The organism is Embleya sp. NPDC059213 (assembly GCF_042754445.1).
Classification (GTDB): Bacteria; Actinomycetota; Actinomycetes; order Streptomycetales; family Streptomycetaceae; genus Embleya.
Genome location: NZ_JBHZAV010000026.1, coordinates 1 through 56,692 on the forward strand (window position 1 = coordinate 1; position 56,692 = coordinate 56,692).

Annotated in this window: 51 protein-coding genes (1 of these 51 cut by a window edge); 30 read left to right on the top strand and 21 right to left on the bottom strand. The window is 71.6% G+C overall.

The features are described from left to right. Nucleotides 1-115: 115 nt before the first annotated feature. Nucleotides 116-1,549, bottom strand: coding sequence for a sugar porter family MFS transporter (locus tag ACFXMF_RS12975; RefSeq protein ID WP_379990007.1), 1,434 nt, complete (start codon nucleotides 1,547-1,549; stop codon nucleotides 116-118). A gap of 189 nt (nucleotides 1,550-1,738) precedes the next feature. Here ACFXMF_RS12975 and ACFXMF_RS12980 point away from each other — a divergent pair, with 189 nt between their 5' ends. The 8 genes from ACFXMF_RS12980 to ACFXMF_RS13015 all read left to right on the top strand — a co-directional run bounded on the left by ACFXMF_RS12980 (nucleotide 1,739) and on the right by ACFXMF_RS13015 (nucleotide 10,759). Continuing rightward, a complete protein-coding gene (locus ACFXMF_RS12980; protein ID WP_379990009.1) occupies nucleotides 1,739-2,257 on the top strand; it encodes a VanZ family protein in 519 nt (172 codons plus the stop codon). Between the two features lie 135 nt (nucleotides 2,258-2,392). Then, nucleotides 2,393-3,604, top strand: a complete 1,212-nt coding sequence (locus ACFXMF_RS12985) for an ROK family transcriptional regulator (RefSeq protein WP_360323121.1) — start codon at nucleotides 2,393-2,395, stop codon at nucleotides 3,602-3,604. Nucleotides 3,605-3,839: 235 nt separating this feature from the next. Continuing rightward, entirely contained in the window at nucleotides 3,840-5,123 is a 1,284-nt protein-coding gene (locus ACFXMF_RS12990) for an ABC transporter substrate-binding protein (RefSeq protein WP_360323155.1), read from the top strand. 4 nt (nucleotides 5,124-5,127) lie between these two features. Continuing rightward, a complete protein-coding gene (locus ACFXMF_RS12995; RefSeq protein WP_360323119.1) occupies nucleotides 5,128-6,093 on the top strand; it encodes a sugar ABC transporter permease in 966 nt (321 codons plus the stop codon). A gap of 100 nt (nucleotides 6,094-6,193) precedes the next feature. After that, nucleotides 6,194-7,099, top strand: coding sequence for a carbohydrate ABC transporter permease (locus ACFXMF_RS13000; protein WP_360323117.1), 906 nt, complete (start codon nucleotides 6,194-6,196; stop codon nucleotides 7,097-7,099). Beyond that, complete coding sequence (locus ACFXMF_RS13005) at nucleotides 7,096-8,382, top strand: 6-phospho-beta-glucosidase (protein ID WP_360323115.1); 1,287 nt, start codon at nucleotides 7,096-7,098, stop codon at nucleotides 8,380-8,382. The genes ACFXMF_RS13000 and ACFXMF_RS13005 overlap by 4 nt, the downstream gene beginning before the upstream one ends. Next, entirely contained in the window at nucleotides 8,370-9,407 is a 1,038-nt protein-coding gene (locus tag ACFXMF_RS13010; protein ID WP_360323113.1) for a BadF/BadG/BcrA/BcrD ATPase family protein, read from the top strand. The genes ACFXMF_RS13005 and ACFXMF_RS13010 overlap by 13 nt, the downstream gene beginning before the upstream one ends. Nucleotides 9,408-9,607: 200 nt before the next feature. Next, entirely contained in the window at nucleotides 9,608-10,759 is a 1,152-nt protein-coding gene (locus ACFXMF_RS13015; protein WP_360323111.1) for an MFS transporter, read from the top strand. A 310-nt stretch (nucleotides 10,760-11,069) separates the two neighbouring features. On the opposite strand, the gene ACFXMF_RS13020 is transcribed toward ACFXMF_RS13015, so the two are convergent. Then, nucleotides 11,070-11,975: a Gfo/Idh/MocA family protein gene (locus ACFXMF_RS13020; protein WP_379990795.1), complete on the bottom strand. Its 906-nt coding sequence runs from the start codon at nucleotides 11,973-11,975 to the stop codon at nucleotides 11,070-11,072. Nucleotides 11,976-12,342: 367 nt separating this feature from the next. On the opposite strand from ACFXMF_RS13020, the gene ACFXMF_RS13025 reads away from it, so the two are divergent. Continuing rightward, a complete protein-coding gene (locus ACFXMF_RS13025; protein ID WP_360323107.1) occupies nucleotides 12,343-12,810 on the top strand; it encodes a hypothetical protein in 468 nt (155 codons plus the stop codon). A gap of 56 nt (nucleotides 12,811-12,866) precedes the next feature. Here the strand turns inward: ACFXMF_RS13025 and ACFXMF_RS13030 are convergent, their stop codons facing one another. The 4 genes from ACFXMF_RS13030 to ACFXMF_RS13045 form a co-directional block, all read right to left on the bottom strand. Then, a complete protein-coding gene (locus tag ACFXMF_RS13030) occupies nucleotides 12,867-13,271 on the bottom strand; it encodes a hypothetical protein (RefSeq protein WP_360324123.1) in 405 nt (134 codons plus the stop codon). A 329-nt stretch (nucleotides 13,272-13,600) separates the two neighbouring features. Next, nucleotides 13,601-14,122 (bottom strand): DUF4232 domain-containing protein, encoded by a 522-nt coding sequence (locus ACFXMF_RS13035; RefSeq protein WP_360324119.1) that lies wholly within the window; start codon nucleotides 14,120-14,122, stop codon nucleotides 13,601-13,603. A 29-nt stretch (nucleotides 14,123-14,151) separates the two neighbouring features. After that, nucleotides 14,152-15,879, bottom strand: coding sequence for an alpha-glucosidase (locus tag ACFXMF_RS13040; RefSeq protein ID WP_379990796.1), 1,728 nt, complete (start codon nucleotides 15,877-15,879; stop codon nucleotides 14,152-14,154). A gap of 142 nt (nucleotides 15,880-16,021) precedes the next feature. Then, nucleotides 16,022-16,975, bottom strand: coding sequence for a GlxA family transcriptional regulator (locus tag ACFXMF_RS13045; RefSeq protein ID WP_379990798.1), 954 nt, complete (start codon nucleotides 16,973-16,975; stop codon nucleotides 16,022-16,024). A 132-nt stretch (nucleotides 16,976-17,107) separates the two neighbouring features. Here ACFXMF_RS13045 and ACFXMF_RS13050 point away from each other — a divergent pair, with 132 nt between their 5' ends. Together ACFXMF_RS13050 and ACFXMF_RS13055 are read left to right on the top strand one after the other, a co-directional pair. Continuing rightward, nucleotides 17,108-17,629, top strand: a complete 522-nt coding sequence (locus ACFXMF_RS13050) for a protease (RefSeq protein ID WP_379990799.1) — start codon at nucleotides 17,108-17,110, stop codon at nucleotides 17,627-17,629. Nucleotides 17,630-17,869: 240 nt separating this feature from the next. Continuing rightward, complete coding sequence (locus ACFXMF_RS13055) at nucleotides 17,870-19,426, top strand: ATP-binding protein (RefSeq protein ID WP_379990800.1); 1,557 nt, start codon at nucleotides 17,870-17,872, stop codon at nucleotides 19,424-19,426. On the opposite strand, the gene ACFXMF_RS13060 is transcribed toward ACFXMF_RS13055, so the two are convergent. The 4 genes from ACFXMF_RS13060 to ACFXMF_RS13075 form a co-directional block, all read right to left on the bottom strand. Then, a complete protein-coding gene (locus tag ACFXMF_RS13060) occupies nucleotides 19,409-21,601 on the bottom strand; it encodes a xanthine dehydrogenase family protein molybdopterin-binding subunit (RefSeq protein WP_379990801.1) in 2,193 nt (730 codons plus the stop codon). The genes ACFXMF_RS13055 and ACFXMF_RS13060 overlap by 18 nt on opposite strands. Beyond that, nucleotides 21,598-22,620, bottom strand: a complete 1,023-nt coding sequence (locus ACFXMF_RS13065) for an FAD binding domain-containing protein (protein WP_379990802.1) — start codon at nucleotides 22,618-22,620, stop codon at nucleotides 21,598-21,600. Before ACFXMF_RS13065 ends, ACFXMF_RS13060 begins: the two co-directional genes overlap by 4 nt. A gap of 6 nt (nucleotides 22,621-22,626) precedes the next feature. Next, entirely contained in the window at nucleotides 22,627-23,112 is a 486-nt protein-coding gene (locus tag ACFXMF_RS13070; RefSeq protein WP_360324105.1) for a (2Fe-2S)-binding protein, read from the bottom strand. 211 nt (nucleotides 23,113-23,323) lie between these two features. Then, nucleotides 23,324-24,379 (bottom strand): 2-oxoglutarate and iron-dependent oxygenase domain-containing protein, encoded by a 1,056-nt coding sequence (locus ACFXMF_RS13075; RefSeq protein ID WP_360324103.1) that lies wholly within the window; start codon nucleotides 24,377-24,379, stop codon nucleotides 23,324-23,326. Nucleotides 24,380-24,693: 314 nt separating this feature from the next. Between ACFXMF_RS13075 and ACFXMF_RS13080 the strand changes: the two genes are divergently transcribed. From ACFXMF_RS13080 to ACFXMF_RS13100, 5 genes are all read left to right on the top strand, one after another. Further along, nucleotides 24,694-24,774 carry a putative leader peptide gene (locus ACFXMF_RS13080; RefSeq protein WP_360324125.1) on the top strand — a complete coding sequence of 27 codons (81 nt, stop codon included), beginning with the start codon at nucleotides 24,694-24,696 and terminating at the stop codon, nucleotides 24,772-24,774. A gap of 296 nt (nucleotides 24,775-25,070) precedes the next feature. Continuing rightward, entirely contained in the window at nucleotides 25,071-26,420 is a 1,350-nt protein-coding gene (locus tag ACFXMF_RS13085; RefSeq protein ID WP_360324101.1) for a bifunctional o-acetylhomoserine/o-acetylserine sulfhydrylase, read from the top strand. Between the two features lie 33 nt (nucleotides 26,421-26,453). After that, nucleotides 26,454-27,656, top strand: a complete 1,203-nt coding sequence (locus ACFXMF_RS13090; protein ID WP_360324099.1) for a homoserine O-acetyltransferase — start codon at nucleotides 26,454-26,456, stop codon at nucleotides 27,654-27,656. 114 nt (nucleotides 27,657-27,770) lie between these two features. Further along, the gene (locus tag ACFXMF_RS13095) at nucleotides 27,771-28,334 is read left to right on the top strand and encodes a rhodanese-like domain-containing protein (RefSeq protein ID WP_360324097.1); all 564 of its coding nucleotides are present in this window, start codon (nucleotides 27,771-27,773) and stop codon (nucleotides 28,332-28,334) included. A 191-nt stretch (nucleotides 28,335-28,525) separates the two neighbouring features. Continuing rightward, a complete protein-coding gene (locus ACFXMF_RS13100; RefSeq protein ID WP_360324095.1) occupies nucleotides 28,526-29,338 on the top strand; it encodes a polysaccharide deacetylase family protein in 813 nt (270 codons plus the stop codon). Between the two features lie 18 nt (nucleotides 29,339-29,356). Here the strand turns inward: ACFXMF_RS13100 and ACFXMF_RS13105 are convergent, their stop codons facing one another. Then, complete coding sequence (locus tag ACFXMF_RS13105) at nucleotides 29,357-29,887, bottom strand: pyridoxamine 5'-phosphate oxidase family protein (protein WP_379988640.1); 531 nt, start codon at nucleotides 29,885-29,887, stop codon at nucleotides 29,357-29,359. A gap of 99 nt (nucleotides 29,888-29,986) precedes the next feature. Here ACFXMF_RS13105 and ACFXMF_RS13110 point away from each other — a divergent pair, with 99 nt between their 5' ends. The 4 genes from ACFXMF_RS13110 (at nucleotide 29,987) to ACFXMF_RS13125 (ending at nucleotide 32,875) form a co-directional block, all read left to right on the top strand. Beyond that, nucleotides 29,987-30,586 carry a TetR/AcrR family transcriptional regulator gene (locus ACFXMF_RS13110; RefSeq protein ID WP_360324091.1) on the top strand — a complete coding sequence of 200 codons (600 nt, stop codon included), beginning with the start codon at nucleotides 29,987-29,989 and terminating at the stop codon, nucleotides 30,584-30,586. Between the two features lie 153 nt (nucleotides 30,587-30,739). Then, nucleotides 30,740-31,270, top strand: a complete 531-nt coding sequence (locus tag ACFXMF_RS13115; RefSeq protein WP_360324089.1) for a SigE family RNA polymerase sigma factor — start codon at nucleotides 30,740-30,742, stop codon at nucleotides 31,268-31,270. Further along, complete coding sequence (locus ACFXMF_RS13120) at nucleotides 31,257-32,045, top strand: hypothetical protein (protein WP_360324087.1); 789 nt, start codon at nucleotides 31,257-31,259, stop codon at nucleotides 32,043-32,045. Before ACFXMF_RS13115 ends, ACFXMF_RS13120 begins: the two co-directional genes overlap by 14 nt. 59 nt (nucleotides 32,046-32,104) lie before the next feature. Further along, a complete protein-coding gene (locus tag ACFXMF_RS13125; protein ID WP_360324085.1) occupies nucleotides 32,105-32,875 on the top strand; it encodes a hypothetical protein in 771 nt (256 codons plus the stop codon). Nucleotides 32,876-32,972: 97 nt separating this feature from the next. Here the strand turns inward: ACFXMF_RS13125 and ACFXMF_RS13130 are convergent, their stop codons facing one another. Both ACFXMF_RS13130 and ACFXMF_RS13135 read right to left on the bottom strand, forming a co-directional pair. Continuing rightward, the gene (locus ACFXMF_RS13130; protein WP_360324083.1) at nucleotides 32,973-33,848 is read right to left on the bottom strand and encodes an alpha/beta hydrolase; all 876 of its coding nucleotides are present in this window, start codon (nucleotides 33,846-33,848) and stop codon (nucleotides 32,973-32,975) included. Beyond that, nucleotides 33,845-34,468 (bottom strand): TIGR03086 family metal-binding protein, encoded by a 624-nt coding sequence (locus ACFXMF_RS13135; RefSeq protein WP_360324081.1) that lies wholly within the window; start codon nucleotides 34,466-34,468, stop codon nucleotides 33,845-33,847. The genes ACFXMF_RS13130 and ACFXMF_RS13135 overlap by 4 nt, the downstream gene beginning before the upstream one ends. 220 nt (nucleotides 34,469-34,688) lie before the next feature. On the opposite strand from ACFXMF_RS13135, the gene ACFXMF_RS13140 reads away from it, so the two are divergent. The 4 genes from ACFXMF_RS13140 (at nucleotide 34,689) to ACFXMF_RS13155 (ending at nucleotide 39,217) form a co-directional block, all read left to right on the top strand. Beyond that, nucleotides 34,689-35,342, top strand: coding sequence for a TetR/AcrR family transcriptional regulator (locus ACFXMF_RS13140; protein WP_360324079.1), 654 nt, complete (start codon nucleotides 34,689-34,691; stop codon nucleotides 35,340-35,342). Nucleotides 35,343-35,547: 205 nt separating this feature from the next. Further along, the gene (locus ACFXMF_RS13145) at nucleotides 35,548-36,129 is read left to right on the top strand and encodes a TetR/AcrR family transcriptional regulator (RefSeq protein ID WP_360320643.1); all 582 of its coding nucleotides are present in this window, start codon (nucleotides 35,548-35,550) and stop codon (nucleotides 36,127-36,129) included. Between the two features lie 136 nt (nucleotides 36,130-36,265). Then, nucleotides 36,266-37,492, top strand: a complete 1,227-nt coding sequence (locus ACFXMF_RS13150; protein ID WP_379988639.1) for a Cmx/CmrA family chloramphenicol efflux MFS transporter — start codon at nucleotides 36,266-36,268, stop codon at nucleotides 37,490-37,492. 141 nt (nucleotides 37,493-37,633) lie between these two features. Beyond that, nucleotides 37,634-39,217, top strand: a complete 1,584-nt coding sequence (locus ACFXMF_RS13155) for an APC family permease (RefSeq protein ID WP_360320648.1) — start codon at nucleotides 37,634-37,636, stop codon at nucleotides 39,215-39,217. Between the two features lie 86 nt (nucleotides 39,218-39,303). Here the strand turns inward: ACFXMF_RS13155 and ACFXMF_RS13160 are convergent, their stop codons facing one another. After that, nucleotides 39,304-39,678: an RNA-binding S4 domain-containing protein gene (locus tag ACFXMF_RS13160; RefSeq protein ID WP_360320651.1), complete on the bottom strand. Its 375-nt coding sequence runs from the start codon at nucleotides 39,676-39,678 to the stop codon at nucleotides 39,304-39,306. Between the two features lie 647 nt (nucleotides 39,679-40,325). On the opposite strand from ACFXMF_RS13160, the gene ACFXMF_RS13165 reads away from it, so the two are divergent. Continuing rightward, nucleotides 40,326-41,453, top strand: coding sequence for a serine hydrolase domain-containing protein (locus ACFXMF_RS13165; RefSeq protein ID WP_379988643.1), 1,128 nt, complete (start codon nucleotides 40,326-40,328; stop codon nucleotides 41,451-41,453). Between the two features lie 132 nt (nucleotides 41,454-41,585). Next, a complete protein-coding gene (locus ACFXMF_RS13170) occupies nucleotides 41,586-42,791 on the top strand; it encodes a serine hydrolase domain-containing protein (protein ID WP_379988637.1) in 1,206 nt (401 codons plus the stop codon). A gap of 11 nt (nucleotides 42,792-42,802) precedes the next feature. On the opposite strand, the gene ACFXMF_RS13175 is transcribed toward ACFXMF_RS13170, so the two are convergent. The 5 genes from ACFXMF_RS13175 to ACFXMF_RS13195 all read right to left on the bottom strand — a co-directional run bounded on the left by ACFXMF_RS13175 (nucleotide 42,803) and on the right by ACFXMF_RS13195 (nucleotide 47,467). After that, entirely contained in the window at nucleotides 42,803-43,033 is a 231-nt protein-coding gene (locus tag ACFXMF_RS13175) for a phosphopantetheine-binding protein (RefSeq protein WP_360320660.1), read from the bottom strand. A 7-nt stretch (nucleotides 43,034-43,040) separates the two neighbouring features. Further along, complete coding sequence (locus ACFXMF_RS13180) at nucleotides 43,041-43,673, bottom strand: isochorismatase family protein (RefSeq protein WP_360320663.1); 633 nt, start codon at nucleotides 43,671-43,673, stop codon at nucleotides 43,041-43,043. A 37-nt stretch (nucleotides 43,674-43,710) separates the two neighbouring features. After that, on the bottom strand, nucleotides 43,711-45,342 hold the full coding sequence (locus ACFXMF_RS13185) for a (2,3-dihydroxybenzoyl)adenylate synthase (protein WP_379988635.1): 1,632 nt from the start codon (nucleotides 45,340-45,342) through the stop codon (nucleotides 43,711-43,713). Next, entirely contained in the window at nucleotides 45,339-46,526 is a 1,188-nt protein-coding gene (locus tag ACFXMF_RS13190; protein WP_379988633.1) for an isochorismate synthase, read from the bottom strand. Before ACFXMF_RS13190 ends, ACFXMF_RS13185 begins: the two co-directional genes overlap by 4 nt. A 161-nt stretch (nucleotides 46,527-46,687) precedes the next feature. Continuing rightward, entirely contained in the window at nucleotides 46,688-47,467 is a 780-nt protein-coding gene (locus tag ACFXMF_RS13195) for a 2,3-dihydro-2,3-dihydroxybenzoate dehydrogenase (RefSeq protein WP_379988632.1), read from the bottom strand. A gap of 191 nt (nucleotides 47,468-47,658) precedes the next feature. Between ACFXMF_RS13195 and fhuB the strand changes: the two genes are divergently transcribed. The 3 genes from fhuB to secA2 all read left to right on the top strand — a co-directional run bounded on the left by fhuB (nucleotide 47,659) and on the right by secA2 (nucleotide 53,623). Further along, the gene (fhuB, locus tag ACFXMF_RS13200) at nucleotides 47,659-49,929 is read left to right on the top strand and encodes a Fe(3+)-hydroxamate ABC transporter permease FhuB (protein WP_379988630.1); all 2,271 of its coding nucleotides are present in this window, start codon (nucleotides 47,659-47,661) and stop codon (nucleotides 49,927-49,929) included. 203 nt (nucleotides 49,930-50,132) lie between these two features. Then, the gene (locus tag ACFXMF_RS13205; protein WP_379988629.1) at nucleotides 50,133-51,023 is read left to right on the top strand and encodes a SigB/SigF/SigG family RNA polymerase sigma factor; all 891 of its coding nucleotides are present in this window, start codon (nucleotides 50,133-50,135) and stop codon (nucleotides 51,021-51,023) included. Between the two features lie 305 nt (nucleotides 51,024-51,328). After that, the gene (secA2, locus tag ACFXMF_RS13210) at nucleotides 51,329-53,623 is read left to right on the top strand and encodes an accessory Sec system translocase SecA2 (protein WP_379988628.1); all 2,295 of its coding nucleotides are present in this window, start codon (nucleotides 51,329-51,331) and stop codon (nucleotides 53,621-53,623) included. Here secA2 and ACFXMF_RS13215 read toward each other — a convergent pair. Further along, nucleotides 53,530-54,240 carry a hypothetical protein gene (locus ACFXMF_RS13215; protein WP_379988627.1) on the bottom strand — a complete coding sequence of 237 codons (711 nt, stop codon included), beginning with the start codon at nucleotides 54,238-54,240 and terminating at the stop codon, nucleotides 53,530-53,532. The two genes, secA2 and ACFXMF_RS13215, sit on opposite strands and share 94 nt — an antisense overlap. A 131-nt stretch (nucleotides 54,241-54,371) precedes the next feature. Further along, complete coding sequence (locus ACFXMF_RS13220; protein WP_360320687.1) at nucleotides 54,372-55,553, bottom strand: amidohydrolase; 1,182 nt, start codon at nucleotides 55,551-55,553, stop codon at nucleotides 54,372-54,374. A gap of 143 nt (nucleotides 55,554-55,696) precedes the next feature. On the opposite strand from ACFXMF_RS13220, the gene ACFXMF_RS13225 reads away from it, so the two are divergent. After that, nucleotides 55,697-56,692, top strand: partial view of an amino acid adenylation domain-containing protein gene (locus ACFXMF_RS13225; RefSeq protein ID WP_379988626.1) — the beginning only. It continues 6,384 nt past the right edge of the window; 996 of the gene's 7,380 nt are visible here — the first part of the coding sequence; its start codon is at nucleotides 55,697-55,699; its stop codon lies beyond the right edge, outside the window.

The following is a 56,692-nucleotide window of genomic DNA, read 5'->3' on the forward strand; positions in this document are numbered from 1 at the left end:
GCCGAGACTCTCCTCAAGTCTCGGCCGCCGGCTCCACGTTCGGCCCGGCCGCAGGCGCCGCCTCCCGCACGGCCGGGCGCCACATTCGGCCGCCCTCGGCAGCACGCCCCGCCCTTCAGCCCATCTCCTCCAGCGTCTTGCCCTTCGTCTCCTTGACGAACTTGAGCACGAACGGGATGGACAACACCGCGAAGCACGCGTACATCACGTACGTCGCCGACAGATTCCAGTCCGACAGCGTCGGGAACGTCACGGTGATCACCCAGTTGGCGATCCACTGCGCGGACGCGGCCACACCCAGGGCCGCCGCGCGGATCCGGTTCGGGAACATCTCCCCGAGGAAGACCCACACCACCACGCCCCACGACAGCGCGAAGAACAGCACGAACGAATGGGCCGCGATCAGCGCCACGGTGCCCTCGGTGTCCGGGAGCTTGATGCTCTTGCCCTGGCCGGTCCGGGCGGAGAAGGCCCACGCGACCAGGCCGAGGGAGAGCGCCATGCCGGTCGAGCCGACCAGCGCGAGCGGTTTGCGGCCCACTCGGTCGACCAACAAGATCGCGATGATCGTGCCGATGATGTTGATGATCGACGTGGTGAACGAGTACAGGAACGAGCTGTTCGGGTCGATGCCCACCGACTGCCACAACGAAGCCGAGTAGTAGAAGATCACGTTGATGCCGACCAGTTGCTGGAACACCGAGAGCCCGATGCCGACCCACACGATCGGCAGGAACAGGAATCCGCCGCCGCCCAGCAGGTCCTTGAACGTGGACTTGTGCTCGCGGCGCATCGCCTCCTTGATCTCGGCGACGCGCGCGTCCAGGTCGACCCGGTCGCTCTCCACCTCGGCGAGCACCTGCTTGGCCTGATCGATCCGGCCGACGGAGATCAGGAAGCGCGGCGACTCGGGGATGGTGAAGGTGAACAGGCCGTACAGCACGGCCGGCAGCACCATCACGCCGAGCATCACCTGCCACGCCTCCAGGCCGAAGACCAACGTGCCGCGCTGGTCGCCGTCGGCGAGGTTGAGAATGCCCCAGTTGACGAGCTGCGAGACCGCGATGCCGGTGACGATCGCGGCCTGCTGGAACGAGCCGAGCCGACCGCGATAGGCCGGCGGGGCGACCTCGGCGATGTAGGCCGGGCCGATCACCGAGGCCATCCCGATCGCCACCCCGCCGAGCACCCGCCACATGGCCAGGTCCCACAGCGCGAACGGCAGCGCCGAGCCGACCGCGCTGACCGCGAACAGCACGGCGGCGATCTGCATCACCCGGATCCGGCCGATCCGGTCGGCGATCCGTCCGGCGATCGCCGCGCCGACCGCACAACCCACCAGCGCGGCGGCGACCACCTGGGCGAGCAGGCTGGAACCGGGCTCGAATTTGCCGCGGATGCCCTCGACCGCGCCGTTGATCACCGAACTGTCGTAGCCGAAGAGGAAGCCGCCCATCGCGGCGGCCGCGGTGATGAAGACGACGTGGCCCAGGTGCTCCGAGTAGGTGTCCCCGCTCGACTGCCCGGTCGCCGGTGTGCTGTCGGCCAATGCCGCCTCCTGCGGTCCGTGCACCGGTCCCGGGAGCCGGCGCAGTGGGTACAGTGCGGTGCGCTGCTGCAAAGAAGATGCCGGACCCTGAGAGTTGCCCGAGATCACCGGCCTAACCATGCGGATGCGCCCGGATGGCGCCCACCCATACGCCTGCGCGCCCCGCCGTCCGCCGGTACAGTCCGCCGAATGGGTGGAGGATGGTCACGGTGGGGCGCGGTCCTGGTCGCGTGCGCGGTCGCCGCGCCGTTCGTGCTCGTCGTCCTGCTCGCGGTACGTCGGCCCCGCGTCGCGGTGCTCGCCGCGATGGTGCTGGGCACCCTGCCGTGGGTGTGGATGGTGCTGACCCCGGTCGGCTCCGGCCACACGCTCAGCCTGCTGCCGCTGCGCGACCTCGCGGCGGTGCTGCTCGGCGACCCGGCGACCGCGGTGGTCCAGGTCGGCGGCAATCTCGCGGTGTTCGCGGCCCTGGGCTTCCTGCTGCCGTTCCACGCGCCGCACTTCGCCGGTCGAACGGGCGCGTGGCGGATCGCCGGCCTGGCCGCGGGTGCGTCCGCCGCGATCGAAACGGCCCAGTGGTTGCTCGCGATCGGCCGGGTCTCGTCGGTGGACGACGTGCTCCTGAACACCGCCGGCGCGGTCATCGCGGCCGGGCTCTGCGCCGGGTGCCGAGCCGTCGCGCGGGCCGCGCATCCGCGCGCCGGTTGAGATTCGCGCCGATTCGCTTGCCCCGCAAGGGAAACGACCTTGGCGGACACCCTTGACAGTGCCGAGAGGGCGGGCCTAATTTCCTCTACAACTCTTAGGAAGGTTTCCTAACAGTGGCGAGAGGGAGAACCGCTGATGGCCGGTAGCACCGAGCGCGGCGCGGGAGCGTCCGGGCGGGAGCAGGCCGGGCGGCCGAGCCTCTTGCGGGCCATCAACGACCGGGCCGCGCTCGAACTCCTCTTGCGGCACGGGCGGCTGTCCCGGGGCCAGATCGGCTCGATGACGGGTTTGTCGAAGCCGACCGCCTCGCAGTTGCTCTCCCGCCTGGAGGCGGCCGGCCTGGTCGTCGGGGTGGGCACCACCGAGGGCGGCCGAGGACCCGGCGCCCAGCTCTACGAGATCAACCCGGCGGCGGGACACGTCGCGGGTCTGGACGTGACGCCCGCCCGGATCCGGGTGGCCATCGCCGATCTCACCGGACGGGTGGTGGGCGAACACGAACTGCCCACCCCACGAAGGGAAGCGGCCGACACGCCGGGCCGGATCCGGGACGCGGTGCGCGCCGCGGCCAAGCCCGCCGGGCTCGACCTCGCCGACCTCGCGCACGTGGTGATCGGCATCCCGGGCGCGTTCGACCCGACCACCGAACAGTTCCGCTACGGCCGCCATCTCGCGGGTTGGCACTCCCCCGGTGTGCTGGACCTCGTCCGCGAGGAACTCGGCCTGACCGTGGACGTGGAGAACGACGTCAACCTGGCCGCGCTCGCCGAGCAGCGGGACGGATCGGCCCGCGACGGGGGCGACTTCGTCCTGTTGTGGGTGGACGAGGGCATCGGCTGCGCGATCGTGCTCGGCGGCCGACTGCACCGAGGCTCCACCGGTGGCGCGGGCGAGGTCGGCTACATGCCGATGCCCGGCGCCCCGCTGCCGCACGACGTCAGCCGCCGCAACACCGGTGGCTTCCAGCAACTCGCGGGCGCGCCCGCCGTGTTGTCCCTGGCCCGCGCCTACGGGGTGGGCAGTCGTACCGCGCCGCAGGCCGTCGCCCGCGCCGTGCGCGCGACCGAATCGCGCGGCGGAGCCTTCCTCGACGAGTTGGCCAACCGGCTGGCGGTCGGCCTCGCGGTGATCGTCTCGGTGCTCGATCCGGGGCTCGTCGTGTTGTCGGGGGCCATCCCGATGGCCGGTGGCGAGGCGTTGCGCTCGCGCGTGGTCGACGAGTTGCACCGCCTCGCGATCCCGCGTCCGCGCGTCGTGCTCGGCGACGTGCCCGCCAATCCCGTCTCCACCGGCGCCGTGCACGCGGCGCTCGACGTCGCCCGCGACGTCGTCTTCACCACGACCTGACGCACTCCCGCTCGACCGGCGGCACATCCTCACTCGTCCGACCCGCACCGCACCCCGTCGCGGCCGGCCTCGGCCCGTTCGCGCGCTCTGTCGCTCGACCCGTACCACCGCAAGGCCCCCGGCGCCGCTCGTCCCGGCCGCGCCGTCGCCATCTCCGGAGGAGGACCCAGTGCACAGACTCCCACGGCTCCGTCGTTCCATCACGACCCTCGCGTGCGCCGCCACGCTCGCCCTGATGGCCTCCGCGTGCGCCGGCGACGACGGCGGCTCGGGAACCGGTGCCGAGGAGGCGCCCGACAAGAAGGTCACCATCACCTTCTGGCACGGCTGGAGCGCCGAGAGCGAGACCAAGGCGGTCGACGACCTGGTCGCCAAGTTCACCGCGAAGCACCCCAACATCAAGGTCAAGGTGGTCTCCAACGTCACCGACGACAAGATCACCCAGGGCATCCGCTCCGGCAAGGGCCCGGACGTGGTCTCCTCGTTCACCACCGACAACGTCGGCCAGTTCTGTACCTCGGGCTCGTGGACCGATCTGGCGCCGTGGCTGGCCAAGTCCAACATCGACCCCGCCACGACCTTCCCCAAGCCGGTTTTGGACTACACCCAGTTCCAGGGCAAGCGTTGCGCCCTGCCGCTGCTCGCCGACTCGTACGGGCTGTACTACAACAAGGACATGTTCGCCGCGGCGGGCATCACCCAGCCGCCGAAGACGTTCACCGAGCTGGCCGAGACCGCCAAGAAGCTCAACCAGTTGAACGGCGACGGGACGTTCAAGGTCGCCGGCTTCGTGCCGACCTTCCACGCCTACGAGTTCTCCGCCGCGCACACGCTGGCCCAGTTCGGCCCGACCTACCAGACGCCCGACGGCAAGTCGAACCTGTCCAAGGACCCGGTCGTCCCGCAGTTCTTCAACTGGCAGAAGCAATTCGTGGAGAGCCAGGGAGGGTTCGACAAGCTGGAGAAGTTCCGCACCACGTTCGGTGAGGAGTTCTCCGCCGAGAACCCGTTCATGAGCGGCAAGCTCGCGATGACCATGGACGGCGAGTGGCGCACCGCGATGCTCGCCCAGGACGCGCCGAACCTGAACTACGGCACCGCGCCGTTCCCGGTCCCGGACGACCAGCAGGACAAGTACGGCCGCAGCTACCTCACCGGCACCACCGTCGGCATCGCCAAGTCGAGCCACCACCAGGCCGCCGCTTGGGAGTTCGTCAAGTTCGTCACCACCGACACCGAGGCGCTGGTGGCGTTCTCGCAGGCGATCCACAACGTGCCCAGCACCAACGCCGCGCTGGCCGCGTCGCCGCTGGCGAACGACGAGCACTTCAAGCCGTTCATCGACGCCTTCAAGCACCCCGCCAGCAACACCACGCCCGCCAGCCCCAACGGCGGCAAGTACCAGGTCACCCTCTCCGAGTACGCCTACAAGTGGGAAGCCGGCCAGGGCGGCGACCTGACCAAGAGCCTGGCCGATCTGGACAAGCAGATCGACACCGACGTGGCCCAGGTCAAGTGATCCGATGACCACGACCGCCCCCGCGGCGGCGGAGGTCCCGGCGGCGCTGCGCAGGCAGCGCCGCCGGCGGAACCTGCGCACGCTCGCCTTTCTTTCCCCGTGGCTGATCGGCTTCACGGTCTTCTTCGCGTATCCGCTCTGCGCGACCGTGTACTACTCGTTCACCCGCTACGACCTGATCAACGCGCCGGTCTGGGTGGGCCTGCGCAACTGGAACTACGTGCTCAACGACTACCCGCCGCTGTGGCAGGCGTTGCGCAACACGCTGTGGCTGGTCGTGGTGATGGTCACCTTGCGGGTGATCTTCGGCCTGGGGCTGGGCATGTTGGCGATCCGGCTCAAGCGCGGCGGCGGGCTCTTCCGCACGCTGTCCTACCTGCCCTACCTGGCCCCGCCGGTGGCCGCCACGATCGGCTTCGCGTTCCTGCTCAACCCGGGTACCGGTCCGGTCAACCACCTGCTCGGCAACGTCGGTATCCCGCAGCCCGGTTGGTTCAACGACCCGGACTGGTCCAAGCCCGCGCTCACCCTGCTCGCACTGTGGGGCATCGGCGATCTGCTGGTGATCTTCACCGCGTCGCTGCTGGACGTGCCGCGCGAGCAGTACGAGGCGGCCGAGTTGGACGGCGTCGGGCCGTGGCAGCGCTTTCGGTACGTGACCTGGCCGGCGATCACCCCGGTGGTGCTGTTCGCCGTGGTCACCGGCGTGATCCAGACCATGCAGTACTACACCCAGGCGATGGTGGCCGGAAAGGTCGCGAGCGGCATCATCGGCAACTCCGGCCAGTCGTTCGAACCGGGCTATCCGCAGGGCACCACGCTGACGCTGCCGCAACTGGTCTACGAGGAAGGGTTCTCCACCTTCAACACGGGTGCGGCGTGTGTGATCTCGCTGCTCCTGTTCGTGATCGCGATGGCGTTCACCTTCCTGCTGCTGCGTCGCCGCTCGGGTCTGCTCGACGACGACTGAGAGTCGGGCCGAATCCCGCCCGCACTCGCCACCGGCGTTGGAACTCCCTTGCCGGTAAACCCAGTTCGACGATCCACCGTGCCCAGAAGGGATCGGATCCATGGCCCAGACCGTCACGGCCGAGGCCGTCGGCATCGCGCCGCCGCTCGCGCCCGCCCGGACGCCGCCGCGCCCACACCGGCGCAAGCGCGTACTGACCTGGATCGGCGTGCACACGCTCGCCGTCACCGCCGTACTGTTCTTCATCCTGCCGTTCGTGTTCCTGTTCCTGACCTCGGTGATGAGCAACAAGCAGGCGCTGACCAGCGACCTGTGGCCCACCTCGTGGGAGTGGGGCAACTACACCAAGGTGATGGAGACTCCGGGCTTCGGCACCTGGTGGCGCAACACGCTGCTGTACGCCGGCCTGGGCACCCTGTTCACCGTCGTCTCCAGCCTGCCGGTGGCCTACGCGCTGGCCAAGTTCCGGTTCCGCTTCCGGGGCGTGGCGCTGATGATGGTGATCTCCTCGATGATGTTGCCGCCGCAGGTGATCATCATCCCGATGTACATCTTCTGGGCCAAGCAGATGCATCTGAGCGGGACGCTCTGGCCGTTGATCATCCCGATGGCCTTCGGCGACGCGTTCACCATCTTCCTGCTTCGTCAGTTCCTGCTCACCATCCCGTCCGAATACCTGGACGCGGCCCGGGTGGACGGGTGCGGCGAGCTGCGCATCCTGATCTCGATCGTGCTGCCGATGATCCGGCCGGCGATCGCGGCGGTGGCGCTGTTCCAGTTCTTCTACTGCTGGAACGACTACTTCGGTCCACAGGTGTACGCGTCCGAGAATCCGGGCGCATGGACCCTGTCCTACGGCCTGGAGTCGTTCAAGGGCGCGCACCAGGTCAATTGGAATCTCATGATGGCCGCCACGCTCCTTGTGATGGCGCCGGTGATCCTCGTGTTCTTCTTCGCCCAGAAGGCGTTCATCGAGGGCGTGACTTTGACGGGAGTAAAGGGTTGAAGCTCGCTGTGGTGGGCGGTGGGTCCACGTACACGCCCGAACTGGCGGACGGCCTGGGCCGGTTGCGCAAATCATTGCCGGTCGACGAGCTGGTGCTCGTGGACCCGGCGATCGAACGGCTGGAGCCGGTGGGCGCGGTGGTGCGGCGCATCCTGGCCCGGTACGGCCACCCGGCCCGGGTGGTGCTGACCGACGACCTGGACGCGGGGGTCGAGGACTGCGACGCGGTGCTCTTCCAGCTCCGGGTGGGCGGTCAGGAGGCCCGCGCGCAGGACGAGGAATGGCCACTGGACTGCGGCTGCGTGGGGCAGGAGACCACCGGCGCGGGTGGCCTGGCCAAGGCGCTGCGCACGGTGCCGGTGGTGCTGGACGCGGCCGAACGGGTGCGCCGGGCCGCGCCGAACGCGTGGATCGTGGACTTCACCAACCCGGTGGGCATCGTCACCCGCGCGCTGCTGGACGCCGGCCACCGCGCGGTGGGCCTGTGCAACGTCGCGATCGGCTTCCAGCGCCGGTTCGCCGCGATGCTCGACGTCGCGCCGGAGCGGCTGCGGCTGGACCACGTCGGGCTCAACCACCTGACCTGGGAACGCGGTTTGTACCTGCTGGACGAGCACGGCGAGCCGGGTCCGGACCTGATGTCGACGCTGCTGGCCGAGCACGGTCCGGCGATCGCCGAGGACCTCGAACTGCCGGTCGAACTGCTGCGCGCGCAGGGCACCGTGCCGTCCTACTACCTGCGCTACTTCTACGCGCACGACGCGGTGGTTTCCGCCCAGCGGCACAGCGCCTCCCGCGCCCAACAGGTGGCCGCGATCGAGCGCGAACTGCTGGAGCTGTACGCGGATCCGACCCTGGACACCAAGCCGGAGCTGCTGGAACGCCGGGGCGGGGCCTACTACTCGGAGGCGGCGGTGGCCCTGGTGGCCGCGCTGCTGGGCACGAGCACCGAGGAGAGCGACCGGGTCCAGATCGCCGACGTGCGCAACAACGGCACGTTGCCCTTCCTGCCGGACGACGCGGTGATCGAGGTGCCGTCGCGGATCGACGCGAACGGCGCGACGCCGCTGCCGGTGGCGCCGCTGGGGCCGCTGCACTCCGGGTTGATCGCGCACGTGGCGGCGTACGAGGAACTCGCGCTGGACGCCGCGTTGCGCGGTGGGCGCGATCGGGTGGTCACCGCGTTGCTCGCGCATCCGCTGGTCGGACAGTACGACATCGCCGAGGCACTCGCCGATCGGCTGCTCGCGGCGGGCAAGGAGCACCTGCCGTGGGCCCGGTGACGGAGGGCGGGGCCGAGTCCTCCGGATCGGCCCCGGCCGTGCTCGCGATCGACGCGGGCAACTCCAAGACCGATGTCGCGGTGGTCGACGCGGACGGTCGGGTCTGGGGGCGCGGTCGGGGCGCGGGCTACGCGCCGTACCAACTCGGCCAGGACGCGGCGGTCGAGCGGATCGCCTCACTGGTCGAGGAGGTGTTGCGGTCGGCCGCGGGGGCCGGACCGGTGGAGCACGTCGCGGCGTATCTGGCCAACATCGACCTGCCGGTGGAGGAGTTGCAGCTCCGCAAGGAGTTCGAGGACCGGGGCTGGGCCCGGACGGTCACCGTCGGCAACGACACGTTCGCGGTGTTGCGCTCGGGCACGGGCGCGCCGCGCGGGGTCGCGGTGGTGTGCGGGGCCGGGATCAACTGCGTGGGCCTGCTGCCGGACGGGCGGACCGCGCGATTCCCGGCGCTGGGGCGGATGACCGGCGACTGGGGCGGCGGGCTGGGCCTGATGGAGGAGGTGATGTGGTCGTCGGTCCGGGCCGAGGACGGTCGGGGACCGGCGACCGCGTTGGCCGAGGCGACGGCCGGGCATTTCGGCCTGGAGTCGGCGACCGCGGTGGCCGAGGCGGTGCATCTGGGCGAGTTGGCGAGCGAGCGGCTGCACGAGCTGGTCCCGCTGTTGTTCCGGATCGCCGACGGTGGGGACGCGGTGGCGGGCGAGGTGGTCGAGCGCCAGGCCGGGGAGATCGCGGTGATGGCGGTGACCGCGCTGGGTCGGCTCGACCTGCTGGCGGAGGAGGCGGACGTCGTGCTGGGCGGCGGGGTCCTGGCGGCGCAGCCCCCGATGTTGATGGCGGCGGTCTCCCGGCTGATCCTGCGCTCCGCGCCGCGCGCGGTGTTGCGGGTGGCGGTGGATCCGCCGGTCGTGGGCGCCGCGTTGCTGGGCCTGGATCGGCTGCGCGCGGACGGACGGGCGCCGGCGGATCCGACGGGCGTGGCGGAGCGGCTGCTGCGCACGGGGTGGACGCGTCCGGCCTGATCCGGGGGGTGTCGGGCGGGTGGGCAGGCGCCGATGGTCGCCGTGGCCTTCCCGACCCGGCCGCCGCGTCCCCGAGGTGCCCGGGGGCCCGCGGGTCGCATACGATCCCGGCGGGGCGGGACCATCCGCGACGGGGCCCACAGGATGCGGACGAGGACGACGGTGGGCGATTTCGCGTGATCGAGGGTTCGATATCGGGGTTGACCCGTGATCGCGCGACCTGGCTGCTGTATCTGCACATGGCGGCGTTCGGCTACTTCCTGTACTGCTTCGGGCCGTCGGTCACGCTGCTCGGCGACGACCTGGGCGTGAGCAACGCGGTGGCGGCGCTGCACAGTACGGCGTACGCGGCGGCCGGCGTGTTGATCGCGCTGCTCGGCGATCGGCCGATGCGGCGGTTCGGGCGCGGGCGCACGTTGTGGGCGGGCTGTGTGTTGTTGAGCGCGGGCGTGTTGGCGTACTGCGCGGCCGGGACGCCGGCGGTGTCGCTGAGCGCGGCGCTGCTGTGTGGGTTCGGCGCGTTCCTGGTGGTCAACGTGGCCGGCACGGCACTGGCGGACCACCACGGCCCGATCGCCGGTCCGAGCGCCCTGAGCGAGGCCAACGGGCTCGCGGCCGGCGTCGGGATGGCCGCGCCGCTGCTGATCGGCGTGATGGACTCGTCCGGGCCGGGCTGGCGCTGGGCGATGTTGCTGGTCCCGGTGCTCTTCGGCGCCCTGGCGGTGGGCTTCGGGCGGACGCGGGTGCCGGACCTGGTCGCCGCGCCCCCGTCGCCGTCGCCGTCGCCGTCGGCTGGTGGGTCGCTGCCCGCCGCGTATTGGTGGGCCTGGTTGTTGACGGTGTGCTCGGTGGGGGTCGAGTTCTCGCTGTCGTTGTGGGCCTCGACGCTGCTGCGTGATCGCACCGGGATGTCCGAGGGTGCCGCCGCCACCGCGATGACCGCCGTGGTGGCCGGCCTGTGCCTGGGCCGGCTGGCGGGCGGGCGGCTCGCGCTGCGCCTCCCGTTGCAGCGGCTGTACGGCGGCGCGGTCGCGGTGAACCTGGTCGGCTTCGCACTGTTCTGGTCGGCCACGGTCCCCTGGCTCGCCTACCTCGGCCTGTTCGTCTCCGGCCTGGGCATGTCCGTACAGTTCCCGCTGGCCACCGCCGCCGCGATCCGCGCCGCCGACGGCCGAGCCGACCTCGCCGTCTCCCGCCTGGCCGTGGCCACCACCCTCGCCGCCGGCGGCGCCCCCTTCCTCCTCGGCCTCGCCACCGACCTGATGCCCACCCGCGCCGCCTTCCTGCTGCTCCCCATCCTCCTTCTGGCTTCCCTCCCCCTCCTCCGAAAAGCCACCCACCCCCACCCCTGACCCGACCACAGGCGTCGGCACACCGGATGGGCCAGCGCGGGGCGCGGTCGTAAAACGCACGGCGGTCGAGCACGAACCAGGCGCGGACCGGGCGCAGGGCGGGCCGGGCATGGGCCGGGCGTGGGCGTCAAGCAGGTGGGCCAGGCACAGACGTGGGCCATGGGCGCGGGGATCGGGCCAGGCAAGAAGCTCGGGCGCAGTCGTCGGGCGTCAGCAGCGAGCGCCTGCGTCGAGCGTGGGGCGTGGGGCGTGGGCCAGGGCTGACGACGGGCGTGTGGGAGTCCGGCGCGGGCGTCGGGGGGGGTTGGGGTCAGGGGCGGGCGAGGGTGGCTGCGGTGGTGGCTGCGGTGAGGACCGCGTGCGTGCGGGGCCATGGGAGGGGGGAGGGGGCGCCGGCGGCCATGGCGAGTACGGCGCGCATGGTGGCTCGGTAGCCGAGGGCCTCCTGCCAGTCGGAGCCGCCGAGACGGGCGGTCTCGACGCCGTCCTCGGTCTGTACGGCCACCTCGTAGACCTCGTCGCCGCCCACCCCGGCGACCTCGATCGTGCCCACGCGCCCGTCCGGCCAGCCGAGCATGATCGCGCCGACGTCCTCCGAGCGGGTGGTCGGGTGGACCAGGACCGAACCGGTGGCGGCCAGCACCCGCGCGCCGGGGCCGGCCACCGCGTCCAGGAGTTCGGCGCCGTGCAGGCCGAGCGAGACCAGCGTGCCGCCGCCCTCGGCCGGGTCGTCCTGCCAGGCGCGCTCCGGTGTCAGAAAGCCGGCGATGTCGTGCCGGACCAGCGCCCGGGCACTCAACACCCGGCGGCCCGCGATGCGTTCGGCCAACTCCGTCACGGCCGGCGCGAAGCGCAACACGGACGTGGTCAGGAAACGTTCCTCGTACCCGGTCACGGCCCGGTGCAACTCGGCGAGCGCGGCGACCGAGGAGGCGGCCGGCTTGTTCACGAAGCACGGTACGCCGGCCCGCAGGATCCGGGCGACGGTGTCCGCGATCAGCGCCGGCCGCACGGTCACCACCACGGCGTCCGGCCGGCGGTCGAGCAACTCCGTGAGCGATCCGGCCGATTCACACTCGTGCCGCTCCCGAAAGGCCGCGAATCGCCCTGGCTCCCCCGCCGCCCAACCATCGATCCGCGTCACCCCCAGGTCACGGGCCACACCCGCATCGGTGAACGGATGGCTGTGCGCGAATCCGGCAAACCCAAGACGCATGGCCCGGACGTCCCTTCGAACAACGATCAAGTCGCCCCGACCCTAGCCCCGCCCCATCACCCCCTCACCCACCCCCACCGCGCCGGCCCACACCACAACGCCACAACGCGTTCACACAGAGACAACACCACCACGCACCCACGAACAGAACGCCATGAAACGCTCACCACAGTCGGGCAGGGCAGGCGGCCGGGCACAAGCGGGCAGGCGGGGCAACGCGGGCGGCAGTCCCCCAGCCCGCACCCTGCGCAGTGCCGCGCCGCCCGACCCAGAGCCGAGCCGGGGGGTGGGTCGTGTGTGGGGATGGTGAGCGGGTAAGCGCTGACTACGGGGGAATTGTCGCCCTCCGGACAAGAAGGATGACGCCATGTTCCTTCTGGGACTGTTGCTTGCCGGCTGTGCCGCAGCGTTCGCGGCTCTGCTGATCGCCTACAACACATCGGGCGGACCCGAGTACACGGTGAGCATCTTCGATACCGACATGGTCACGCTCAACTCGCTGGCGATCTTCTGTTCGGGCCTCGCATTGGCCCTGATCTTCGGCATCGGCCTGCTCATGATCGGCAGCAGGGCCCGAATGGGCCGGGCCCGCCACAACCGTGACCGGCGCGCCGTCGACCGGGCCATCCTCGAACGCAACACCGCGACCGCCCGCCAGGACGCGGCCATGGCGCGCGAGCGGGCCGCACAGGCCGAGGCCCGCGCCGACCGCCTCCAGTACGAGCCCACCGCCGACGACGAAACCGGCACCACCTGGTCCGCGGACCCCGCCGCCCAACCCCGGACCCGCAGCGAACCCGGCGGCGCCCACCGCACCTTCCCGAGCGACAAGTAACCAACCGACCGCGCCGAAGGCCCTCGCCCGCCGACGAGCGCCTTCGGCGCGCCTGTTCACACCACGTAGGGCCAGAGTTCGAGCCACGGAGCCTCGAAGCGGATCACGTCGCCCACCGACAACTCCTCGAATCCCCAAGCCACATCGATCGTCATGATCCCCGGGCCCAGCCGCATCACCACCTGCGGCTCACCGTCCCGACCGACCCACTCCAGCCTGCCCGTCACCGCCACGCCCTCGCGCACCGGCGAGAACCCGGTCGGCTCCCCGGTCGGCGCCCGCGTCCACTCGGCCACGTCGTCCGGCGGATCGACCTCGACGTCGTAGCACGCGCCGACCACCGGCAGCCGATCCGCAAAGCCGTCCCCGACGTTCCAATAGCCGACCCCGCCGCCGACCCCGGACGTGAAGACGACCCGCCTGGGCTCGGCGTGCGCCCGCCCCACCACCCGGATCCGCATCGTCCCCCCGCCTGTGGCACGGCACCGTCCCCGCTCATCCTCCCGCGCGGGCCACCACCGGATGCGGGTAGTCGGCGGAACGATGTTGAAAGCTGAGGATTTTCGGGTTCCGCACGATGCCGTCGCGGATCTCGATCGCCTTGGCGATCGTCGGATCCGCGTCCCAGGCGGTCGGGCCGTCCCGGGCGCGTCGGTGTCCTGGCGAACACGGTTCACCACGATGTCGTAGCCGGCCGGATACGCGCCCAGCGGCGCCCCCGAATCCGCAGCGCCGAAAGGCCGCGGCCGATGCGCCCGAATCGGCGACCGGCCGCGGCTCGATGGCCGGCTCAACCCGGGAGCGCGTCCACCGCCTCGTCGACGCTGTTCCGCCACAGCGTGGTGATCGGATCGGAGACCGCGATACCCGGTGCCGGCGCGCCGATTCCGGCTGCGGTGAAGGTTTTGCCGGTATGGGCCGGATGGGCCGCGACGGTCAGGCTCGGAACGTATCGTGCCGCGCCGCTGCGGTCGTCGGTGCGCAGCGCCGCGTACAACTTCCCGGCGGCGTCGATCCGCCGCGCGCCGCTCGACACCGGCGGCACCGGTTGCGCCGTGCCGTCCAGCCCGGCGAAGGTCACCGTCGGGAAACGGTCGATCGTGCAGGCCGAGCCGGCCAGGTTGGTGACGGTGACCAGTACCACGCTGCTCGCGATCGGTGGCAGCGCGTGTGCGTCGTAGCCGAGCGAGCCCTCGGCGCACGTGCGCAGCGGGGCGCGGTTGCTCTTTTGGGCGCCGGCCGTCGAGGCCGCGCCCGCGACCAGGACGGACGACGCGAGGGCAATGGTGGTGACGGAAGCGATAGTCCTCATACGCGCTCTGTATCCGGCGTGCCGGTTGGCTACACGTACCGATGTACGCGAGCTTCCCAGGGGCGCAATATCAGCGCGTCGATCGGCCCCGCGTTGCCGAGTACGAGCGGCGCCCGCGCCCCCTGCGCCGCCAGATCGGCCGGTAGCGCCACCGTCTCGCCGGTGAAGTTGGCGAGCACGAGCAGCGTGATGCCCCGGTGTCGGCGGGTGAATGCGTACAGCCGTTCGTCGTCCGCGAGCAGCATGGTGAAGTCGCCGTGCACGACTGCCGGTTCGCTGTGCCGCAGGGCGATCAGTCGGCGGTAGTGGTGATAGACCGAATCCGGATCGGCCACCGCCGCCTCGGCGTTGATGGTGGTGTGATTCGGGTTGACCGGCAACCAGGGCGTGCCGGTGGTGAAGCCGGCGTGCTCGGACGCGTCCCACTGCATCGGCGTACGGGCGTTGTCCCGGCCCCGTGCGCGCAGTCCGTCGAGCACCCGGGCCGGGTCCTCGCCCGCCCGTACCGCCTGCGCGTAGTGGCCCAGCGCCTCGATGTCGTGCACGTCCTCGATCGTGGCGAACGGGGCGTTGGTCATGCCCAGTTCCTCGCCCTGGTAGACGTAGGGCGTGCCGCGGTGCAGGTGCAGCACGGTGGCCAGCATGGTCGCCGAGCGCACCCGGTACTCGGGTCCGTCGTCACCGAACCGGGAGACGATCCGGGGCTGGTCGTGGTTGTTCCAGTAGAGGCTGTTCCAACCCACCTCGGCGAGGCCGCTCTGCCAGCGGCCCAGCGAAGCCTTGAGGTCGGTGAGCCGCAGCGGCCGCAGGTCGAACTTGTCTCGCCCGAAGTCCAGGCCCACGTGCTCGAATTGGAAGACCATGTCCACCTCGCCGCGGGCCGGATCGGTGAACAGCCGGGCGTGCTCCAGCGTCACGCCGGGCATCTCACCGACGGTGAGCAGGCGTTCGGGCCGGCCGGCGAACACCTCGCGGTGCATCTCCTGGAGGTACTCGTGCACCCGAGGGCCGCTGACGTAGTACGGCGAGCCGTCGCCGTACGGGCCGTCGCCGTGCAGAAGGCCGTCCGGCAGGTCGGGGTCCTTCGAGATCAGGTTGATCACGTCCATCCGGAAGCCGTCGACCCCGCGATCCAGCCACCAGCGCATCAGCGCGTACACGGCCTGCCGGACCTCGGGGTTCTCCCAGTTGAGGTCGGGCTGCTTGGGCGAGAACAGGTGCAGGTAGTACTCGTCGCTCGCGGCATCGTGCTGCCACGCCGACCCGGAGAAGAACGACCCCCAGTTGTTCGGCGCGGCGCCCGCCGCACCCACCGCCCCGGCCGACCCCGCGTCCTTGCGCGCCGGCCGCCACCAATACCAGTCCCGCTTGGCGCTGTTCGGCCCCTCGCGCGACTCGCGGAACCACGCGTGCTCGTCCGAGGTGTGGTTGACCACCAGGTCCATCACCAGCCGCATCCCGCGCTCGTGCACCGATGCGAGCAATCGGTCGAAGTCGGCCAGGGTGCCGAACAGCGGTTCGATGTCCCGGTATTCGCTGATGTCGTAGCCGTTGTCGTCCTGCGGCGAGGGATAGACGGGCGACAGCCACAACACGTCCACCCCGAGGTCCGACAGGTGGTCCAGGCGTGCGGTGATGCCGTTCAGGTCTCCGATCCCGTCGCCGTCGGAGTCGGCGAAACTGCGTGGGTAGATCTGATACACCACGGCGGACTTCCACCACACGTCGTCCGCAGCCCGCGCACCGTCGAGTGTCATCCCTCGAACCCGTCCCCTCCGCGTCGACCCGCTCCGGCGAATCCGACCGGAGCCACCGTGACTGTCCTGCCCCGCCGAGCCGCGCTTCACCGGTCCGACGGTGTGCGACGCCTCGTCGAGGACGGCCCGCGACGCCCGGCGATCAGTCGTCGCGGCTGCGGAAGGCCCGGCGGTAGGACTGTGGGGTGGTTCCGGTGACCCGTTTGAAGCGGTCACGGAAGGCGGTGGGCGAGCCGAAGCCGGTCTGCGCGGCGATCCGGTCCACCGAGTGGGCGGTGGTTTCCAGCAGGTGCTGGGCTCGGCTGATCCGGACCCGGTGCAGCCATTGCAGCGGAGTGGTGCCGGTCTGTTCGCGAAAGTGCCGGTTCAGGCTGCGGGCGCTCATCCCGGCGTGCGCGGCGATATCGTCCAGGAGTAGTTCGCGGTCGCTGTGCGCACGCAGCCAGGCGAGCAGCGGCTCCAGGCTCGCGCCGTCCGGGGCGGGCGGTTCGTGCACGATGAACTGGGCCTGTCCGCCCGCGCGTTCGAGCGGCATGACGGCGTCGCGAGCGCTGTTCGCGGCGACCGCCGAGCCGTGATCGAGGCGGATCATGTACAGGCACAGGTCCAGGCCGGCGGCGGCACCGGCCGAGGTCAGGATCGAGCCGTTGTCGATGTAGAGCACGTCCGGGTCGACCGCGACCTCGGGATATCGCTCGGCCAGCGTGGCCGTGCCGAGCCAGTGCGTGGTGGCCCGCAGTCCGTCCAGGAGACCGGCCTCGGCGAGCACGAACGCGCCCACGCAGATCGACGCGATCCGGGTGCCGCGCGCCGCCGCCACGCGCAGCGCGGCGATCGCGGCCGTGGGCGTGGGCATGCTCGGGTCGGCCCGACCTGGACAGATGATGGTGTCCGCCTCGGCCAACTCGGCCAGCCCCCACGGCGCGCGCATCGTGAACTCGCCGGCGTCGACGTCGGTGCCCGCCTCGACCGCGCAGACCCGGACCCGATAGGCGGCCCGCCCGTCCGGCAACAGGGTGCGTCCGAACACCTGGATCGGCGTGGTCAGATCGAAGCCCATGACGCCGTCGAGGGCCAGAATGGCGACGGTATGCATGGCAATAATCTAGGTGTGCACCCGATTCCCGCCAAACCCGCGTATGCCGGCGGAATCGGCTTGGCGAGAATCCGCGCAAGAGTGTCACTATTGCCACTCGTTCGGCCCCGCCGGCGCTCCTAGCCTCGGTCCGTGACCAAGTTCCTTCTCGCCGTCCATGTGCTCGCCGCAATCATCGCGATCGGACCCGTCACGGTCGCCGCGAGCATGTTCCCGCCCGCCGCCAGGCACGCGCTCGCGGATCCGCACGACCAACGCGCCCACGCGATCGTGCACAACCTGCACCGGATCTGCCGGATCTACGCCGTCTTCGGCGTCGTGGTGCCGGTCTTCGGCCTGGGCGTCGCGCTGAACATGGACGTGCTCGGCGACACCTGGCTGATCGTCTCGATCGTGCTGACCGGGCTCGCCGCGGCGCTCCTGGCCCTGGTCGTACTGCCCCGCCAGGACGCGCTGCTCGCCGCCGTGGGCACGGCCGAGGCCGCGCCCGCACCGATAGCCGCCACGTCCGCGGTCGACGCGGCGCCCGCCCCGCCCTCGGCCGCACACCGCGCCACGGCGCGACTGGCCATGTCCACCGGCGTCTTCAACCTGCTCTGGGCCACCGTGACGGTGCTGATGATCGTCCGTCCGGGCTCCACCACCGGCGCCTGATCGCCGATCCGGCCCCGCACGACCGGCGTGTGATCCACCGCCCCGATCGGGTGCAAGAATCCGCGATCCGGGCAGGTATCGGTCCTCGTACGATGTCCGGGCTCACGGCCGGCGCGGCTGCGGGTTCGTGACGATGGGGACGGTGTGGTGGAGCAAGCGATCGAAGCCGATCCGCGATCGGGGTGGTCGACGCGCGACCTCGTGCGTCGGCGGACGTGGGACACCCGACGGTGGTTGCTCGTGGGCGTGGCCACGACGCTGGTCGTACTGACCCTGCTCATGCTGCTGGGTACCTGGGTACTCACCCGCTCGACCTCGGTCAACGGGCGCCTGGTCGACCACAGTTCACCCGCGCTGATCGCCGCGGTGCGCCTGGAGACCGCGTACGCCGACCAGGACGCCGCCATCCGGGAGCAGATCCTGTCCGGCAACGCAGCGCTCCGGACGGGGTATTCGGCCGGCCACGAGACCGAGCGCGAACAGGTCGCCGTACTCCACGAGTTGTTGCGCGACGACGACGCCGGGACCGCCCGGCTGCGGGTGGTGCTGGAGCGCGCCCGGGCCTGGGAGGCCCGGGTGGTGCGCCCGGCCCTGAACGTCGAGCCCGGGACACCGCCGCCGGCGGAGGTCCGCGCGGCCGTCACGGACCCCTCCCCCTATGCGGCGCTACGCGCGGCGACCCGCGACCAGGTGGACCGCCTCCGGCACGAACGCGACGCCGCCCGGGCGGGCCTCCAGGACGTCCGCGCGTTGCGAACGTGGGTGTTCGGCGCGATCGCGCTGGTGATCCTGGCGGGCGCGATCATGGTGTTCGCGGGCCTGCGCCGCGGCGTCACGCTGCCGGTGAGCCGACTGGTGGCCGATGCGAACGTGGTGGCCCGAGGCGACTTCGGGCATGCGATCGCCCCCACCGGACCGGCCGATCTGCGGGCGCTGGCCGACGCGATGGAGGCGATGCGACACCGGCTCGCCGACGAGTTGGCCTTCTCCGACGACGCCCGACGGCGCCTGGACGAGCAGGCCGACGAGTTGCGCCGCTCGAACTCCGACCTGGAACAGTTCGCCTACGTCGCCTCGCACGACCTCCAGGAGCCGCTGCGCAAGGTGGCCAGTTTCTGCCGGCTCCTGGAGAAGCGGTACCAGGGCCACTTGGACGAACGCGCCGACCGCTACATCGCCTTCGCGGTGGACGGCGCGGTCCGGATGCAGGCCCTGATCGACGACCTGCTCACCTTCTCCCGGGTCGGCCGCGGACCGGTGGAGGAGACCCCCGTGGACCTGAACGCCGTGTACGAGACGGTGGTCGGCGATCTGGACATCGCGATCCGCGAGGCCGGCGCCGAGGTCGCCCACACCTCGCTGCCCACCGTGCGCGGCGACCGCACCCAGTTGTCGGTGGTCCTACAGAACCTGATCGCCAACGCGGTGAAGTTCCGCAGGCCGGACCGGCCGGTGCGGGTCGTGGTCGACGCGGAGCAGCACGAGGGGATGTGGCGGATCTCGGTGACCGACGACGGCATCGGCATCGATCCGGCCCAGGCGGAGCGGATCTTCGTGATCTTCCAGCGGCTGCACACCCGCGACGCGTATCCGGGCAGCGGCATGGGTCTGGCCATGTGCAAGAAGATCGTCGAGTTCCACGGCGGCACGATCGCGCTGGATCCCGAGCACACCACCGGCACCCGGATCACCTTCACCCTGCCGGTCGCGACACCGGACGGCACGACCGCGGCCGAGGAGCGGACGCCGACCGGGCAGCCCGCTCCGTCCGACACCGCCCTAAGGGCCGACGGCTGAGCCGGTCACCACCCGATCCGGTGTGATCGGCAGCGTACGCACCCGCACCCCGGTCGCGTGGAAGACCGCGTTGGCGATCGCCGCCGCCGCGCCGACCACGCCGATCTCACCCGCGCCGCGGGCGCCGAGGTCGCTGATGTGCGGGTCCGGATCGCCGACGAAAAGCACGTCCATCGAGCCGATGTCGGCGTTGACCGGCAGGTGGTAGCCCGCCAGATGCGGCTCGACCACGTGCCCGCGAAGCGGGTCGAGCACGGTCGCCTCCATCAGCGCCTGGGCCAGGCCGAAGGTCATCCCGCCGAGCAGTTGGCTGCGCGCGGTACGCGGGTTGATCACCCGGCCGATGTCGAACGCGCCGACCATCCGCCGCACCCGGACCGTACCGGTGAGCGCGTCCACCGCGACCTCGGCGAACTGCGCGCCGAAGGAATGCACCGCGTACCGCGAGTTGGCATCGGGTCGGTGATGGCCGACCCCCGACACGGACGGCTCGCCGATCCGGGCCAGTTCGGCGACGAACGTCTGCGGGCCGAACTCGATCGTGCCGATCTCCCGGCGGTACAGCGGCGATTCGGGGTCGGCGACGGCCGTCGCGAGCAGGTCGTCGCGGACCGCCTCGCACGCGCGCCGGATCGCCGGGCCCACGTAGGCGACGGTCTGCGAGCCGATCGAGGGCGGCGCGTCCGGCAGTTCGCTGTCGCCGAGCCGGACGATGATCCGTTCCGGCGGCAGACCGAGCACGTCCGCGGCGATCTGGCCGAGCACGGTGTACGTCCCGGTGCCGATGTCGTGCGACGCGACGCCGATCACGGCCGTGCCGTCGACCCGCAGTTCGGCGTACGCCGAGGCCGGGCCGGGGTCCATCTCGTGGGTCGCGGACGCCATTCCGCTGCCGATCAGCAGGTCGCCCTCGCGACGGGTACCGGGGGCGCGGTCGCCCGGATCCCAGCCGAACCGCTCGGCGCCCGCGCGGTAGCACTCCCGCAGGTGTTTGCCCGACCACGGCAGCCCCGACGACGGGTCGGTGTCCGCGTGGTTGCGCAGCCGCAACTCGACCGGATCCAGGTGCAGTTCGTGGGCCAGCTCGTCGAGGGCCGACTCCAGCGCGAAGGATCCCGGAGCCCGGCCCGGAGCCCGCTGGAAGGTCGGCGCCTGCATGTCCACTCGCGCGATCCGCTGACGGATGCTCACATTCGGGCAGGCGTACAGGATCGAGGTCGATCCACCGGTCGACTCGACCACGTTCTCCCCGAACGAGCAGGCCGACGTGCCGTCGTGCCCGATCGCGGTCAGCCGACCGTCGCGATGCGCGCCGAGCACGATGCGCTGCCGCGTCGCCGGCCGAGTGCCGCACGAGGTGAACATCTGCGGCCGGGTGAGCGCGAGCCGCACCGGCCGACGAACCAGGCGCGCCGCGGCGGCGGCCAGCAGCACGTGCGGCCAGACCGTGCCCTTGCTGCCGAAGCCCCCGCCGACGAAGCCGGACAACACCCGCACCTGCGCCGTCGGCACCCCGAACGCGGTCGCCAACGCGTCCCGCACCCCGTTCACGTACTGCGTCGAGTCGTACACCGTGAGCCGGTCGCCCACCCAGTGCGCGGTCGTGGTGCACGGCTCCATCGGGTTCATGTGTTGCGGCGGCGTCCGGTAGTACGCCTCCACCGTCACGTCGGCCACCGCGAGTCCGGTGGTGAGATCGCCCCGGACGATGTCCTCGCGGCCCGGCGGGGTCTGCGGGATGGCGTCCTCGATCCGGACCAGCGGCGGTTCCCGGTGGTAGTGGGTGCGGATGCGCTCGGCGCCGGCCACCGCCTGTTCGAGCGTCTCCGCCACGACCATCGCGATGTGTTGGCCGTGGTGGTGGATCACCGCGTCGGACAGCGGGGAGCGGCCGTCGCCCATCGGGCCGTTGTCGGCCGAGTAGTACGAGGCGACCCGACCCAGGCCCAACGACCCGTCGGAGGGGCAGACCGCGAGCACGCCGGGGGCGGTCTCGGCGGCGGCGATGTCCATCCCGGTGATCCGGCCCTTGGCGATCGTGCTCTGCACCAGCACCGCGTGCGCGAGATCGGGCAGTGCCACGTCGCCGGTGTAGATCGCGGTGCCGGTGACCTTGACCGGGCCGTCCATGCGGGGTTCGGCGGCGCCGATCCACGGGCCGGCGTTCGGGCTCATCGCTGCTCCCCTGCTGCGGTACCGAAGCCTTCGACGCCGCCTGGGCCCACCAGGGTGCCCAGGGCGCGGGCGACGACGCGGCGGATCAGTTCGACCTTGTGGCCGTTGTCCCGGCCCGGCACGGCGCCGTCCGTGGCGGCGTCCCCCGCCCGGGCGAACGCGGCGGTGCTCGGCGGCAGGCCGACCAGTGCCGCCTCGGCCGCGTACGCCCGCCACGGCGTGGTCGCCACGCCGCCGAGCGCGATCCGCGCGGCCCGTACCGTGCCCTCTCGCAGTTCCAGTGCGACCGCCGCCGAACACATCGCGAACGCGAACGAGGCCCGCTCGCGCACCTTGAGGTAGTGCGAGTTCGCGCCGAGCGCGGTCAGCGGGACCTCCACCGCGGTGATCAACTCGCCGTGGCCCAGCGTGGTCTCCCGCTCGGGGGTGTCCCCCGGTGGCAGGTGGAACGCCTCGATCGGCTCGACGCGGGGGCCGTTCGGCCCATCGATGAACACCCGTGCCGCCAGGGCCACCAGCGCGACCGCGAGGTCGGAGGGGTGGGTGGCGATGCACCGACTGCTCGTGCCGAGCACCGCGTGACCGCGGTGTTCGCCGTCCAGCGCGGCACACCCGGAGCCGGGGACACGCTTGTTGCACGGCATCGCGAGGTCGCGGAAGTAGCCGCACCGGGTGCGCTGCATCAGGTTCCCGCCGAGCGTGGCCAGGTTGCGCAACTGCGGGGAGGCGCCGGCCAGGAGGGCGCGGGAGAGTACCGGCAGGCGCTCGCGGACCACCGGATGCGCCGCGAGGTCGCTGTTGGGTACCAGGGCGCCGATCCGGAGTGTGTCCGCGGCCGCGTCCACCGCGATGTCCGCGAGCGGGAGTCGGCCGATGTCGACGAGGCGGGCCGGGGCGGCGACGCCGCACTTCATCAGGTCGACCAGGTTGGTGCCGCCGGCGATGTACATCGCGTCCGGGTCGAGTTCGGCCCAGGGTCGCTCGGGTTCGGCCGGACGGGTGTACGTGAAGGAGCGCATCGGGGCCTACCGTCCGGCCGCGGCGGCGATCGCCGCGACGATGTTGGGGTATGCGGCGCACCGACACAGGTTGCCGCTCATCCACTCGCGGATCTCGTCGTCGTCGCCCGCGTGCTCCTCGGCCAGGAGCGCGACGGCGGAGACGATCTGGCCCGGCGTACAGAACCCGCACTGGAACGCGTCGTGGTCGACGAACGCCTGTTGCACCGGGTGCAGGTCCCCTTCGGGGTCGCCGCCCAGGCCCTCGACGGTGGTCACCTCGCGGCCTTCGTACATGACGGCGAAGGTCAGGCACGAGGTGATCCGGCGGCCGTCGACGAGCACGGTGCAGGCGCCGCACTGGCCGAGGTCGCAGCCCTTCTTGGGGCCGGTCAGGTCGAGGTGGGCACGCAGCGCGTCCAAGAGGGTGACGCGGGGGTCGATGCGGAGCAGTCGGGCTTCGCCGTTGACGTGGAGTTCGACGACTACGAGTTCGTCTTCATCGGCGGTCATGGTCCCTCCCGGAGGCGTTCGGGCCGACGGCCCGGCCCGGGAGCTTCGCTGGTACCCCCGGGCGGTGGCCTCAAGCACGGAGGGGTGACGGGGTTGTCTCGGCCTCCGGCCCGGCCGGCCTCGAAGCCGGCCGGGCCTATTTCGGCCTCAAGCGCCGGCCGGGCCGGAATCATCCGCCCTCCGGCCGAGGTGGCCTCGAACGCCGGCCGGGCTACTCGGCCTCACCCGCCGCGACCCGGCCGGTCGCTTCCGGCGGGAGGTGGTCCGGCCACCAGCGGGCGACCACTCGTGGGTGGGAGCGCAGCCAGCCGGTCAGCGCGTTTTCGCCGTAGGTGGGGTGGAGGGGGTTGTCGGGGTCCTCGGTGATGCCGTCGGCGGCGGCGGCCAACTCGGGGGGCAGGGTGAGCGGTTCGACGACCGCGTCCAGGCGTGGACCGAGGAAGAAGGGCAGCGAGTAGCGGTCGACGCCGGGTGGTGGGGCGATCACCCGGTGCTGCGTGGCGCGCAGGTAGCCGCGCGTGGCGATCTCCAACATCTCGCCGATGTTGAACACGAACGCGTCCGGCAGCGGCGCGACGTCGATCCACGAACCGTCCCGAGCCCGGACCTGGAGGCCGCCCACGTCGTCCTGCTGCAGCAGCGCGAGGTAGCCGTAGTCCTTGTGCGCGCCCACGCCCTGGTCCACGTCGGCGCTCGGCCGTCCCGGGTAGTGCACGACCTTGACGTGCACCGCGGCCTCCGCGTCGAACCACTCGTCGAAGTAGCCGGGGTCCTGACCCAGCGCCGAAGCCAGCGCGCGCAACACCTCGCGACCGACCCGCAGCGCCTCGTCCTGCCACGCGAGCACCGTCTCGCGCAGCTCGGGCAGCGCGGCCGGCCACTGGTTGGGCCCGATCAGCCGCAGGTAGGCGGGGTCGTCCGGGCCGAGGGTGAGCGCCGCGCGCTCCGGGCCGATGTCGAGTTGCTCGCGCCAGTCCGGGCCGCCTCGGGTGTACTCGGTGCCGGTGCGGGTGTAGCCGCGAAACTGCGGCGAGTTGACGTTCTCGATCGCGAGCCGGTCCGCCTCGGGCAGCGCGAAGAAGCGCCGGGAGACCGCCAGGGCGCGGGCACGCAGCTCCCGGTCGACACCATGGCCGACCACCTGGAAGAAGCCGATCTCGCGTGCGGCGTGCCGCAGTTCGGCCAGGAAGTCGGCCCGGTTGGCGGTCGGGTCGCGGAATCGGGAGATGTCGATCACGGGGAGGGTGGGCGGTGCGCTGGTTGCCATGACTGGGTCCTCGGTACAGCCGGGGTCCGGGCACACCGGACCGACGAGCGTCTACGGGGTGGGCAGCCTGTGCTCATTCGGCGGCGGGAGGCCGCACGACGGCGGGGTTCAGCGACAGGTCTGGTCGAAATGGTCGGCTCGTCGACCCACCCAGAAGGGGTCGAGCAGCACGGAAGCGACCTGACGCGAAGTCATGGCGGTGATGAAAGCACGCGGAAGGCGCATCGGTCCAGCCGGCTTCCGGCCCGGCCTTTCCCATCCGCTTCGAACTACCCCGTGGCGCAATTCCGGTCTGGCCGCCTAGACTCGCGGCCATGCCCAGCCCCATGCTCGTCAGTCGCCGCCACGTGGATCTCGTGCGCGTGACCAGCATGGCGTGTCGAATGTGCCACTGAACCCGGGTGACCGCTTCGGTCTCCGAGGTTCGCGCGGTGTGTGAGTCCGGGTGCTGACCCGCCGACTCGATCAACCGCGCTTCGCGCGACGGCGACCGCGTCGACCACCCGTCGCCGATCGGGTCGTGGGCACCGTCACGCCCGCAGGGCGGCCGAGACCGCGGCGACCCGCGCCTTCGACCCCGTGGCCGTCCGTCGCGCGACCCTGCTCGTCGCCGCATCCGGGTGGCCTCTCCCGCCATCCGCCACAACCCGCTCGACCACGTCGACTCCCTTACCCCGCAAGGAGTTTCCCGATGACCCTCGAAGCAACCGACGCGCCGCCCACGATCGAGACCGGGCTTGCCGACGACCCCGCGGCGTGGTCCTTCGAGACCCGGCAGGTGCACGCCGGCACCTCGCCCGACCCGACCACCGGGGCCCGTGCGGTGCCGATCTACCAGACCACGTCGTTCGTCTTCAAGGACACCGCGCACGCCGCCGGGCTGTTCGACCTGTCCGAGGAAGGACACATCTACACCCGGATCCACAACCCCACGACCGACGCGCTGGAGCAGCGCGTGGCCGCGCTCGAAGGCGGCGTGGCGGCGGTGGCGACCGCGTCCGGGCAGGCCGCGACCACGCTGGCGGTGCTCAACCTCGCGGGCGCCGGCGACCACATCGTGTCCAGTTCGTCGTTGTACGGCGGCACGTACAACCTGTTCCACTGGACGCTGCCCAAGCTGGGTATCGAGGTCACCTTCGTCGACGATCCGGACGACCTCGACGCGTGGCGCGCGGCGATCCGGCCGGAGACCAGGCTGCTGTTCGCCGAGACGCTGGGCAACCCGCGCGGCAACGTCCTCGACGTGTCGGCGGTCGCCGATCTCGCGCACACGGCGGGCCTGCCGCTCGTGGTGGACAACACGGTGCCCACGCCGTACCTGCTGCGCCCGTTGGAGCACGGCGCGGACGTGGTGGTGCACTCGGCGACCAAGTTCCTCGGCGGACACGGCACCGCGATCGGCGGGATCGTGGTGGACGGCGGCACCTTCGACTTCGGCGCGTACCCGGACCGCTTCCCGGGCTTCACCGAGCCGGACGCGAGCTACAACGGTCTGCGCTACTGGCCGGACCTGGGCCCGGGCGCGTACGCCGCCAAGTTGCGGGTGCAGTTGTTGCGCGACGTGGGCGCCGCGATCGCGCCGCTGACCAGCTTCCTGCTGCTCCAGGGCCTGGAGACGTTGTCGCTGCGGATCGAGCGGCACGTGGCGAACGCGAGCGCGCTGGCCACGTGGTTGCAGGCTCGGGACGAGGTGGAGACCGTGCACTACGCGGGGCTGGCGAGCAGCCGGTGGTACGACGCGGGCAAGCGCTATCTGCCGCGCGGCGCGGGCGCGATCGTCGCGTTCGAGCTCAAGGGCGGGGTCGAGGCGGGCCGCCGCTTCGTGGACGGGCTGTCGCTGTTCAGCCACCTGGCCAACATCGGCGACGTGCGCAGCCTGGTGATCCACCCGGCCAGTACCACGCACGCGCAGCTCACCGACGCGGAACGGCTGGCCACCGGGGTCACCCCGGGCCTGGTCCGGCTCTCCGTCGGCATCGAGGGCTTGGCCGATCTGCGCGCCGACCTGGCGGCCGGCTTCCGCGCCGCGCAGGCGTCCTAGCGGGCAGCGGGAACCCGAACGGAGCAGGTCACCATGTCGCACGCCACGCCCACCGATCCCGCCGCCCCGGCGGGGCCGCGCTCGCTGACCCTGTCGCGGCCGCTGTGGACCGAGTCCGGGGAGCTGCTGCCCGAGGTCCACATCGGCTACGAGACGTGGGGTCGGCTCGCCCCGGACCGCGCCAACGCGGTCCTGGTCCTGCACGCGCTGACCGGCGACAGCCATGTCGCCGGTCCCGCCGGGCCGGGGTTTCCCACTCCGGGATGGTGGGACGGCCTGATCGGGCCGGGCCGCACGCTGGATACCGATCGGTACTTCGTGGTGGCCCCGAACGCGCTCGGTGGTTGCCGGGGCACGACCGGCCCGGCATCTCCCGGGCCGGGCGGTCGGGCCTGGGGAAGTCGCTTTCCCCGGTTGACCGTTCGCGATCAGGTGGCGGCGGAGGTGGCCACCGCGGAGCTGCTCGGGATCGAGCGCTGGGCGGCGGTGGTGGGCGGGTCGATGGGTGGCATGCGGGCGGTGGAGTGGGCGGTGACGCACCCGGACCGGGTCGGCGCGCTGTTCCTGATCGCCACCACCGCGGCGGCGAGTGCGGAGCAGATCGCCTGGTGCTCGACCCAGGTGCACGCGATCCGGGCGGATCCGGGCTGGGCCGGTGGCGACTACCACGACCGGCCGGCCGAGTCCGGGCCCTGGCGCGGGCTCGGTCTGGCCCGGCGGATCGCGCATGTCACGTATCGCAGCGAAGCCGAACTGGCCACCCGCTTCGGCCGGACCCGCCAACCCGACGAGGACCCGCCCGGGCGGTACGCGGTGGAGTCCTACCTCGACCACCACGCCGCCAAGCTGACCGCGCGCTTCGACGCGGGCAGCTACGTGAGCCTCACCGAGGCGATGAACAGCCACGACGTGGGCCGGGATCGCGGCGGCGTGGCCGCGGCCCTGGCCCGGGTCACCGCACCGACCGTGGTCGCGGCCGTGGACAGCGACCGGCTGTACCCGCCGAGCCAGCAGCGCACCCTCGCCGAGGGCATACCGGGTGCGGGTCCGCTGCGCGTGGTCGAGTCGCCCCACGGCCACGACGGCTTCCTGATCGAACTGGATCAGGTGGCTCCGCTGCTCGCGGAGCTGCTGGCGCGAACCGCGCCCCCGGACCGGCAGGCGACCCCGGAGCAATCCCGATTTCCGGGCCGGACCCGGAACACCGAGCTCGATCCCTCCGTTGGCCGAAGGTAGTCACAACCGGTAGGTAGCCCTCCGCTCAGCCCGCCCGATGCCCGACCGCAGGATTCGCCCCGAACCGGTGCCTCCTGCTCCCGGCATCGGGCTCCGTCGAAAGGCCCGATCCCCATGACCGCCCTGGCCCCCGCGCAGGTCCGCGCCCGGCTGACCGAGTTCACCGTGCTCGACGTGCGCACCCCCGGCGAGTACGCGACCGGCCACATCCCCGGCGCGCACAACGTCCCGCTGGACCGGCTGCGCGAGGCGATACCGGTGCTCAAGCGGGTCGAAAACGCCGAGCTGCTGATCGTCTGCGCCTCCGGAGCCCGCTCGGAGCGCGCTCGCGCCGAACTGTCCGCCGCCGGTGTCCCGGCCACGCACCTGACCGGCGGCACCTCGGCCTGGGTCGCCGACGGTCATGCCCTGGACGGCCCGAACGATGCCCGCAACGTGTGGCCGATGGAGCGTCAGGTCCGGCTGGCCGCCGGCACCCTGGTCGTGCTCGGCCTGGCCGTCGGCCGGCGCGCGCCCAAGGTGCGCCTGTTGGCCGGCGCGATCGGCTCCGGTCTGATCTTCTCCGCCGTGACCGACACGTGCGGCATGGCGAGCGTGCTCGGCAGGCTCCCGTACAACCGTCCGGCCCCCGAAGCCCTCGACCTGGCCGGCACCCTCACCGCCCTCGACCGGGCCTGATCGCCCCCGCCCCGCGACTCGGCCGGGGCGAGACCGCCGCTGTGCCCACCGCGCGGCCGGTCGAATCGTCCGGGGATGGTCGACAACGCACAAAGTCGCCGCAAAATGGGTCCCGAGACGGAACCCCTTCGTTGGCTGCGGGCGTGTTCGAAAGTGTTTCCTCGCTTTCGAACCATGCTGGGAGTCAACCGGTGACTAGCCTCAACACCCGTCGTGGCCTGCGTAATCCGACCATTCTCGCGATCGCCGCCGTGCTCGCGGTGGGCACCGCGGCCTGCTCCTCGGACTCCGGCGACCGGGCGGCCGGGCCCGGCGGACGCGAGGGGGCCGCGGACGTCGGGCCGCCCCCGTCCGACGCACCGACGGCGGCCGATCCGCGGGTGTCGGTGCCGCCGCCGCTGGTGCCGGACACGCTGGTGCGCAGGACCGCGAGCGGCGGCCGTACCGTCGCGTTGACGTTCGACGACGGGCCGAGTCCGCAGTGGACCCCACAGGTGTTGGCGCTGTTGAAGGAGTATCGGGCGAAGGCCACCTTCTGCATGCTGGGCCCGAACGCGAAGGCCGATCCGAAGCTGGTCAAGGAGGTCGTCGCGGACGGCAACCGGCTGTGCGACCACTCGGTCACCCACGACGAGCGCATCGCCGAGCGCCCGCTGTCCCGGATCGACTACGAGATCACCACCGCGCACGACCAGATCGTCGCGGCGGCCGGCCCCGGGACCAGGGTGGACTGGTTCCGCGCACCCGGCGGCGACTGGTCCCCGCAGGTGCGCGCGATGGCGGCCGGGCGCGGCATGCGCTCGCTGGACTGGTCCGACGACACGCGCGACTGGCAACGTCCCGGCGCGGACAAGATCCTGGCCACCGCCGAGAAGGAGCTCAAGCCCGGCGGGATCATCCTGATGCACGACGCGGGCGGCGACCGCGGGCAGACCCTGGCCGCACTCAAGCAGTTGTTGCCGTGGCTGGTCCGGCAGGGCTACACCTTCGACTTCCCGGCCTGAGCACGGTCGGGCACCCGGCTACGGCACCTGCGCCACCGCCGCGACCAGCCCATACGGATCGGGATGGATGCCGGCGGTGAAGTCGACCAGTTCCACTCGGTGCGGTACCAGGCGCACGAGCGCGAAGTCGCCGCCGGTGGGCCCGGCCGGGAAGAACGGCCGCAGCGTCTCGTCCCAATGGGTCACCAACTCCGGTCCGGTACAGACGAGTTCGGCTCGGGCATAAAACGTCGCATAGGCCACCGCCGCACGGTCCTCGACCGAGTAGCACACCTGCGGCCGGGCGATCAGGTCGACCGCCTTGCGCGAGCGCGGGCTCGTACCGATCCGGATCGTCGCGTCGTCCTCGACCGCGAGATGTTGCACCAGACGCACCCGCGGCGCGCCGGCCGCGTCGGTGCCGGCCAGGAACCCGAACGCATGCGAGCGCAGGATGCGCAACGCCGCGTCGACGAGGTTCGGCGAGCCGGTCGGTGAGGTCGGTGAGGTCGGTGAGGTCGGTGAGGTCGGTGAGGTCGGTGAGGTCGGTGAGGTCGGTGAGGTCGGCATGGTGCGTACCGCCAATCGTTCGCCGTATTGGTTGCTCCATACTAGAATCCTGATTCCAGAAAACGCCGGCCGCCGGCCGGTGTCAAGCGCGGAGGAATCGTGGGCCGCAAACCGAGGTTCACCGACGACGACTTCCTCGACGCGGTGCTGCGAGTCACCGCCCGCACCGGCGCCGGCGCCGTGACCGTCGCGGCGGTGGCCGCCGAGGCGGGTGCGCCGGTCGGGTCGGTGTATCACCGCTTCGCGTCGCGCGACCTGTTGCTCGCCCGCCTGTGGGTGCGCACCGTGCGACGCTTCCAACAGCCGTTCCTGACCGCGCTCGCCGACCCCGACCCGGATCGGGGGGCCGACCGCGCGGTTCGGGCCGTGTTCGCCTGGGTGCGTGAACATCCGGACGAGGCGGCGGTGTTGCTGCTGCATCGGCGCGAGGACCTGATCGCGCGGTGGCCCGAGGAGCTGGGCCCGGAGTCGACCACGCTCAACGAGGCCGTGGCGAGCGCGCTGCGGTCGTACACCCGCGCCCGCTGCGGCCGGGTCACCCCGGCCGCGCTGGAGCGGGTCGCCTTCGCGCTGGTGGACATCCCGTACGCGGCGATCCGGACTCACCTGGCGGCCGGCCGCACTCCGCCCGCGTCGATCGAGGGCATCGCCCTGACCGCGTCCCGAGCGGTGCTCGGATCCGGCTCCTCGGGCGGGTAGACCCGACCCCGGCCGGCCCCGCCCGGACCGCGTCGCCGAAGCCCACGCACCCCCGCGAGCCGTTCCCCGGTCGCGCGAATCCGGGCCGGAAAACTTCGGGAGACCAGGCAACCTTCCGGGTCGAGTCGGTGCTCTGTGAGTTCGGAGGTGCGAGTGAAAGCCGAAGAGGTCGCCGATTTTCGGGCGTTCGTCGAATCCCGCTGGAGCGGACTGGTACGAACCGCCTACCTGCTGAGCGGCGACCACGCCATCGCGGAGGACGTCGCCCAGACCGCCTTGACCAAGACGTACCTGAACTGGCGTCGCGTGCGCCGCGCGGACAGTCCGGACGCCTACGTGCGCCGCATCCTGGTGAACACCAACACGTCCCGCTTCCGCAAGCGGCGGGTCGCCGAGCACCTGCGGGCCGAACCACCGGAGCGGATCGGCGAGGACCCGTACGTCCGGGCGGACCAGCGGCAGATGTTGCGCACCGCGCTCGCCGATCTGCCCGCCCGGCAGCGCGCGATCATCGTGCTGCGCTACTGGGACGATCTACCCGAGGCGGAGGTGTCCCGGATCCTCGGCTGTTCACTCGGCGCGGTCAAGAGTCAGGCCGCCAGGGGCCTGGCCAAACTGCGTGTCCATCCGGGACTTGCCGGAATCCGCATCGGAAACGAGGAGTACGCAGATGACCGGGGCTGACCAGGAGCGATGGCTGCGGGACGAGTTGGCCGCCCGGGTCGAGGAGTTGCCGGCGAGCGTCGCACCGATCGACCGGATCGAGCAGCGCGGTCGACGCGCCCGGCGCCGACGTACCGCGTTGATCGCCGCCTCGGTCGTGGCGGTGGTCGCGGTCTCGGCGATGACCGCGGCATCCCTGTCCGGATCGCACACCCGGGCGACCGGCCCGGCACGCGAGGCGCCGGCCTCGTCCACGATTCCCCCGCACCCCGAAACCGTGACCGAGTCGCCCGACCGGAACGTCATCGCAACGGGCGAGTTCGGCGGGCATCGCTGGGCGCTGGCGCGCGCCCCCCGGGGCGACGCGCAGGCCGCGATCGACGCGCCCGGGTGCGACGTGGTCGAGGTGTTCCTGGACGGGCACCTGGACAATCGGGGCGGCCGGTGGTGCGAACCCGCCCAGAGGGTGTCCCCGGAATCGAGTCATGCCTGGAACATCGCCTCGATCGCCGTCGGCGACACCGCGCTGTACCGGCCGGGCGTCGGATCGCTGGGGACGATCACCTTCGGTCAGGTGTCGGCCAAGGTGGTCGCGGTGACCGCGAGGTTCGAGAACGACAAGGCGCCGATCACCGTGCGGACCGTCGACCGCGGCTTGGCGAACGGCACCAGGTCCTTCACCGTTCAGGTCCCCAGTGGCGCCGGTTACAGCGCGGGCGGCTCACTGCACTTCCTGGACGAGCGGGGCCGCGAGGTCGAGGCCGTCCTGGACATCGGACTCGGCGCGGCCAAGTAGCCCGGCCGACCCGCGTTGCGATCCACCACGAGCGTGCCGGCATGGCCAAGTCTGGTGTCATGCGACAAATCATCACTTTCGGCACGGATCGCCGTACCCGCGCCCTGTTCGCCCTCTCGTTCCTCGCCGCCGCCGCGCTCGGCGGGTCGGCCGCGCCGCGGGCCGCGGCCACCACCTCCGCCGCTCCCGCCGGGGCCCACTCGCCGACCACCTCCGAACGCGGCGCGGACATCACCCGTGCCGAGGTCCTGGAGCGCGCCGAGGACTGGTACGACCGCGACATCCAGTACGACCAGGGAGCCGAGGCCGCGGACCCGGAGGGGGCGCACGAGTACCGCACGGACTGTTCGGGCCTGGTCGCGATGGCCTGGCACCTGCCGAGTACCGACTTCAACACCGACTCGCTCGACCGGCGTTCGCTCACCGACCGGATCGAGCGGGACGAGTTGCTCCCGGGCGACGCGCTCGACGACACCGACGACGGCCACGTGGTGCTGTTCACCGGGTGGATCGGGCGCAGCGCCGGCACCTTCACCTACGTGCAATTGGCCAACTCGCGCTCCGACATGGTCAAGGGCACCGGCAGTTTCGCCGCTCCGCTGCTCGCGGGCCATCCGACCGCGAACTACTTCGCGCTGCGGTACCACCGGATCGTCGACGACGAGACACCCGCCGTGCCGCCGCCGGTGCGGAACGTGGAGCGATACCCGTGGCCCGGGCCGCGGCGGTCGGCCGGGCGGGTCGAGGCACCGCGATCCGCGCGGGTCGAGGCACCGCAGCCCGCGCGGGTCGGTGCGCCGGCGGAGCGGCGGGCGGGGTCCGCAGGGTGACGCCGCCGGATCCGCCGGGGTGAGGTGCCGTCGGGGGTGTCCCGTCGGGCGGCTGCGGTGTCCCGTCGGCTACCGCGGGCGTTCCGTCCGGCCGCTCTCAGACACACTCCGTCGCGCGTTCCCGCCGAGGTGCGTCGAGGAAGCGGAGCACCTCGGCGAGGACCGCAGCGTCGCCCAGTACCCGGCTGTGGCCCAGCCCTCGGGTGACGTACAGCCGGGCCTGGTCGGGGTAGGCCGCCGCGAGTCGATAGCCCTGGTCGGCCACCGCCATGGTGTCGTCCTCGTCGTGCACGACCAGGATCGGCACCCGCGCCGGGCCGGCTCCGTAGGGCGCGGAGAACCGCTGCCAGATGGCCGACTCCGGGGCCAGGAGCCGCGTGTCCGCCTGCTCCCGCAACCGTGCCTTGACCCTCGGGTCGAGGTCGAGTTCGGCGCTGAACCGGTCCAGCAGGTACTCCATGTCGCACACCCCCGCCACCGCGACCACCCGGTCGGCCCGCAGTCCCGAGCGCAGCGCCTGGAACGCACCGAGCACGCCGAAGGAATGCCCGAGCACCGCCCGGAAGTCGCCGTGTCTTTCCTGGAGTCGGAGAGCGATCTCGGCGTATTCGAGGACGGTGGTACTCGTGCCGCCGGAATCCCCGTGCCCCGGCGCGTCGAAGGCGATCGGGGTCAGCCCACGAGCCCGCAACTCCTCGACGAGCGGCGCGAATCGCGAGGCGCGCGACCACCAGCCGTGCAGCAGGAGCACCGGCTCGGCACCGTCGCCCCAGCGGTAGGTGACCACCCGCTTGCCGCCGACGTACATCGTTTCCGTGATCGCGAACATGTGCGCCGAATGCTCGCCGGGCCGCACCCGACCTCTGACGAACGGGCGCCGGAACAGCAGGTAGGCGAGGGCGCCGGCCGCTCGCGTGGACAGCGCACCGGTGGCCCGCAGGGCGATCCGCGCGGACGCCTCGACGGCACTCACGCCGACCGCCGGTGCGGCGTGCGCCCGAGCAGCGCCAGGAGGCGCTCCCCCGGTGTCGGGTCCACCGGCGGCTCGACCGCGCCGCCGAAGGCGATGCCGGGCCGGCCGAGCTCCCAAGGCTCGGCGAACGCCAGGGCACACAGCGCGAGTTCGGGGTCGATGTTGCCGGGCAGGCCGATCGTGCGGGCGACGTCCCAGGCGTGCACGAGGTTGTCCAGGAAGTGCATGGCGATCGCGACCGAGCCCGGGAAGGTACCGAACTCCCTTATGAACAAGTGCCGTTCCAGCACCTCGGGACCGGACAGCGCGGCCGTGACGCCCACCGCCGAGTCGGCGAAGTCGACCCACGGGTCGGCACCGAGCGAGGCGTCGCGCCAGACCCGAAGATCCGTGGCGCCGGCGGCCGCGGCGATGAAGCCGCGGTTCTCCGCGACCATGTGGCCGAGCAGATCACGCAGGTTCCATCCCTCGCACGGGGTGGGCAACTCCCACTGATCGGGCCGGACGAGCCGCGCCGCGTCCAGCGCGATCACGATCGCCCGGCGGTCCAGCGCCTGCGCGTCGAGCGCTCGGAGGTCGATGGCGGGGTCGGTGCCGGCGGGTGTTCGGGGGTCGGTCATCGGGCGCCTCCTCGGGCGAGGGCTGGTGGTGGCCGGTCGTGCGGTGGCGGACGGCCGGCCGGGTCGAAGCGTGCACTTCTTGGAAAACTGCACGACCGGTCGTACTATTTACCGAGGGCGAGAGCCTGTCAAGGCGACCGGGAGATAATCGACGGCGATCGGTCGAACGACCGTCCGGCGGATTCGCCGATCCGCCGAACCGCCGGAGGCAGGAGTGATCGTGAGCGCGTCCCCCACGGATGGGCGGGTCCGCAAGGGCGATCGCACCCGACTGGCGATCGTCCGCCGCGCCGCGGACATCGCGTCCGTCGAGGGCCTCGAAGGGCTGTCCATCGGCCGACTCGCGGGCGACCTGGAGATCAGCAAGAGCGGGGTGTTCGCACACTTCGGATCGAAGGAGGAACTGCAACTCGCCGCGATCGCCGCGGCCGTGGACGTCTACCTCGAACACGTGGTCACCCCCGCACGCGCCGAGCCCGCCGGGCTGATCCGGCTCTGGCGGTTGACCGAGCGCTGGATCGCCTACTCCCGCGACCGGGTGTTCCCCGGCGGCTGCTTCTTCTTCAACGCCTCGGCCGAGTTCGACGCCCGGCCGGGCCGGGTCCGGGACGCGATCGCGGGGGCCTGGCGGGGGTGGCGCGAGTTGCTGCTCGCCCAGATCGAGACCGCCAAGACGAACGGCGACGCGCCGGCCGACCTCGACGCGGCCCAACTGGTCTTCGAACTGATCGCGTTCCTGGAGACCGCCAACGGCATCAGCATGCTGCACGACGACACGAGCGCCTACCTCCGAGCCGGCACCGCGATCCGCACCCGCCTGCTCGCCGCGGCCACCGACCCGACCACCCTCGGCGCCAAGCTCACCGACGGCTAGCGCGCGCCGGGCGCCCGACCGGCCTGCGCGCCCGGGCGGCACGCACACCCGGCGCGCGGCACGGCGGAGACCCGAGGGGCGCGCGGTACGGCGGAGACCCGACGGGCGCGCGGCGGAGCCGAGACCCGGCGAGCCCGCGCAACGCCCCCCAGGCGCCGATCCGCCGTATTGGACCGACCATTACAAAACCTGTTAGCGTTCTCGCATGGCCCGACCCCGGAAGTTCGACGAAGACGAGGCGGTCCAGGCGGCGCTCGAAGCCTTCTGGGTCGCCGGCTACGAGGCCACCTCGACCCAGGACCTGTGCGACGCGACCGGGCTCGGCCGCAGCAGCATCTACAACACGTTCGTCAGCAAGCACGAGCTGTTCCTGCGGGCGCTGCGGAGCTACATCGAGCACATGACATCGCTTCAGGTCGCGAACCTGGAGAGCGATCGGCCCGTGCACGACAAGATCCGCGCACTGTTGTCCGTGATCGTGGCCGAGGAGAGCGACGAGACCGGCGACCGGCGCGGCTGCCTGGTCGTGAACACCGCGATCGAATTGGCCGGGCGCGATCCGGAGGTGGCCCTGCTGCTCAAGCGCGACTACGCGCGCCGGCATGCCGCGATCAAGGCCGCCATCGACAGCGGTCGCCTGGCCGGCGAGGTCGATCGGGACAAGGACGCCGGCGCACTCGCGCACGCCGTGATCGGCACGGTGTCGGGCATCCGCCTGGCCGCACGCAGCGGCGTGGACCGAGCCGGCCTGGAGGCGATCGCGAACACGACCCTGGGCGCGCTGTAGGCGGAGGGAAACACCCACCGGAAACACCCGCCCGCCCAGGCGACCCACTCCGCGCGCCGCCGGGAGCGACCACGCATGCGCTCGTTTTGAACTGATCATTCCAAAACACATCACCCACGACACTCGGGAGTCCCCCATGCCCCTTGCCGTCTACATCCTCGGACTGGGCATATTCGCCCAGGGCACCTCGGAGTTCATGCTCTCCGGGCTGCTGGAGACGATGGCCGCCGATCTCGGCGTGTCCATCCCCGACGCCGGGTTGCTGATCTCCGCCTTCGCCGTCGGCATGGTCGTCGGCGCGCCGCTGCTCGCGGTCGCCACGCTGCAATGGCCGCGCCGCACCGCGCTGGTCGCGTTCCAGGTCGTGTTCGTGCTCGGCCACGTGGTCGGCGCGCTGGCGCCCGGCTATTGGCTCGTGCTGGCCACCCGCTTCGTGAGCGCCGTCGCGTACGCGGGCTTCTGGGCGGTCGCCGCCGTCACCGCGCTGGGCCTGGTCGCCGTGAACGCGAAGGCCAAGGCGATGGCCGTGGTGGCGGGCGGACTGTCCCTGGCCACCGTGGTCGGCCTGCCGCTGGGCACGATGATCGGCAACTGGGCCGGTTGGCGTGCGGCGTTCTGGGCGGTCGCGGTACTGACGGCGCTCAGCACGGTGGCCGTGTACATGGTCCTGCCGGCCGGGCGCCCCACCCACGAGACGCCGCGTTCGGTACGCACCGAACTGCGCGCGATGCGGCGGCCACAGTTGTGGGTGGCCTACGCGACCACCGCGTTCAGCTTCGGCGCCGTGGTCGCGGTCTTCAGCTACCTGGGCACGATGCTGACCAACACCACGGGCATCGGCGAGGCGTGGGTGCCGCTGGCGTTGTCCTGGTACGGCGTGGGCGCGGTGGTCGGGATCACCGCGGGCGGCCGACTGGCCGACGAGCACCCGTTCGGCACGTTGTACGCGAGCATCGGCACGATCGTGGCCGTGTGCGTCCTGCTCGCGCTCACCGCCGAGAACCTCGCGGCCACCCTGGTCCTGGTCTTCCTGCTCGGGCTGGCCGGATTCGCCGCCAACCCGGCCGTCAACGCCCGGGTGTTCGCGATCGCCGCCGACGCGCCGACCCTGGCCGGGGCGACCAACACCGCGTCGTTCAACGTCGGCATCACCATCGGGCCGCTCCTGGGCGGCCGGGTGATCGCGGCCGGCTTCGACTACGCGGCGGTGGCCTGGGTCGGCGCCGGGCTGGGGCTGGCCGGACTGGCGGCCGCTCGACTGGACTCGCGGTTGCGCGCCCGCGGCCGCGGCCGGCTCGACCGGGCCGCGCCGCCGACCCTTTCGGCGCCGGAGCCGGTCGGGCTGTCCGGGCGGGGCGTCTGACAGAGCATCAGTTCCTTGATTTTCCCGGGCGCCGGGGCTGCCGGTCGGGTTACCGGCGGGTCTAATCTGATGACCTGCTTCCGATGGTCCTTTTCGGTCGAACGGGTGTAAAACCACCCGTCTAGGACAGGACGGTTCGCCATGGCCACCATCGACCCCGCAAGACCCTCCCCGTCCGAACCGCCGCTGCGTCGCGCAGCCGGCGAGAAGGGCCTCAAGACCGGCGCGCTGGGCCTTGCCTCCAGCGTCGTGATCGGGCTCGCCTCCACCGCACCGGCCTACAGCATCGCCGCGACGCTCGGCATCATCGTCGCGGGCGTGGGCCTGCAATCGCCGATCGTGATGGTGCTGGCCTTCATCCCGATGTTCCTGATCGCCTACGGCTACAAGGAACTCAACGAGGACACCCCGGACTGCGGCACCACGTTCACGTGGGGTTCGCGCACGTTCGGGCCGATGACCGGCTGGATGGGCGGCTGGGCCATCATCGTCGCGGACGTCATCGTGATGGCCAACCTCGCGCAGATCGCGGGACAGTACGGCTTCCAACTGATCGGCGCCCACGGCCTGGCCGAGGACACGTTCTGGACGACGTTCGCCGGGGTCGTCTGGATCATCCTGATGACCTGGATCTGCTACGTCGGGATCGAACTGTCGGCCAACCTCCAGAAGGTGCTGCTGACCATCGAGATCGTGGTGCTGATCGCCCTCGGTCTGACCGCGCTGTGGAAGGTCTACCTGGGCAACGCGCCGGACGGCTCGGTGCACATCGGCTGGTCCTGGTTCAACCCGTTCGAGATCGACTCGATCGACGCGCTGACCAAGGGCGTCCTGGCCGCGGTGTTCATCTACTGGGGCTGGGACACCGCCGTCTCGATCAACGAGGAGACCGCGGACACCCGGCACACCCCGGGTCGGGCCGCGGTCGTGTCGACCGTGCTCCTGCTGCTGATCTATCTGTTGATCAGCACCTCGGCCCTGTCCTTCGCGGGCGCCGGCGACACCGGCAACGGTCTGGCCAATCCGGACAACTCCGGGGACGTCCTGTCCAGTCTCGGATCGAGCGTGTTCGGCACCGAGGGGTTCGGCTGGTTCATGGCCAAGCTGCTCGTGTTCATGGTGCTCACGTCGTCGGCCGCCTCCACCCAGACCACGATCCTGCCGACCGCGCGCACCGCGCTGTCGATGGCCGCACACCGGGCCATCCCGCAGAACTTCGCCCGCGTGCACCACCGGAACCTGGTGCCGACCTGGTCCACGGTCGGGATGGGCATCGCGTCGGTGGTCTTCTACGTCGCGATCACCCGGGTCAGCACGAACGTGCTCACCGACTCGATCGGTTCGATCGGGCTGGCCATCGCGTTCTACTACGGCATCACCGGCTTCGCGTGCGTCTGGTTCCACCGGCGGGTGCTCACCCGCAGCCGACGCGACCTGGTCACCAAGGGCATCATGCCGGGCCTGGGCGGGGCGCTGCTGGCGTACTTCTTCGTCGACGCGTGCATCGTGTATTCGGACAAGGACTACGGCACGACCTACTGGACCCTGCCGTTCGCGCCGCACTGGCAGCTCGGCGGGGTATTCCTGACCGGGATCGGCGCACTGCTCCTGGGCGCGGTACTGATGCTCGGGTATCGGTTCGCGCAGCCGGCGTTCTTCCGCGGCGAGACCCTGCCGCGTGCGGTGGCGGAGCGGAACCCGGCGGGCGGTCCGGTCGAGCCCTGACGTCGGACCCCGACCCGGTGGGCCCGGCTCGACGGCCGGGCCCACCATCGCTCAGCGCTCATCGCTCGGCACTCATCGCTCAGCGCTCAGCGCTCACGGAACTGCTCCAACACCCGCCGCTCGCGCTTTGTCGGCCGGCCGGCACCACGATCGCGCCGGGCCACCGCGACCTCTTCGCGCGGTGGCGGCGGGGGGCTGTTGTCGATCAGACACTCGGCGGCCACCGGCGGGCCGACCCGCTTGCGGACGATGCGCTTGACCACGACGATCCGCTCGTGCCCGTCCTGACGCAGCCGCACCTCGTCGCCGACCTTGATCGCCTGCGCCGGCTTCACCTTGTCCCCGTTGACCCGCACGTGCCCGGCCTTGCACGCCGCCGCAGCCAACGACCGAGTCTTGGTCAACCGCACCGACCAGACCCAACTGTCGACCCGCACGGTCCCCTCGTCAGTCGCTCCCATCCCCCGACTCTAATACCGCCCCCACGAAGACCGACCCGATATCGCCGGCCACCGGGAACGTGGAGAGAACGCGACGACCCCGGAGGTCGACACGATCACGGCGACGGCCGCGCCGATCAGCTTGGTGCGCATTGATTCCGCCCGTTCGTGCGAGGTCATCGGCCTGCCCCGAGCCGGGGTACCCGGAGCGCTTTCCATCACTGCGCCCCGCTTGGTTCACGTGGGCGGACCGAAGGACGGTTGGGTGATGCCGTCGAGGATGTGGTCGGTGCAGGGCCATCGGTCGGGCCGTCGGACGAGGTGTCGGTGGCCGGAGTGGATCGGGCGCCCGGCGGCTCCGAAGAGTCGGAGATGGGCCCGCGACGTATGCGCGTGCAGGGCCGAGGTGCGTGACGGGTCCAATGCACCACCGCCCTGGTGTGGTTGGCCCCACCTGTTTGCACCGGGCTGCACGACCGGGTGTTCGGGTGTCCGCACGGTGGTTGGTCGACGGGGCTGCGCGGGACGGTGAGGCGGTGTTGCCGAATCGTCGAGGAGTCGTCGTGTCCCCACCCGTGGTCCATGTCCCTGGCAGCCCGTTTCTCCTGACCCGCCGTCGGTGTTGTGCGCTGGCCGTCGCGCTGACCGGCTCGGCGGTGGTGGTGGCGATGCCGGCCGCCGCTGCGGAGCGCGGGCCGGTCGGCCGCGAGCAATTGCGCCGCGAGGCACAGTGGTTGCTGGGCGAGGGCGGCTACGTGAACGCCGCGATCGTGACCCGCGATGGGCGCGAGTGTGCCGAGGGGTATGCCGGACCGGCCGATCTGCGCACCGGGCGACCCGTACCGCGTGCTGCGCAACTGCGGATCGGCAGCGCGACCAAGACGTTCGTGGCGACCGTCGTGCTGCAACTGGTCGCCGAAGGACGGTTGTCGCTCGCCGACTCGGTGGACAGGTGGTTGCCGGGAGTCGTCGCAGGCAATGGCAATGACGGGCGTCGGGTGACCGTGCGGAATCTGCTCCAGCACACCAGCGGTTTGCACAACTACTCGAATGAACTGCCGGATACCGCCGAGGGGTTCGAGCGGGACCGGCTGCGCAGCAGTACTCCGGCCGGGCTGGTCGCCGGGGCGATGCGCTTCGCGCCGAGCTTTCCGCCGGCCGACCCGGTGGACCCGACGCCGAACTGGGAGTACTCGAACACCAATTACGTCCTGGCCGGGATGATCGTCCGGCAGGCCACCGGGCGTTCCTGGGCCGAGGAGGTGCATCGCCGGGTGGTGCGCCCGCTCGGTCTGGTCGACACCTACGCCCCCGGCGACGATCCGACGCTGCGTGCGCCCTACACGCACTCCTATCACCGCTTCGCGGATCGGGACGCCTGGGTGGATACGACCATTCGCAACATGACCTGGGGCGATGCCGCCGGCGAGATGATCAGTACCCATGCCGACCTGGACCGCTTCTTCACCGCGCTGTTGCGGGGCCGGTTGTTGCCGCCCGCGCAACTCGCCCTGATGTGCGACACCGTGCCGATGCCGGCCGACTTCGAGCAGGTCATGCCGGGAGTGCGCTACGGGCTCGGACTGATGCGCCAACCGCTGCCCGGCGGCGGATTCCGCTGGGGACACGGCGGCGACATCGAGGGCAGCAAGATCCGGATGGGGGTCACCGAGGACGGCCGGCGCAGCGCCGTGATCGTGGTCAACGGCACCTACGCGGACGACGAACACGAGTTGCCCGCCGAGGTGTCCGTGCAGCGACTGACCGACCGGCTGCTCGCTCCCGGGGCCTCCTGAGCACGTCTGCACGTGTCCCGAGGTGATCGCCCGCCCGCACGCGCCCGGCGACCACCTCGGACTCGCTGCCGAGACCACACCACCACCGTCACCGGCCCACGCCGCCACCGCCAACCCGGAAAGGAACCCACGATGAACTTAGCCACCCGGCCATCCCGTTCGAGGCTCCGTGCCGCATGCCTCCTGACCGCCGCCGCCGTTCTCGTCGGAGCAACAACGGCCGCCGCAGCGCCGAACGACCCTTCCCACCGGCCCCCTTCCCACCTCCAACGCGACGCCGACGCCATCCACGCCGCCGGCGCCATCGGCGTCACCGTGCACTACTCCGCGCCGGCCACGATCCGCACCGCCCGCAGCGGCGAAGCCGAACTCGGCACCGGCCGGCCACCGCCCCGCAACGGCTACTACCGAATCGGCAGCACCACCAAGACCTTCGTGGCCACCGTCACCCTGCAACTGGTGGCCGAGGGCCGGCTGCGCCTGGACGAGCCGATCGAGCCCTGGCTGCCGGGGCTGGTGCGCGGCAACGGCAACGACGGCCGCCGCATCACCCTGCGGCAACTGCTCCAGCACACCAGCGGTATCCCGAACTACACCGCCCTCCCGGCCGCCGTCCCGGGGCTGTACTCCGCACGCGGCTACCGGGAGAACCGCTTCCGGCACTACCGGCCCGAAGAACTGGTCGCCGCCGCACTCACGTTGCCGAGCCGCTTCGAACCCGGCACCTCGTGGGCCTACTCCAACACCAACTACCTGCTCGTCGGCATGATCATCGAGCGTGCGACGGGCCGATCGTGGGGCACCGAGGTGCACGACCGGATCCTGCGCCCACTCGGCCTGCACGACACCAGGGTCCCGGGCGACGACCCCTACCTGCCCCGCCCGCACGCACAAGCCCAGCACACCTTCACCGGCGACGACCGGCCCACCGACACGACCGTGCTCAACCACACCGTGGCCGACGCGGCGGGCGCGATGTACGGCACGCCGAGCGACATCGACCGCTTCTTCACCGCGCTGCTCTCCGGTCGGCTGCTCGGCCCCGCCGAACTCGCCGAGATGCAGCGCGTACACCCGATTCCGGACGAGCCCGGGCGCGGCTACGGCCTGGGCCTGGAGAGCACCGAGCTGAGCTGCGGCGGGCGCTATTGGCAGCACGGCGGCGACGTTCTGGGCCTCTCCAGCGAGAACGGCGTCACGGCCGACGGTCGGCGCGCCGTCCTGGTGGTGAAGAACGGCGTCGACGAGAACGACGAGGCGGGCGGCGCCCGAGTGGACGCGGCGACCAGGACGCTGATCGACCACGCCCTGTGCGCGCCGGACTCGTCCCGACCGTGACCCCCTGCCGACTACGGCTTGGGCGAGAGCAGTTCGGCCCACCCCTCCAGGGTCGGCCGTTCCGCGAGGTCGGCGAAGTCCACCGCGACGCCGTGCTCCCGGGTCCAGCGTTCGACCAGGGCCATCACCCGCACCGAGTCGAGGCCGTAGTCGACCAGGTTCTCGTCGTCGGGGATGTCCACCGGATCCTCGCCGAGGATGTCGGCGACGTCGGTGCGAATCAGTTCGAGGTTCAGGGCCATGTCCGGTCTACTTCCCCGCGAACAGCGATTTGGTATCGGTGACCACCGCGCAGTTCGCGGCGGCCCATTGCAGTGCCATCCGGTGGTTGTCCGAGGTGAAGTCGGCCACCGCGTCGGCCACCACGAACGCCTGGATGTCCTGCATCCACGCGTCGCACGCCGTGGTCATCACGCCGATGTGCGCGTATACCCCGACGATCACCAGTTGATCGCGGCCGAGTTCGCGCATCCACTCGCGCAGCTCGGTGCGGACGAAGGCGCTGTACTTCCACTTGGTCAGCACGGTGTCGGCCGGGCCCGGTGCCACGGCCGGGGCGATGGCCGCCGCGTGCGGATCGTCGGGGAGCCCGGGGCCCCAGAAGTCCTGCTGCAGGCCGCGCTGTTCGGCGCTCTGGCCGCCGGGCTGCGCGGAGTGGACCACCGGCACGTCGAGCCGACCGCAGTCGTCCTTGAGTCGGGCGACGTTGGTCAACAACTCGGTGACCGGCGAGGCGTCCGGGGTGAACGCGGACAGGAAGTAGTTCTGCAGGTCGTGCACGAGCAGCACGGCACGCGCCGGGTCGACGACCCAGTCGACCCGGTTGGTCGGCAGCTCGGTCACATCCGGCATCGGATACGGAGCAATCTTCGGCAGTGCCATGACGGCCTTTCAAGGGGAGAGGGGTGAATCGCCCGAATCAGCGTGCGTTCTCGGCCAGTCCGGCGGAGATCGCCGCACGCAGGTCCTTCTTGCTGACCTTGCCGACGCCCGTGTACGGGAACGTCTCGACGAACTCGACGTGATCGGGCACCTTGTAGCCGGCCAAACCGCGTTCGCGCACGAACCGGCGGATCGCCACCGGCTTGAGCGGCTCGGCCCCGGCACGCAGGATCACGTAGGCACAGGTGCGTTCGCCCAGGTAGGCGTCCGGTACCGCGACCACGGCCACGTCGTGCACGGACGGGTGGGCGAGGATGTGGTTCTCCACCTCCTCGGCCGCGACCTTCTCGCCGCCGCGATTGATCTGGTCCTTGGCCCGGCCCTCGACCACCAGGTGGCCCGAGGGCAGCCGGCGGACCACGTCCCCGGTGCGGTAGAAGCCGTCCTTCGTGAACGATCTCGCGTTGTGCTCGGGCGCGTTCCAGTAGCCGCGAATCGTGTACGGCCCTCGGGTGAGCAGGTGACCGGTCTCGCCCTCGGGCAGATCCGTATCGGCGTCGTCGACGATCCGGATCTCGTCGTCGGGCGAGATCGGCCGGCCCTGGGAGGTGACGATCAGCTCTTCCGGGTCGTCCAGTCGGGTGTAGTTGACCAGACCCTCGGCCATCCCGAACACCTGCTGGAGCGTGCAGCCGATCGTCGGGGCGACCCGGCGGGCCGCCTCCTCGCTGAACTTCGCCCCGCCGACGAGCAGTACCCGAAGGCTGCTCAGGTCGAAGCCGCCGCGCTCGGCCGCCACGATCCAGGCCAGTGCCAGCGGCGGGACCACCCCGGTGATGGTCACCCGTTCGCGCTCGATCAGCGCGAACGCCACGTCGGGGGTGGGTTTGGGGCACAACACCACGCGGGCTCCCGCGTACAACGCGCCCAGCGTGCCGGGCGAGCTGAGCGGGAAGTTGTGGGCGGCGGGAAGGGCGCACAGGTACACGCTGTCCGCGTCCACCGCGCAGATCTCGTTCGAGCCGCGCAGCGAGTAGATGTAGTCGTCGTGCGTGCGCGGGATGAGCTTGGGCACGCCGGTGCTGCCGCCGGACAGTTGCAGGAAGGCGAGTTCCTCCGGGGCGGGTGGGTCGGCGAGTTCCACCGGGTCGCGTTCGATGTCGGCCAGTGCGGTGTGTTCGCCGGGTTCGCCGACCACCAGGACGTGCTTGAGCGTGGGCAGGTCGGCGCGTACCCGGCTCGCCAGTGCCCGGTGGTCGAAGCCCTCGGACACGTCGGGGATCACGTAGGCGACGGCCTCGGTGAACGAGCAGAAGTAGGCGATCTCGGTCTCGCGGTGTGCGGGCAGTGCGAACACCGGCAACGCGCCGATCCGAAACAGCGCGAAGACAACGGCGAAGAACTCGGCCACGTTGGGGAGTTGAACGACCACCCGGTCGCCCCGGCCGATGCCGCGCGCGAGCAGCCCGGCGGCGAGCCGGTCGGCCCGCTCGTGCAAGTGCGCGTAGGTCCAGCGGCGGTCGCCGTCCACGATCGCGATCCGGTCGGGGTGCGCCGCGGCGCGTTCGCGCAGCATGCCGCCGAACGTCTCGCCGCGCCAATACCCGGCGGCCCGGTAGCGCTCGGCGAACTCGGCGGGCCACGTGGGACCGAGGCTCGGGGTGCTCACGGCCGGCCACCCACGGCGTGCAGGAAGGTGTGGAACTTGGCCTCGGTCTCGGCTATTTCGGCCTCCGGCGAGGAGGCCGTCACGATGCCCGCGCCGGCGTACAGCCGCAGGGTGTCCGCGTCCGCCTCGGCGCAGCGGATGGTGACCACCCATTCGCCGTCGCCGTCCGCGTCGCCCCAGCCGACCATGCCGGTGTACAGGCCCCGGTCGAACGGCTCCAGGTCGGCGATGGTCTGCCGGGCGGTCGTGGTCGGGGTGCCGCATACCGCCGGGGTCGGGTGCAGCGCGCAGGCCAACTCCAGTGCGGAGGCCGGGTTCCGGTCCGGGAGCGTGCCGGTGACCGTGGTGGACAGGTGCCACATCGCGGCGGTGCAGACCAGGGTCGGCCGCTCGGGCACCTCCAGCGTCTCGCAGAACGGCGCGAGCGCGGCCCGCACCGCGGCCACCACGACGGCGTGTTCGTGCAGGTCCTTGTCGGATTCGAGCAGGCCGGTCGCGCGTCGTACGTCCTCGGCCAGGTCGCTGCTGCGCTTGGCGGAGCCGGCCAGCGGGTTGGCCCGCAGTTGCCGACCGGTACGCGAGACGAGCAGTTCCGGACTGGCGCCGATCAGTGTGCTGCCGGCGCGCACCCCGGGCACCGCGAAGGTGTAGCCGTGCGGGTCGCGCCGGGCCAGGCGCTGCAACAGCACCGGTATGTCCGGCGGTTGGGCCGAACGCAGTTCCAGGGTGCGGGCCAGCACCACTTTGTCCAGCGCGCCGGCGCGCATGCGCCGGACCGCCTCGGCCACGCTCACTCCGTACGCCTCGGGCGTGGGCACCGACCGGATGTCCCAGGCGGTGGAGCTCGGTTCGGGCGCGGGCAGCACGATCAGCGGGTCGGCGGACAGCGGCGGTCCCCAGCCGGCCGCCTCCGGGACCGCCAGCGCGGCGCGTTCGCCCTGATCGAAGGGGACGGCGCCGAGCACGATCGGAGCGCGTCCGCCGACCGGGCTCGCCGCGGCCAGAGTCTCCGCGACCCGGGCGGCCAACGGCCGATCGTCGTGCCCGACTTCCGCCTGCACGCCGTGGGTGAGCAGGGTGCGGGTGGGCGTGGCGAGGAAGCGCGCGTCGCCGGGTCGATACGCGTCGAGCAGCGCGGTCGCCGCGCCCACTGTGGCGAGGCCGGTGGCTTCTGGGGTGGTCACCTGAGGCTCCTTTGATTCTCCGGCGGGGTGTTGCGGAGGCCGTGTGCTGCAAAGGCCGTGCGGCGGCTCGATCGACGAGCCGGGGTCGAACCGGTGCGGGATGGTGTCCGCCGCGCCGGGGGACGGTGTCGGTCGGGCCCGGCACAGGTGCCGAGGGTCCGTCACACGTGCAGCGTCGCGCCGCCGTCGACGTACATGTTGTGCATGGTGATCTGCCGGGCCCGGTCGGAGGCGAGGAAGACGACCGCCTCGGCGATGTCGGCCGGGTCGGCGATCCGGCCCAGCGGGATACCGGTGCGGTAGCTGGCCAGGTCGCCGTCGAGGACCCGCCGGGGCGCGTCCGCGTCGGTCCACAGGGCGCGTTGCATGGGGGTGTCGGTGGAGCCGGGTGAGACCACGTTGCAGCGCACGCCGCTGCGGGCGAGCTCCAGGCCCAGACACATCGTGAACATGGTCGCGGCGGCCTTGGACGCCGCGTACGCGGCCATCCCGGTGCGCGGGATGCCGGCCGCGTTGGAGCCGACGGTGACGATGCTGCCCGCACCGCGTTCGACCATCGGACCGGCCACCGCGCGGCTGGTGTGGAAGACCCCGGTGCTGTTGACCGCGAACGTCTGTGCCCAGGCCTGGTCGCCGAGTTCGGTCACCGGTGAGGTGTGCAGCACACCCGCGACGTTGACCAGGATCGCGATCGGGCCCAGGTTTCGTTCGATCGCGGCCACGGTGGCGGTGACCGCCGGTCCGTCGGTGACGTCGAGCGGGTAGGCGACCACCGCGTCGGTGTCGTCGTCGGTCATCAGCTTCTTGACGCCGACCGGGTCGCGGTCGGTGGCGGCGACGATCGCGCCGTGGTCGACGAGGGCCCGGACGACGGCCGCACCGATGCCCTGCGCGGCGCCGGTGACCACCGCGATGCGGCCGGCGAGGTCTGATGGGTGCACGAAAATCCCCTCGGCAAACACAACTCCGGGGTCGGAGTTTAGGTGAGCCTAACCTAACTTCGCACTGGTGGTCGATGCCCCTGGAGCCGGCGGCGCTGCCTCCGGAGGTCGTTCGCGGCGCCGGTGATCCGCGCGGCGATCTCCCCGGAGGTTCCTCGAAGAGCCCTGTCTGCTTAGGTTAGCCTCACCTTATGACTGTGCATCAGCCGATTCTGCGAAATTCGGCGGGCCTTCCGAGCGACCCCGCCGACGCGCCGCCCGAATCGCCCTCGGACGAACGCCCCGACGCCCTGTCGCGGAACCCGCACGGCCGGCGCACGGTGCTCTTCTCCGGGATCGCGCTGGTCGCCGCGGTGCTGGTGCTGGCCGGCGTCTCACTCTCGGTGGGCGCCGGCGAGGTCGGCGCCGGCGGCGCGTTCGACTACCTCTTCGATCGGGGCGGCGCCCGCTCGGACAGCCATCTGACCCTGGTCATCCGCGATCTGCGCCTGCCCCGCACGCTGACCGCGCTGCTCGCCGGCGCCGCGCTGGGCATGGCCGGCTGCCTGCTCCAGACGGTCACCCGCAATCCGCTCGCCGAGACCGGCCTGCTCGGTGTCAACGCGGGCGCCTCGCTCGGCGTCGTGCTCGGCATCACGCTGGTCGGCGTGCAGACCGGATACGGCTACCTGCTCTGGGCGTTCGTCGGCTCGGCCGTCGCGGGACTGCTGGTCCTGCTGATCTCCGGTCAACGCGGCGGCGGTTCGCCGATGCGCCTGGTGCTGGCGGGCGCGGCACTGAGCGCGACATTCGGCGGCATCACCAACGTGCTGATCGTCAACTCGGCCGAGGCGTACGACACTTTCCGCTTCTGGGTACTCGGTTCGCTGGCCGGCATCCAGGGCTTCGAGTCGCTGGGCAGCCTGGCCCCGGTGCTCGCGGTCGGCTTCGCGATCGCGCTGCTGAGCTCGCGCTCGTTGTCCGCCCTGGTACTGGGCGACGACCTGGCCCGCAGCCTGGGCCACCGCCCCGCCCTGACCCGGGTCCTGGTCGCCCTGGCGGTGACCCTGCTCACCGCGTCCTCGGTCGCCCTGGTCGGCCCGATCTCCTTCCTCGGACTGCTCGCCGGCTTCCTCGCCCGCACCCTGGTCGGCCCGCGCATCCCGGCCCAACTGTGCTTCGCCGCCCTGATCGGCGCGGCCGTCCTGACCGCCGCCGACGTCGCGGCGCGCGTGGTCTCCCGGCCGTTCGAGGCGCCGGTGTCGGTGATCGTCGCGCTGATCGGCGCGCCGCTGCTGATCGGCGTGGTCCGCTCCCGACGGCTGGGCGCACTGGGCCTGACCGACCCCGCCACGGCCGAGCCGGCCACCCGTGCTGCGGCTCGCCGCTCGCCGCTGCGCAGGTTGGGACCGGCGGCGGCCGCCCGACTGCCGCGCTGGCTGCGCACGCTGCCCGAGCACCTGGTGTTGCGACGCGGCGGGTTGTCCCTGTTGTTGCCCAGCCGGGCCGTGCTGACCACGATCGTGCTCACCGTCGTCCTGCTCGGCGCGATCGTGCTGTCCGTGTATGCCGGACAACGCGAACTGGGCCTGGTCCGCACGTTCGACGCGGTCCTCGGCCGCGGCGACCACTTCGACGTGCTGCTCGTCCGGGAGTTCCGGCTCGGCCGCATCATCGCCGGGGTTGCGGCCGGCGCGGCGCTGGGTGTGGCGGGCTGCCTGACCCAGACGCTGGCCCGAAACCGGCTGGCCACACCGGAGTTGCTCGGCGTCAACGACGGCGCGACCGCGGCCGTGCTGATCTCCGTCTCGTTCAGCGCGAGCGGCACCTTCGGCGCCTGGTGGGCCGGGCCGATCGGGGCGATGGTCGCGGTGCTGGTGGTCACCGCGGTCGCCGGCGGCCTGGGCCAACGCGGCTACCGGGTCCTGGTGGTCGGCCTGGCGTTGTCCGCGCTGGCCTCGGCGATCACCCAGGTGGTGCTGTCCCGACGCTCGCTCAACTCGGCGAGCGCGCTGTACGTGTGGAGTTCGGGCAGCCTGAACGGGCGCGGCTACGACGTCGCCGGGCCGGTACTGATCGGCTTGGCCGTACTGGTCCCGCTCGCGCTCGTGCTCGGCCGCAAGCTGGACGTACTGCGCTTCGACGACTCGACCGCCGCCTCGCTGGGCGTGGATCCGGCCCGGATCCGACTGGTCTGCCTGATCGCGGCCGTGTGTCTGGCCGGCCTGGCGGTCGGGATCTGCGGGCCGGTGGGCTTCATCGCGCTGGCCTCGCCGGTGATCGCCGGCCGGCTGGCCGGGCCGTTGCGGGTGCCGATCCTGGGCTCGATGCTGGTCGGCGCGATCCTGATCGTGCTGGCCGACATGCTCGGTCGCATCCTGCTGGACGGCGCGGAGATACCGGTCGGCGTGGTCGGCACCGTGCTCGGCGGCCCGTTCCTGCTGTGGGTACTGCTGGGACGCTCGGGGGCAACGCGCGCGTAGGGGGCGGTCGATGGCGCTCGGCGCGGCGGATCGGCCGGTGCAAAGACCGCCGCAGCGCTCGCCCACGACCGCGATCCGGCGTGCTCCGCCGTGCTCCGGCGGCAACAAATTGCGACGAACGGGTGTACTCCCAAAGGGGCGGGGCACTATGCCCGGGCACCGAACAGCACGCACCGGGTACGAATCAGAGGGGGACGCCGACCATGAACCCGAGCGCCACGACCGCTTGCACAGCCGCCGAAGAGGCCACTGGGGCCGCTCTTCCGGTCGCGCCGGCAGCGGCCGCACCGCCGGTGGTCGAGTTGCCGATCGTCGAAGACATGGCGGACGTCACCGCGAGCGACGCGCGAGCGATGTCCAAGGTGCTCTTCGACCGACTGAAGGTGCTGGAGGAAGGCACGCACGAGTACCAATACGTGCGCAACACCCTGATCGAACTCAACATCCCGTTGGTCCGGTTCGTGGCCGCCCGCTATCGCTCGCGGCACGAGTCCACCGAGGAGATGGTCCAGGTCGGCACGATCGGCCTGATCAAGGCGATCGACCGGTTCGACGCGTCGTTCGGGACCGAGTTCCCCACCTTCGCGATCCCCACCATCTCCGGTGAGATCAAGCGCTTCTTCCGGGACACGAGCTGGGCCGTGCACGTGCCCCGCCGACTTCAGGAACTGCGCATCGAACTGGCCCGCGCCCGGGACGCGTTCACGAACGAGTTCGACCGCGAACCGACGCCCGGCGAGTTGGCCGAGCGGCTCGGCATCGGCATCGAGGAGGTCACCGAGGGGCTGACCGCCGCCGCCGGCTACTCGGCCGCCTCGCTGGACGCGCCGGCCGGGGACAACGGGCCCGCCGAGAGCTACGCCATGCGGTCCTCGTTCGTCGATCCGGGCTACGAGATCGCGGAGAACCTGCACGTACTCAAACCGCTGCTGGCAGCGCTGCCGCAGCGCGACCGGGACATCGTGTCGATGCGCTTCGGCGAGGAGCTGACCCAGGCCCAGATCGGTGAACGCCTCGGGATCTCCCAGATGCACGTGTCCCGCCTGCTCAGTCGCATCCTGACCCGGCTGCGCGGGGAACTGCTCGCCGAGTGACGCGACGGTGTGCCACCGGGTGACGACGGAGCGGGGCCGACGGGAACAGGGTCGGGCCCCGCTTCGTTGTTCGATCGGCTGCCTCGGTCGAGCTTCTCGGCCCGAGTGCGCCCTCGGGTCGGGTACGGGCCGAGGTGGTGGTGTCGGGGACACGGGGCGCGGGCGCGTGTCGTATCTCGTGGAGTGCCCGACGCACCACACGTCGACGACGCGAGTGCGCACGCGCCCGCCGAAGTGGAGGCCCAGTGGGCTCGTCCGGTGCTCTCACCCGGTCCGTACGTCGCTTCCTGGGCAGAGCGGGGACGGTGGGCTCGACGAGCCTGCGCCCGCTGGTCCGCCGGGCCAAAGAGCGGGAGGCGGCACTGCGCGCCCTGACCGACGCGGAGTTGCGCGCTGCGGCGGACGCGCTGCGGAGTCGGGCCGACACGAAAGGTGAGACCCGGCCGTCGTGGGACGACGACGCGCTGGTCGAGCTGTGCGCGCTGGGCCGTGAGGCGGCCCACCGTGGCCTGGACGAACGTGCCTTCGACGTACAGCTCCTGGGTGTGTTGGGCCTGCTGCGCGGCACCGTGGTGGAGATGGCCACCGGCGAGGGCAAGACCCTGGTCGGCGCGCTGGCCGCGGCCGGGTTCGCGATCCAGGGTCGGCGGGTGCACGTGTTGTCGGTCAACGACTACCTGGCCCGCCGCGACGCCGAGTGGATGCGGCCCGTCTACGAACTCCTGGGCGTGGAAGCCGGCTATGTGACCCAGGCGTCCACCCACGCGGAGCGGCAGGCCGCCTACGCCCGGGACGTCGTCCATGTCGCGGTCGGCGAGGTGGGCTTCGACACGCTGCGCGACCGATTGCGCACCACCGCCTCGGAGTTGGTGTTGCCCGAGCCGGACGTGGCGATCGTCGACGAGGCGGACGCGGTACTGATCGACGAGGCCCGGATCCCGCTCGTGCTGGCCGGCGGGGTGGCCGCGGGCTCGGACGAGGCGGAGGCCGCCCGGGTGGTCTCGGGCCTGGTCGACGGCCTGCACTTCGCGGCCGAGGCGGACGGGATGACGGTGCACCTCACCGACGCGGGGGTGACCGAGGTGGAACGCACCCTGGGCGTGGACAACCTCTTCGCGCTCGGGATGGACGCCCGGCTCTCGCAGATCAACGTCGCGCTGTACGCGAGCGTGTTGCTGCGCCGAGACGTGGACTACCTGGTCCGGGACGGCCGGATCCGCCTGGTGGACGCCAACCGCGGCCGACTGGCCCAGCGCCAACGCTGGCCGGACGGGCTGCACGCGGCGGTGGAGGCCAAGGAGGGCCTGGTCGTCGGGCCGCGCGGGGAGGTGTTGGACCAGTTGATCGTCGCCGACCTGATCGGCGGCTACCCGACCGTGGCGGGGATGACCGGCACCGCGGTGATCGTGGCCGAGCAACTGCGCGAGTTCTACCGCCTGGAGACCGGCGACCTGCCGCCGAACGTGCCCTGTGTGCGGGTCGACGAGCCGGACCGGCTGTACGACGACGAACAGGCCCGCGACGCCGCGCTGATCGACCTGGTGGAGCACGCGCACGCCACCGGCCGGCCGATCCTGGTGGGCACCCGCGACGTCGCCAAGTCCGAGCAGATCGGGGCCGCGATAAGGGAGTTGGGCCTGGAGTGCGCGGTGCTCAACGCCCGGGACGACAGCCGGGAGGCGGCGATCATCGCCGAGGCCGGGGCGGTGGGGGCGATCACCGTGTCCACCCAGATGGCCGGCCGCGGCACCGACATCCGGCTCGGCGGCCGGGACGGGAAGGACCACGAACGGGTCGCCGAACTGGGCGGGTTGCTGGTCGTCGGCGTCGGCAGATATCCCACCCGTCGGCTGGACGACCAGCTTCGCGGGCGGGCCGGCCGGCAGGGCGACCCGGGCACCTCGGTCTTCCTGACCAGCCTGGACGACGAATCGATCACCCGGCACGCGTCCGACCCGCCGCCCCGATCCGCCCGGGTCGAGGACGACGGACGCATCCGCGACGCGTCGGTGCGGCGCTACGTCGAGCATGTGCAGCGGGTGGCCGAGGGCACGCTGCTCGAAGGGCACCGCACCACCTGGCGGTACAACCAGCAACTCCGGCTCCAACGCGAAGAGGTGCTCGACCTGCGCCGGCGCGTCCTGCACGACGACGAGGCCGCCCGGGTCCTGGCCGACCTGCGCCCCGACCGCTGGGCCGAACTCCTGGACGAGGTAGGCGAATCGGTCCTGGCCGAAGCCGCCCGGCAACTCCTCCTCTACGACCTCGACGCGGCCTGGACCGAGCACCTGGCCCGCACCGCCGACCTGCGCGAGGGCATCCACCTACGCGCCCTCGGCCGCCAGAACCCCCTCGAAGCCTTCCACGCCGAGACCCAACGCGCCTTCATCCCCCTGATCTCCCGCGCCCAGTCCGCCGCAGCCGACCGCCTCGACACCGCCCACATCACCGACGCCGGCCTCGACCTCGAACGCTCCGACGTGCAACGCCCCACCTCGACGTGGACCTACATGGTCCGCGACCAACACTTCACCGCGATCGACGAACCCTTCCTGACCGGAATCGGCAAACGCCTGCGCTCGACAGGTCGGGAGGACTGAGTCGGTCCGGGCATCGGGCCGACTGTCGGACGGGAGCGTCGGGGCCGCGAGGCACACCATCCAGGCAGACAACGCCCCTCCTCGCTGGTTCGCGGTCCGCTCGAGTCGAGCACCTGGCCGTAGGGGCTGTATGTCACCGACCGACTCAACGCCGTGCCGCTCGGCTGGAACGTGGCCACCATGTCGCTGTGTTCGTCGACGACCGCCAGGTCGGCCTGTCCGGTGCTGCCGTTGCGGATACCGACCAGGTCGCCGTTCGCACCGCGGCCATACAGGTCACCACCGTCGGTGGCCAGGTCGTTGCCCGTACCGCTGTAGCCGAAGTTGCCTCCACCGGAGGTGAGTACGCGGTCGAGACTGTCGTAGGTGTACGTGGATGATCCGTCGGCGGTGAGCCGATCGAAGGCGTCATACGTGAGGTTGGTGAACGCCGAGCCGCCGGCTGTGGTCTTCTTCGCGAGCGTGCCGCGTGCGGTGTACTGGTAGGTGCTCGCACCATCGCCGAGCAACCGGTTGCGCTGGTCGTAGGTCGCCGTGCGTGGCCCGTCACGAGTCCGGTTGCCGGCGTTGTCGTACTCGTAGGGCACCGTCGTGGAGCCGTTGTTCCACGCCAACAAACCCGGAATCGAAATTCAGCAGCGCCAGGGGGCAATTCCAGCCGTGAATTTGTCGCGGACGATGGGTGGAATTCGGCCGCTGCAAAGCGGAAAAGTGACGGTGCGCCGCGCCGGATCCGCGCCGAGGCTTCTCAACCTCTGATGGTGCCCGTGCCGCCGCCCCGGCGGAGGAGGGCGTAGTCGGCGGCGGTCCAGGCCATGGCGGTGGCGGCGTCGAGGATGGCTTGGTCGGCGGCCGGGGAGATGGCGGCTTCGGCGAAGGCGGGTTCGTGGGGGCCGCAGGTGCCGCCGGTGATGTCGAGGACGGGGTGGATGCTGGGGATGGCGTGCGAGACGTTGCCCATGTCGGTACAGGCGAAGGGGGGTCGCTCGATCGGTTCCGGGCGGCCCAGTTCGCGTGCGTTGGCGCGCCACAGGGCGATCAGGGTGGGGTCGGTGCGGAAGTCGAGGTAGTCCGGCTCCGGGCGGCTCAGCCGGACCTCGCAGCCGATGGCCAGCGCGCCGGCGCGGAAGCAGGCCTCGACGCGGGTGCGCAGTTCGGCCAGGTGGGCCGCGTCGGTGGTGCGCAGTTCGTATTCGGCGGTGGCCCGTTCCGGTACCGCGTTGGGCGAGGTGCCGGCCGCCGTGGTGATGCCGTGTACGCGCCAGTCCACCGGCAACTGCCGTCCCAGTAGTCCCAGGGCGACCTGAGCCACCGTCAGCGCGTCGGCGGCGCTGCGGCCTTCGTGCGGGTTCAGGCTCGGGTGCGCGGCGGTGCCCAGGTATTCCACGGACAGCGTGCCGAGCGCGAAGGAGCGGAACTCGGCCACCTCGAACGGGCACGGATGCACCATCATCGCCGCGTCCACGCCGTCGAACGCGCCCGCGTCCAGGAGCAACGCCTTGCCCGCGCCGCGCTCCTCGGCCGGCGTGCCGACCACCCGCACGGTGAGCCCGAGTCGGTCCGCGACAGGCCCGAGCGCGAGTGCCGCGCCGACGCCGGCCGCCGCGATCAGGTTGTGCCCGCACGCGTGGCCCATCCCGGGCAGCGCGTCGTATTCGCAGGCGATCGCGACGGTGATCGGGCCCGAGCCGATGCTCGCGACGAAGGCGGTGTCCAGGCCGTACGCGGGCGCGGTGACCGCGTAGTCGTGGGCGCGCAACAGCTCGGCGCACCACGCCGCGGCCCGGTGTTCGGCGAACGCCGGCTCCGGGTGGGCGTGGATCCGCCTGCTGAGGGCGAGCAGTTCGTCCCGGTTCACCCGGACCCGGTCGCGGATCGCGGTCCGGTCGGCATCCGAGGCCGGTCGGTCCGCCACGTCGGCCACGCTCATGTTCCGCTCCGCTTCATCGAGATTTCTTCGTCCCGGGGGCACCCTGACGAACCCCCGGAAGATAGCTTAGGCTTACCTAACTTCACGTGCCGGGGACCGGTACGTGCCGTCTGTCGTCGTCGCGCCCCGGGAGTCTCCACACCATGCGTCCCCACCAGGCCGAGACCACCGTTCCGGATCCCGCCGAGACCGAGGCGCCCGTGCCGGCCCGTACCGGTCACCCGCACCCGGGCGCCGGGACCGACACCGGCTCCGCCCGCCTGCCACTGCTCGCCGCCCAGGCCGGCATCGTCTACGCGCAGGCCCTGATGCCGGACGACCCCGGTTACAACACCGGCGATCGGGTCGAGATCCGCGGCCCGCTGGACGCCGAGCTGTTCGCCCGGGTGTTGCGCCGCGTCGGCGCCGAGGCCGAGACCTTGCGTCTGTTGGTGGTGACCGGCACCGACGGCACCCCGGCCCAACGCGTCACCGACCACGAACACCCGGTGCACCTGCTCGACCTGCGCACCGCGCGGGACCCGGCGGCCGAGGCCCGGGCGTGGCTGTACGACGACCTGGCCCGCGCCGTCGACCCGACCACCGGCCCGCTGGTCACCCACGCCGTGTTCCGGCTCGCCGACGAACTGCACTGGTGGTACCGGCGCGTGCATCACATCGCGGTGGACGCCTACGCGCTCGCCCTGATCGACCGCCGCGTCGCCGAGTCGTACACCGCGCTCACCCGCCAAGTTCGGCCCACCCCCAACCCGTTCGGCACCCTGCGCCAACTGGTCGCGGAGGAGGCCGACTACCGAGGGAGCGAAGCGTACGACACCGACCGCGCTTTCTGGCTCGATCGCCTCGCCGATCACCCCGAACCGGTCACCCTCACCCGGGAACCGGCAACTCCCCTGCCCACCGGCCCGATCCTGCGTCGCAGCGTCGAACTCACGCCGGCCCGCACCGCGCGCCTGACCGAGGCCGCCTCGATCGCCCGGGCCACCTGGGCCGAACTGCTCATCGCGGCCACCGCCGGCTATCTGCACCGCACCACCGGCGCCCGGGAGATCGTGCTCGGCCTCCCGCTGCTGAATCGACGCAGCCCCACCGCACTGCGCACCCCGGCGATGACGGTCAACATCCTGCCGTTGCGAGTG

Excerpts from the sequence above, each read along its gene's own strand:
- ACFXMF_RS13085 (WP_360324101.1), top strand. The coding sequence starts at position 25,071 with ATGACCCTCGAAGCAACCGACGCGCCGCCCACGATCGAGACCGGGCTT.
- ACFXMF_RS12980 (WP_379990009.1), top strand. The coding sequence starts at position 1,739 with ATGGGTGGAGGATGGTCACGGTGGGGCGCGGTCCTGGTCGCGTGCGCG.
- ACFXMF_RS12990 (WP_360323155.1), top strand. The coding sequence starts at position 3,840 with ATGGCCTCCGCGTGCGCCGGCGACGACGGCGGCTCGGGAACCGGTGCC.
- ACFXMF_RS13040 (WP_379990796.1), bottom strand. The coding sequence starts at position 15,879 with ATGACACTCGACGGTGCGCGGGCTGCGGACGACGTGTGGTGGAAGTCC.
- fhuB (WP_379988630.1), top strand. The coding sequence starts at position 47,659 with ATGACTGTGCATCAGCCGATTCTGCGAAATTCGGCGGGCCTTCCGAGC.
- ACFXMF_RS13090 (WP_360324099.1), top strand. The coding sequence starts at position 26,454 with ATGTCGCACGCCACGCCCACCGATCCCGCCGCCCCGGCGGGGCCGCGC.
- ACFXMF_RS13150 (WP_379988639.1), top strand. The coding sequence starts at position 36,266 with ATGCCCCTTGCCGTCTACATCCTCGGACTGGGCATATTCGCCCAGGGC.
- ACFXMF_RS13170 (WP_379988637.1), top strand. The coding sequence starts at position 41,586 with ATGAACTTAGCCACCCGGCCATCCCGTTCGAGGCTCCGTGCCGCATGC.
- ACFXMF_RS13125 (WP_360324085.1), top strand. The coding sequence starts at position 32,105 with ATGCGACAAATCATCACTTTCGGCACGGATCGCCGTACCCGCGCCCTG.
- ACFXMF_RS13075 (WP_360324103.1), bottom strand. The coding sequence starts at position 24,379 with ATGGCAACCAGCGCACCGCCCACCCTCCCCGTGATCGACATCTCCCGA.
- ACFXMF_RS13105 (WP_379988640.1), bottom strand. The coding sequence starts at position 29,887 with ATGCCGACCTCACCGACCTCACCGACCTCACCGACCTCACCGACCTCA.
- ACFXMF_RS13155 (WP_360320648.1), top strand. The coding sequence starts at position 37,634 with ATGGCCACCATCGACCCCGCAAGACCCTCCCCGTCCGAACCGCCGCTG.
- ACFXMF_RS13070 (WP_360324105.1), bottom strand. The coding sequence starts at position 23,112 with ATGACCGCCGATGAAGACGAACTCGTAGTCGTCGAACTCCACGTCAAC.
- ACFXMF_RS13160 (WP_360320651.1), bottom strand. The coding sequence starts at position 39,678 with ATGGGAGCGACTGACGAGGGGACCGTGCGGGTCGACAGTTGGGTCTGG.
- ACFXMF_RS13065 (WP_379990802.1), bottom strand. The coding sequence starts at position 22,620 with ATGCGCTCCTTCACGTACACCCGTCCGGCCGAACCCGAGCGACCCTGG.
- ACFXMF_RS13080 (WP_360324125.1), top strand. The coding sequence starts at position 24,694 with ATGCCCAGCCCCATGCTCGTCAGTCGCCGCCACGTGGATCTCGTGCGC.
- ACFXMF_RS13220 (WP_360320687.1), bottom strand. The coding sequence starts at position 55,553 with ATGAGCGTGGCCGACGTGGCGGACCGACCGGCCTCGGATGCCGACCGG.
- ACFXMF_RS13045 (WP_379990798.1), bottom strand. The coding sequence starts at position 16,975 with ATGCATACCGTCGCCATTCTGGCCCTCGACGGCGTCATGGGCTTCGAT.
- ACFXMF_RS13180 (WP_360320663.1), bottom strand. The coding sequence starts at position 43,673 with ATGGCACTGCCGAAGATTGCTCCGTATCCGATGCCGGATGTGACCGAG.
- ACFXMF_RS13030 (WP_360324123.1), bottom strand. The coding sequence starts at position 13,271 with ATGCGGATCCGGGTGGTGGGGCGGGCGCACGCCGAGCCCAGGCGGGTC.
- ACFXMF_RS13145 (WP_360320643.1), top strand. The coding sequence starts at position 35,548 with ATGGCCCGACCCCGGAAGTTCGACGAAGACGAGGCGGTCCAGGCGGCG.
- ACFXMF_RS12985 (WP_360323121.1), top strand. The coding sequence starts at position 2,393 with ATGGCCGGTAGCACCGAGCGCGGCGCGGGAGCGTCCGGGCGGGAGCAG.
- ACFXMF_RS12995 (WP_360323119.1), top strand. The coding sequence starts at position 5,128 with ATGACCACGACCGCCCCCGCGGCGGCGGAGGTCCCGGCGGCGCTGCGC.
- ACFXMF_RS13165 (WP_379988643.1), top strand. The coding sequence starts at position 40,326 with ATGCCGGCCGCCGCTGCGGAGCGCGGGCCGGTCGGCCGCGAGCAATTG.
- ACFXMF_RS13175 (WP_360320660.1), bottom strand. The coding sequence starts at position 43,033 with ATGGCCCTGAACCTCGAACTGATTCGCACCGACGTCGCCGACATCCTC.
- ACFXMF_RS13060 (WP_379990801.1), bottom strand. The coding sequence starts at position 21,601 with ATGAGCCCGAACGCCGGCCCGTGGATCGGCGCCGCCGAACCCCGCATG.
- ACFXMF_RS13095 (WP_360324097.1), top strand. The coding sequence starts at position 27,771 with ATGACCGCCCTGGCCCCCGCGCAGGTCCGCGCCCGGCTGACCGAGTTC.
- ACFXMF_RS13135 (WP_360324081.1), bottom strand. The coding sequence starts at position 34,468 with ATGACCGACCCCCGAACACCCGCCGGCACCGACCCCGCCATCGACCTC.
- ACFXMF_RS13035 (WP_360324119.1), bottom strand. The coding sequence starts at position 14,122 with ATGAGGACTATCGCTTCCGTCACCACCATTGCCCTCGCGTCGTCCGTC.
- ACFXMF_RS13205 (WP_379988629.1), top strand. The coding sequence starts at position 50,133 with ATGAACCCGAGCGCCACGACCGCTTGCACAGCCGCCGAAGAGGCCACT.
- ACFXMF_RS13000 (WP_360323117.1), top strand. The coding sequence starts at position 6,194 with ATGGCCCAGACCGTCACGGCCGAGGCCGTCGGCATCGCGCCGCCGCTC.
- ACFXMF_RS13020 (WP_379990795.1), bottom strand. The coding sequence starts at position 11,975 with ATGCGTCTTGGGTTTGCCGGATTCGCGCACAGCCATCCGTTCACCGAT.
- ACFXMF_RS13120 (WP_360324087.1), top strand. The coding sequence starts at position 31,257 with ATGACCGGGGCTGACCAGGAGCGATGGCTGCGGGACGAGTTGGCCGCC.
- ACFXMF_RS13025 (WP_360323107.1), top strand. The coding sequence starts at position 12,343 with ATGTTCCTTCTGGGACTGTTGCTTGCCGGCTGTGCCGCAGCGTTCGCG.